The organism is Streptomyces sp. NBC_00377 (assembly GCF_036075115.1).
In the GTDB taxonomy this organism is placed as follows: Bacteria; Actinomycetota; Actinomycetes; order Streptomycetales; family Streptomycetaceae; genus Streptomyces.
On the sequence record NZ_CP107958.1, the window covers coordinates 6699372 to 6755922 of the forward strand.

Annotated in this window: 55 protein-coding genes and 2 riboswitches (1 of these 57 running past the window's edge); of the genes, 37 read left to right on the forward strand and 18 right to left on the reverse strand. The window is 71.3% G+C overall.

Going from position 1 to position 56551, the window contains the following annotated elements; translation table 11 throughout:
• A protein-coding gene (locus OHS71_RS29695; RefSeq protein ID WP_328482392.1) for a carbohydrate kinase family protein crosses the window boundary here: on the forward strand, positions 1-584 show its 3' portion. Its footprint begins 391 nt before the window's first position; 584 of the gene's 975 nt are visible here — the last part of the coding sequence; its start codon lies off the left edge, out of view; the stop codon is at positions 582-584.
• 1 nt (position 585) lies between these two features.
• On the opposite strand, the gene OHS71_RS29700 is transcribed toward OHS71_RS29695, so the two are convergent.
• Entirely contained in the window at positions 586-1962 is a 1377-nt protein-coding gene (locus OHS71_RS29700) for a cysteine desulfurase/sulfurtransferase TusA family protein (protein ID WP_328482393.1), read from the reverse strand.
• Positions 1963-2283: 321 nt separating this feature from the next.
• Between OHS71_RS29700 and ctaC the strand changes: the two genes are divergently transcribed.
• The 4 genes from ctaC (at position 2284) to OHS71_RS29720 (ending at position 6789) form a co-directional block, all read left to right on the forward strand.
• Positions 2284-3276 (forward strand): aa3-type cytochrome oxidase subunit II, encoded by a 993-nt coding sequence (ctaC, locus tag OHS71_RS29705; RefSeq protein ID WP_443047086.1) that lies wholly within the window; start codon positions 2284-2286, stop codon positions 3274-3276.
• The gene (gene ctaD / locus OHS71_RS29710; RefSeq protein WP_328482394.1) at positions 3273-5009 is read left to right on the forward strand and encodes an aa3-type cytochrome oxidase subunit I; all 1737 of its coding nucleotides are present in this window, start codon (positions 3273-3275) and stop codon (positions 5007-5009) included. The genes ctaC and ctaD overlap by 4 nt, the downstream gene beginning before the upstream one ends.
• Complete coding sequence (locus tag OHS71_RS29715) at positions 5006-5404, forward strand: cytochrome c oxidase subunit 4 (protein ID WP_328482395.1); 399 nt, start codon at positions 5006-5008, stop codon at positions 5402-5404. The genes ctaD and OHS71_RS29715 overlap by 4 nt, the downstream gene beginning before the upstream one ends.
• Positions 5405-5535: 131 nt before the next feature.
• A complete protein-coding gene (locus tag OHS71_RS29720; protein ID WP_328482396.1) occupies positions 5536-6789 on the forward strand; it encodes a L,D-transpeptidase in 1254 nt (417 codons plus the stop codon).
• Positions 6790-6844: 55 nt separating this feature from the next.
• On the opposite strand, the gene OHS71_RS29725 is transcribed toward OHS71_RS29720, so the two are convergent.
• Positions 6845-7249 (reverse strand): hypothetical protein, encoded by a 405-nt coding sequence (locus OHS71_RS29725; RefSeq protein WP_328482397.1) that lies wholly within the window; start codon positions 7247-7249, stop codon positions 6845-6847.
• A 178-nt stretch (positions 7250-7427) separates the two neighbouring features.
• On the opposite strand from OHS71_RS29725, the gene ctaE reads away from it, so the two are divergent.
• From ctaE to OHS71_RS29755, 6 genes are all read left to right on the forward strand, one after another.
• Positions 7428-8048 carry an aa3-type cytochrome oxidase subunit III gene (ctaE, locus tag OHS71_RS29730; RefSeq protein ID WP_307162882.1) on the forward strand — a complete coding sequence of 207 codons (621 nt, stop codon included), beginning with the start codon at positions 7428-7430 and terminating at the stop codon, positions 8046-8048.
• Between the two features lie 65 nt (positions 8049-8113).
• On the forward strand, positions 8114-8926 hold the full coding sequence (gene qcrC, locus OHS71_RS29735; RefSeq protein ID WP_328482398.1) for a cytochrome bc1 complex diheme cytochrome c subunit: 813 nt from the start codon (positions 8114-8116) through the stop codon (positions 8924-8926).
• Entirely contained in the window at positions 8923-9996 is a 1074-nt protein-coding gene (qcrA, locus tag OHS71_RS29740) for a cytochrome bc1 complex Rieske iron-sulfur subunit (protein ID WP_328482399.1), read from the forward strand. The genes qcrC and qcrA overlap by 4 nt, the downstream gene beginning before the upstream one ends.
• Complete coding sequence (qcrB, locus tag OHS71_RS29745) at positions 9993-11639, forward strand: cytochrome bc1 complex cytochrome b subunit (RefSeq protein ID WP_328482400.1); 1647 nt, start codon at positions 9993-9995, stop codon at positions 11637-11639. Before qcrA ends, qcrB begins: the two co-directional genes overlap by 4 nt.
• Positions 11640-11792: 153 nt before the next feature.
• Entirely contained in the window at positions 11793-12857 is a 1065-nt protein-coding gene (trpD, locus tag OHS71_RS29750; protein WP_328482401.1) for an anthranilate phosphoribosyltransferase, read from the forward strand.
• Between the two features lie 76 nt (positions 12858-12933).
• Positions 12934-13050: riboswitch (SAM riboswitch) on the forward strand.
• Positions 13051-13230: 180 nt separating this feature from the next.
• Positions 13231-14592 (forward strand): aminotransferase class V-fold PLP-dependent enzyme, encoded by a 1362-nt coding sequence (locus OHS71_RS29755; RefSeq protein WP_328482402.1) that lies wholly within the window; start codon positions 13231-13233, stop codon positions 14590-14592.
• A 32-nt stretch (positions 14593-14624) separates the two neighbouring features.
• Here OHS71_RS29755 and OHS71_RS29760 read toward each other — a convergent pair whose 3' ends face one another.
• A complete protein-coding gene (locus OHS71_RS29760; protein WP_020129992.1) occupies positions 14625-14906 on the reverse strand; it encodes an Lrp/AsnC family transcriptional regulator in 282 nt (93 codons plus the stop codon).
• Positions 14903-15688 carry a rhomboid family intramembrane serine protease gene (locus OHS71_RS29765; protein ID WP_328482403.1) on the reverse strand — a complete coding sequence of 262 codons (786 nt, stop codon included), beginning with the start codon at positions 15686-15688 and terminating at the stop codon, positions 14903-14905. Before OHS71_RS29765 ends, OHS71_RS29760 begins: the two co-directional genes overlap by 4 nt.
• Positions 15689-15861: 173 nt before the next feature.
• On the opposite strand from OHS71_RS29765, the gene OHS71_RS29770 reads away from it, so the two are divergent.
• From OHS71_RS29770 to OHS71_RS29790, 5 genes are all read left to right on the forward strand, one after another.
• On the forward strand, positions 15862-16101 hold the full coding sequence (locus OHS71_RS29770) for a hypothetical protein (RefSeq protein ID WP_328482404.1): 240 nt from the start codon (positions 15862-15864) through the stop codon (positions 16099-16101).
• Between the two features lie 70 nt (positions 16102-16171).
• Positions 16172-17515, forward strand: a complete 1344-nt coding sequence (locus tag OHS71_RS29775) for an NYN domain-containing protein (RefSeq protein WP_328482405.1) — start codon at positions 16172-16174, stop codon at positions 17513-17515.
• Between the two features lie 211 nt (positions 17516-17726).
• The gene (locus tag OHS71_RS29780; protein WP_328482406.1) at positions 17727-18767 is read left to right on the forward strand and encodes a C40 family peptidase; all 1041 of its coding nucleotides are present in this window, start codon (positions 17727-17729) and stop codon (positions 18765-18767) included.
• A 199-nt stretch (positions 18768-18966) separates the two neighbouring features.
• Complete coding sequence (locus OHS71_RS29785; RefSeq protein ID WP_328482407.1) at positions 18967-19989, forward strand: C40 family peptidase; 1023 nt, start codon at positions 18967-18969, stop codon at positions 19987-19989.
• A 39-nt stretch (positions 19990-20028) separates the two neighbouring features.
• Positions 20029-21255 carry a hypothetical protein gene (locus tag OHS71_RS29790; protein WP_328482408.1) on the forward strand — a complete coding sequence of 409 codons (1227 nt, stop codon included), beginning with the start codon at positions 20029-20031 and terminating at the stop codon, positions 21253-21255.
• A gap of 93 nt (positions 21256-21348) precedes the next feature.
• Here OHS71_RS29790 and OHS71_RS29795 read toward each other — a convergent pair whose 3' ends face one another.
• On the reverse strand, positions 21349-22584 hold the full coding sequence (locus OHS71_RS29795; RefSeq protein WP_328482409.1) for a glycosyltransferase 87 family protein: 1236 nt from the start codon (positions 22582-22584) through the stop codon (positions 21349-21351).
• Positions 22585-22662: 78 nt separating this feature from the next.
• Here OHS71_RS29795 and OHS71_RS29800 point away from each other — a divergent pair, with 78 nt between their 5' ends.
• Together OHS71_RS29800 and OHS71_RS29805 are read left to right on the forward strand one after the other, a co-directional pair.
• On the forward strand, positions 22663-23805 hold the full coding sequence (locus OHS71_RS29800; protein WP_328482410.1) for a glycosyltransferase family 4 protein: 1143 nt from the start codon (positions 22663-22665) through the stop codon (positions 23803-23805).
• 118 nt (positions 23806-23923) lie between these two features.
• Positions 23924-25510, forward strand: a complete 1587-nt coding sequence (locus tag OHS71_RS29805; protein WP_328482411.1) for a GMC oxidoreductase — start codon at positions 23924-23926, stop codon at positions 25508-25510.
• A 28-nt stretch (positions 25511-25538) separates the two neighbouring features.
• Here the strand turns inward: OHS71_RS29805 and OHS71_RS29810 are convergent, their stop codons facing one another.
• Positions 25539-27335 carry an AMP-dependent synthetase/ligase gene (locus tag OHS71_RS29810; protein WP_328482412.1) on the reverse strand — a complete coding sequence of 599 codons (1797 nt, stop codon included), beginning with the start codon at positions 27333-27335 and terminating at the stop codon, positions 25539-25541.
• A 383-nt stretch (positions 27336-27718) separates the two neighbouring features.
• Between OHS71_RS29810 and OHS71_RS29815 the strand changes: the two genes are divergently transcribed.
• From OHS71_RS29815 to OHS71_RS29840, 6 genes are all read left to right on the forward strand, one after another.
• Positions 27719-28474, forward strand: coding sequence for a metallophosphoesterase family protein (locus tag OHS71_RS29815; protein WP_328484687.1), 756 nt, complete (start codon positions 27719-27721; stop codon positions 28472-28474).
• Between the two features lie 151 nt (positions 28475-28625).
• Positions 28626-29090, forward strand: a complete 465-nt coding sequence (locus OHS71_RS29820) for an SRPBCC family protein (protein WP_328482413.1) — start codon at positions 28626-28628, stop codon at positions 29088-29090.
• Positions 29091-29150: 60 nt separating this feature from the next.
• Positions 29151-30323, forward strand: a complete 1173-nt coding sequence (locus OHS71_RS29825; RefSeq protein ID WP_328482414.1) for an ArsA family ATPase — start codon at positions 29151-29153, stop codon at positions 30321-30323.
• Between the two features lie 81 nt (positions 30324-30404).
• A complete protein-coding gene (locus OHS71_RS29830; protein ID WP_328482415.1) occupies positions 30405-30917 on the forward strand; it encodes a DUF5304 domain-containing protein in 513 nt (170 codons plus the stop codon).
• 66 nt (positions 30918-30983) lie between these two features.
• Entirely contained in the window at positions 30984-31937 is a 954-nt protein-coding gene (locus OHS71_RS29835; protein ID WP_328482416.1) for an ROK family glucokinase, read from the forward strand.
• Between the two features lie 128 nt (positions 31938-32065).
• Positions 32066-32836, forward strand: a complete 771-nt coding sequence (locus tag OHS71_RS29840; RefSeq protein ID WP_328482417.1) for an endonuclease/exonuclease/phosphatase family protein — start codon at positions 32066-32068, stop codon at positions 32834-32836.
• 49 nt (positions 32837-32885) lie between these two features.
• On the opposite strand, the gene OHS71_RS29845 is transcribed toward OHS71_RS29840, so the two are convergent.
• Both OHS71_RS29845 and OHS71_RS29850 read right to left on the reverse strand, forming a co-directional pair.
• Positions 32886-33524, reverse strand: coding sequence for a hypothetical protein (locus OHS71_RS29845; protein ID WP_328482418.1), 639 nt, complete (start codon positions 33522-33524; stop codon positions 32886-32888).
• Entirely contained in the window at positions 33517-34296 is a 780-nt protein-coding gene (locus OHS71_RS29850; protein WP_328482419.1) for an alpha/beta hydrolase, read from the reverse strand. Before OHS71_RS29850 ends, OHS71_RS29845 begins: the two co-directional genes overlap by 8 nt.
• A 159-nt stretch (positions 34297-34455) precedes the next feature.
• Between OHS71_RS29850 and OHS71_RS29855 the strand changes: the two genes are divergently transcribed.
• From OHS71_RS29855 to OHS71_RS29870, 4 genes are all read left to right on the forward strand, one after another.
• On the forward strand, positions 34456-35214 hold the full coding sequence (locus OHS71_RS29855) for a lysophospholipid acyltransferase family protein (protein WP_328482420.1): 759 nt from the start codon (positions 34456-34458) through the stop codon (positions 35212-35214).
• Between the two features lie 52 nt (positions 35215-35266).
• Entirely contained in the window at positions 35267-36499 is a 1233-nt protein-coding gene (gene macS / locus OHS71_RS29860) for a MacS family sensor histidine kinase (protein ID WP_328482421.1), read from the forward strand.
• On the forward strand, positions 36499-37179 hold the full coding sequence (locus tag OHS71_RS29865; protein WP_328482422.1) for a response regulator transcription factor: 681 nt from the start codon (positions 36499-36501) through the stop codon (positions 37177-37179). Before macS ends, OHS71_RS29865 begins: the two co-directional genes overlap by 1 nt.
• A gap of 117 nt (positions 37180-37296) precedes the next feature.
• A complete protein-coding gene (locus tag OHS71_RS29870; protein ID WP_328482423.1) occupies positions 37297-38325 on the forward strand; it encodes a 6-phosphofructokinase in 1029 nt (342 codons plus the stop codon).
• Positions 38326-38369: 44 nt separating this feature from the next.
• Here OHS71_RS29870 and OHS71_RS29875 read toward each other — a convergent pair whose 3' ends face one another.
• Entirely contained in the window at positions 38370-40262 is a 1893-nt protein-coding gene (locus tag OHS71_RS29875) for an anthranilate synthase family protein (protein ID WP_328482424.1), read from the reverse strand.
• A 143-nt stretch (positions 40263-40405) separates the two neighbouring features.
• Complete coding sequence (locus OHS71_RS41410) at positions 40406-40462, reverse strand: trp operon leader peptide (RefSeq protein WP_115913573.1); 57 nt, start codon at positions 40460-40462, stop codon at positions 40406-40408.
• A gap of 96 nt (positions 40463-40558) precedes the next feature.
• On the opposite strand from OHS71_RS41410, the gene OHS71_RS29880 reads away from it, so the two are divergent.
• Complete coding sequence (locus OHS71_RS29880; protein ID WP_328482425.1) at positions 40559-41911, forward strand: class II 3-deoxy-7-phosphoheptulonate synthase; 1353 nt, start codon at positions 40559-40561, stop codon at positions 41909-41911.
• Between the two features lie 131 nt (positions 41912-42042).
• The gene (locus tag OHS71_RS29885) at positions 42043-42312 is read left to right on the forward strand and encodes a (2Fe-2S)-binding protein (RefSeq protein WP_328482426.1); all 270 of its coding nucleotides are present in this window, start codon (positions 42043-42045) and stop codon (positions 42310-42312) included.
• A gap of 8 nt (positions 42313-42320) precedes the next feature.
• Here OHS71_RS29885 and bfr read toward each other — a convergent pair whose 3' ends face one another.
• Complete coding sequence (gene bfr / locus OHS71_RS29890) at positions 42321-42800, reverse strand: bacterioferritin (RefSeq protein WP_328482427.1); 480 nt, start codon at positions 42798-42800, stop codon at positions 42321-42323.
• A 198-nt stretch (positions 42801-42998) separates the two neighbouring features.
• On the opposite strand from bfr, the gene OHS71_RS29895 reads away from it, so the two are divergent.
• On the forward strand, positions 42999-43631 hold the full coding sequence (locus OHS71_RS29895) for a sulfite oxidase-like oxidoreductase (protein ID WP_328482428.1): 633 nt from the start codon (positions 42999-43001) through the stop codon (positions 43629-43631).
• Positions 43632-43647: 16 nt separating this feature from the next.
• On the opposite strand, the gene OHS71_RS29900 is transcribed toward OHS71_RS29895, so the two are convergent.
• The 5 genes from OHS71_RS29900 to thiO all read right to left on the reverse strand — a co-directional run bounded on the left by OHS71_RS29900 (position 43648) and on the right by thiO (position 48837).
• Positions 43648-44526 (reverse strand): deoxyribonuclease IV, encoded by an 879-nt coding sequence (locus OHS71_RS29900; protein WP_328482429.1) that lies wholly within the window; start codon positions 44524-44526, stop codon positions 43648-43650.
• Between the two features lie 34 nt (positions 44527-44560).
• Complete coding sequence (gene pknB / locus OHS71_RS29905) at positions 44561-46501, reverse strand: Stk1 family PASTA domain-containing Ser/Thr kinase (RefSeq protein WP_328482430.1); 1941 nt, start codon at positions 46499-46501, stop codon at positions 44561-44563.
• Between the two features lie 138 nt (positions 46502-46639).
• Positions 46640-47434: a thiazole synthase gene (locus OHS71_RS29910; RefSeq protein WP_328482431.1), complete on the reverse strand. Its 795-nt coding sequence runs from the start codon at positions 47432-47434 to the stop codon at positions 46640-46642.
• Positions 47435-47437: 3 nt separating this feature from the next.
• On the reverse strand, positions 47438-47638 hold the full coding sequence (thiS, locus tag OHS71_RS29915) for a sulfur carrier protein ThiS (RefSeq protein WP_328484688.1): 201 nt from the start codon (positions 47636-47638) through the stop codon (positions 47438-47440).
• Between the two features lie 32 nt (positions 47639-47670).
• Positions 47671-48837, reverse strand: coding sequence for a glycine oxidase ThiO (thiO, locus tag OHS71_RS29920; protein WP_328482432.1), 1167 nt, complete (start codon positions 48835-48837; stop codon positions 47671-47673).
• Positions 48835-48946: riboswitch (TPP riboswitch) on the reverse strand. It overlaps the preceding gene by 3 nt.
• A 52-nt stretch (positions 48947-48998) precedes the next feature.
• Here thiO and OHS71_RS29925 point away from each other — a divergent pair.
• The 6 genes from OHS71_RS29925 to OHS71_RS29950 all read left to right on the forward strand — a co-directional run bounded on the left by OHS71_RS29925 (position 48999) and on the right by OHS71_RS29950 (position 53940).
• Complete coding sequence (locus OHS71_RS29925) at positions 48999-49349, forward strand: hypothetical protein (protein ID WP_328482433.1); 351 nt, start codon at positions 48999-49001, stop codon at positions 49347-49349.
• Positions 49350-49426: 77 nt separating this feature from the next.
• Positions 49427-50629, forward strand: a complete 1203-nt coding sequence (locus OHS71_RS29930) for an NAD(P)/FAD-dependent oxidoreductase (protein WP_328484689.1) — start codon at positions 49427-49429, stop codon at positions 50627-50629.
• Between the two features lie 59 nt (positions 50630-50688).
• Positions 50689-51054 carry an Rv2175c family DNA-binding protein gene (locus tag OHS71_RS29935; protein WP_057580009.1) on the forward strand — a complete coding sequence of 122 codons (366 nt, stop codon included), beginning with the start codon at positions 50689-50691 and terminating at the stop codon, positions 51052-51054.
• 71 nt (positions 51055-51125) lie between these two features.
• The gene (thiE, locus tag OHS71_RS29940) at positions 51126-51773 is read left to right on the forward strand and encodes a thiamine phosphate synthase (protein WP_328482434.1); all 648 of its coding nucleotides are present in this window, start codon (positions 51126-51128) and stop codon (positions 51771-51773) included.
• Between the two features lie 149 nt (positions 51774-51922).
• Entirely contained in the window at positions 51923-52846 is a 924-nt protein-coding gene (gene metF, locus OHS71_RS29945) for a methylenetetrahydrofolate reductase [NAD(P)H] (RefSeq protein ID WP_328482435.1), read from the forward strand.
• A gap of 56 nt (positions 52847-52902) precedes the next feature.
• Positions 52903-53940, forward strand: a complete 1038-nt coding sequence (locus tag OHS71_RS29950; protein WP_328482436.1) for an SCO2102 family sporulation regulator — start codon at positions 52903-52905, stop codon at positions 53938-53940.
• Between the two features lie 64 nt (positions 53941-54004).
• On the opposite strand, the gene OHS71_RS29955 is transcribed toward OHS71_RS29950, so the two are convergent.
• Positions 54005-55477 (reverse strand): phytoene desaturase family protein, encoded by a 1473-nt coding sequence (locus tag OHS71_RS29955; RefSeq protein ID WP_328482437.1) that lies wholly within the window; start codon positions 55475-55477, stop codon positions 54005-54007.
• Between the two features lie 38 nt (positions 55478-55515).
• A complete protein-coding gene (locus tag OHS71_RS29960) occupies positions 55516-56133 on the reverse strand; it encodes a DUF4126 domain-containing protein (RefSeq protein ID WP_328482438.1) in 618 nt (205 codons plus the stop codon).
• Between the last annotated feature and the right edge of the window lie 418 nt (positions 56134-56551).

Below are 56551 nucleotides of genomic sequence, written 5' to 3' on the forward strand. Positions count from 1 at the left end.
CCGTCGCCGACCGCGTGGGCGGGCTGGACCTGGTCGTGATCGGCGCCGACGACCCGGAGGCGATGCTCCGCCACACCGAGGAGTGCCGCGCCCGCTCGATCCCCTTCGCGGCCGACTTCTCCCAGCAGATCGCCCGTATGAACGGCGACGAGATCCGGATACTGCTGGAGGGCGCGACCTACCTCTTCTCCAACGAGTACGAGAAGGGCCTCATCGAGTCCAAGACGGGCTGGAGCGACGCCGACATCCTCGCCAAGGTCGGCCACCGCGTCACCACCCTCGGCTCGCGCGGCGTCCGCATCGAGCGCGCCGGCGAGGACCCGATCGAGGTCGGATGCCCCGAGGAGGAGGCCAAGGTCGAGCCCACCGGCGTCGGCGACGCCTTCCGGGCCGGCTTCGTCTCCGGCCTGGCCTGGGGCGTCTCGCACGAGCGCGCCGCCCAGATCGGCTGCATGCTCGCCACCCTCGTGATCGAGACGGTCGGCACCCAGGAGTACCAGCTGCGCCGCGCCCACTTCATGGACCGCTTCACCAAGGCGTACGGCGACGACGCGGCCACCGAGGTGCGCAAGCACCTGGCGTGACTCAGGACGTCCGGCGGACCACGTAGGCCGAACCGCGGTCCGCCGGCTCCTCGCCGACGTACTCCTGTCCCCGCATCTCGCACCACGCGGGGATGTCCAGCCGAGCCGCCTCGTCGTCGGAGAGCACCCGCACCGAGCCGCCGACCGGCACGTCCCCGATCACCTTCGCCAGCTCGATCACGGGAATCGGACACCGCTTGCCCAGCGCGTCCACGACGAGCACGTCGCCGCGGACGTCCGCCACGGGCGCGGGCGCCCCGAGCTTCTCCCGCACTCCCGCCACCGCCCCCGGCAACACGTCGAGGAACCTCTCCACGTCCTCCTCGGCTGCTCCCACCGGCAGCGAAACCCGCACGTTTCCCTCACTCAGCACCCCCATCGCCCTCAGCACATGGCTGGGGGTCAGTGTGCTGCTGGTGCAGGACGACCCCGAGGAGACGGAGAACCCCGCCCGGTCCAGCTCGTGCAGCAGCGCCTCTCCGTCGACATACAGACAGGAGAAGGTGACGATGCCGGGCAGCCGCCGCTCCGGATCCCCGACGACCTCCACGTCCGGTACGAGAGCCCCCACCCGGGCCCGGATCCGCGCCGTCAGCTCCCGCACCCGTACCGCCTCCTGCGCCGCCTGCGCCCGGACCGCCCGCAGCGAGGCCGCCGCGGCCACGATCGCCGGAATGTTCTCGAACCCGGCCGCCCGCCCCGACTCCCGCTCGTCCACGGGCCCCCGCGGCGCGAACCGGACGCCCTTGCGCACGACGAGCAGGCCGACACCGGACGGCCCGCCCCACTTGTGCGCGCTCGCGGCCAGCAGTGACCAGGGGCCCTCCACGGCTCCCCATCCGAGCGACTGGGCGGCGTCCACCAGCAACGGAACCCCTGCCTCCCGGCACAGCTCGGCCACCTCCGCCACCGGCTGCTCGGTCCCCACCTCGTGGTTGGCCGACTGAAGACAGGCCAGCGCGGTGTCGGACCGCAGCGCGTCTGCGTACGACCCGACGGAGACCGCCCCGGTCCTGGTCACCGGCGCCCTGGTCACCGTCCCGCCCTCCGCCTCGAACACCTCGGCCGAATGGAGTACCGAGGAGTGTTCGACGGCTGACACGATCAGGTGACGTCCTGCCCTCCGGCGCCCCGCCAGCGCGCCCGCGATCCCGGAGTGCACGGCCCCGGTCCCGGAAGACGTGAACACCAGCTCGTCCGGCCGGCAGCCGACGGCCTCGGCCGCCGCCTCCCGCGCCGCGTCCAGCAGCATCCGGGCCCGCCGCCCCTCCCGGTACAGACGGGCGGGATCCGCCCACCCCTCGTCGAGCGAGGCCGACAGCGCCTGACGGGCGACGGGATGAAGCGGGGCAGCGGAAGCAGCGTCGAAGTAGGCCACACGGCAACGTTAAGACGTGCGGGAGCGGGGAAGGAGCGCGGGCCTGCGCCGATGTGCGACTGCGCGACGGGGGCGCGAAAGGCCCTTACCGGCCCTTGACCTCCGCACAACCCGCATTGACGACCTATCAGGCGTCGCTCCCCGCCCCTTGGGGGTGACCCGCGGCGCGTATGCCACCCTCCCCGCGACCCCCCGGAGGGCGTCGGCTAGGGTTTGGTCCGCATAAACATCCAAACCCCTGCCCGACGCAGGGCGGCGACCGACCAGCGAGAAGGCAGGCCGCAGCCAACCGCGCGGGCGAGACTCTCGGGAAGGCGCTACGTGAGTCCCAACGGCTCCGACCTCCCCCGCTGCCTGAAGGGCGCGGGTGGTACCCCCACGTCGCGGCGCCCGATGCGGCGGAAGCTGCTGCAGGCAATGACCGCGGGCCTGGTCCTGGCGACCGCCACCGGTTGCACATACAAGGACTTCCCCCGCCTTGGTATGCCCACCCCGGTCACAGAAGAGGCTCCGCGGATCCTCTCCCTGTGGCAGGGCTCGTGGGCAGCCGCGCTGGCCACCGGCGTGCTGGTGTGGGGCCTGATCCTGTGGAGTGCTTTCTTCCACCGCCGCAGCCGCACAAAGGTCGAAGTTCCTCCGCAGACCCGGTACAACATGCCGATCGAGGCGCTGTACACGGTCGTGCCGATCATCATCGTCTCGGTCCTGTTCTACTTCACGGCCCGTGACGAATCGAAGCTGCTGAGCCTCGACAAGAAGCCCGACGTCACGGTGAACGTGGTCGGCTTCCAGTGGAGCTGGTGCTTCAACTACATCGAGAACGTCGACGGTTCCGACGGGGACGCGAAGACCGACAAGAACCTGGCCGCGATCCCGGACCGGTTCAAGAAGGACTTCCCCGACAACGCCGGCGGCGTCTACACCTGCGGCACCCCCGGTGAGCGGAACCCGCAGACCGACAACCCGGGCCCGACCCTCTGGCTCCCCGAGGGCAAGACGGTCCGCTTCGTCCTCACTTCGCGTGACGTCATCCACTCCTTCTGGGTGGTGCCGTTCCTGATGAAGCAGGACGTCATTCCGGGTCACACCAACTCCTTCCAGGTGACGCCCAACCGGGAAGGCACCTTCCTGGGCAAGTGCGCCGAGCTCTGCGGCGTCGACCACTCCCGGATGCTGTTCAACGTGAAGGTCGTCTCTCCGGAGCGGTACGAGCAGCACCTGAAGGAAATCGCCAAGAACGGGCAGACCGGTTACGTTCCGGCCGGCATCGAGCAAACGAACCCCGAGAAGAACCGGGAGTCGAACGTCCTGTGAGCATCCTCAACGAACCCCAGGGTGCCTCCGCAGCTGAGGACTCGTACGAGAACGAGCTGCCGGTCAGGCGCAAGCAGCCCGGCAACGTCGTGGTGAAGTGGCTGACGACCACCGACCACAAGACCATCGGTACGTTGTACCTGGTCACGTCGTTCGCGTTCTTCTGCATCGGTGGCGTCATGGCGCTCTTCATGCGCGCCGAGCTGGCCCGACCGGGCCTGCAGTTCATGTCGAACGAACAGTTCAACCAGGCGTTCACGATGCACGGCACGATCATGCTGCTGATGTTCGCGACGCCGCTGTTCGCCGGCTTCACCAACTGGATCATGCCGCTCCAGATCGGTGCTCCGGACGTCGCGTTCCCGCGGCTGAACATGTTCGCCTACTGGCTGTACCTGTTCGGCTCGCTGATCGCGGTGGCCGGCTTCCTCACCCCGCAGGGCGCGGCCGACTTCGGCTGGTTCGCCTACGCCCCGCTGTCGGACGCGATCCGCAGCCCGGGCATCGGCGCCGACATGTGGATCATGGGCCTGGCCTTCTCCGGCTTCGGCACCATCCTCGGCTCGGTCAACTTCATCACCACGATCATCTGCATGCGCGCGCCCGGCATGACGATGTTCCGTATGCCGATCTTCACCTGGAACGTCCTGCTGACCGGTGTCCTGGTCCTGCTGGCCTTCCCGGTCCTGGCGGCCGCGCTGTTCGCCCTGGAGGCGGACCGCAAGTTCGGAGCCCATGTCTTCGACGCGGCCAACGGCGGCGCGTTGCTGTGGCAGCACCTCTTCTGGTTCTTCGGCCATCCAGAGGTGTACATCATCGCCCTGCCGTTCTTCGGGATCATCTCCGAGGTGATCCCGGTGTTCTCCCGCAAGCCGATGTTCGGTTACATGGGCCTGATCGCCGCGACGATCTCGATCGCCGGTCTGTCCGTGACGGTGTGGGCGCACCACATGTACGTCACGGGTGGCGTGCTGCTGCCGTTCTTCTCCTTCATGACGTTCCTCATCGCCGTCCCGACGGGCGTGAAGTTCTTCAACTGGATCGGCACCATGTGGAAGGGCTCACTGTCCTTCGAGACACCGATGCTGTGGGCGACGGGCTTCCTCATCACCTTCACCTTCGGCGGTCTGACCGGCGTCATCCTGGCCTCCCCGCCGATGGACTTCCACGTGTCCGACTCGTACTTCGTGGTGGCGCACTTCCACTACGTCGTCTTCGGCACCGTCGTCTTCGCGATGTTCTCCGGCTTCCACTTCTGGTGGCCCAAGTTCACCGGCAAGATGCTCGACGAACGCCTCGGCAAGATCACCTTCTGGACGCTGTTCGTCGGCTTCCACGGCACCTTCCTGGTCCAGCACTGGCTGGGCGCCGAGGGCATGCCGCGCCGGTACGCCGACTACCTGGCGGCCGACGGCTTCACCGCCCTGAACACGATCTCGACGATCAGCTCGTTCGTCCTCGGTCTGTCGGTCCTGCCGTTCTTCTACAACGTGTGGAAGACCGCCAAGTACGGCAAGCCGGTCGGCGTCGACGACCCGTGGGGCTACGGCCGCTCCCTGGAGTGGGCCACCTCCTGCCCGCCGCCGCGCCACAACTTCCTCACCCTGCCGCGGATCCGCAGCGAATCCCCGGCGTTCGACCTGCACCACCCCGAGATCGCCGCGCTCGAGCAGCTGGAGCACGCCGGCCACGGTGCCAGTGCCATCTCGGGCAGCAAGGAGGCCGGCAAGTGAAGATCCAGGGCAAGATGTTCGTCTGGCTGAGCGTCTTCGTCCTCGTCATGGCGATCGTCTATGGCGTGTGGTCGAAGGAGCCGGCCGGTACCACGGCCCTCTTCCTGGCCTTCGGCCTGTGCATCATGATCGGCTTCTACCTGGGCTTCACCGCCCGGCGGGTCGACGCGGGCGCGCAGGACAACAAGGAGGCGGACGTCGCGGACGACGCCGGCGAGCTGGGCTTCTTCAGCCCGCACAGCTGGCAGCCGCTGGCGCTCGGCACCGGCGGCGCGCTGGCCTTCCTGGGGGTCGCTGTGGGCTGGTGGCTGCTGTACTTCTCCCTCCCCCTGGTCCTCATCGGCCTCTGGGGCTGGGTCTTCGAGTACTACCGCGGTGAGAACCGCACCCAGTAACACGCGCCGCACGCGCACCGGGCCCGGACACTCCGTCAGGAGCGTCCGGGCTCACTCTTTTGCCGTAACGGCGGTCCGCCGTCCGTGTCACCCAGCGCGCCGCTGCCGACCCGGCTCCCTAGCGTGAAGCCATGAGCCACGAACCCCGCCCTCGCACCGTCGCGGGCTGCACCCTGCTGGTGATCGCCCTGGGCGCGGTCGCCAGCGCCTGCGGCTCGGACGGCAATCCGCTCTCCGCGCGCCCCTATGACGCGACGGACCAGATCTCCTTCAGCAACCTCGCAGGCGACGGGAAGAAGACCGACCCGGACAAGCCCCTCGAGGTCACCGCGCAGGACGACGACCGCATCACGGACGTCACCGCCGTGGACGGCGCAGGCCGCTATGTGGCGGGCGAACTCGCGGCCGACGGCAGTCGCTGGCACAGCACCGAGCCGCTGGCCGCGAACGCCCACTACACGGTCCGCGTGAGCACCGAGGACGACGACGGAGCCCCCGGCCGCCGGGTCCTGTCCTTCGACACCGGCAAGCCCACCTCGAAGAAGCGCCTGGCGGTCGAGTTCGGCCCCGAGGCGGGCGAGTACGGCGTCGGCCAGCCCGTCACCGCGAAGCTGGACCAGCCCATCAAGGACCCCGCCGAGCGGGCCGTCGTCGAACGGGCCCTCAAGGTCGACTCCACGCCGGTCGTGCAGGGCGGCTGGCACTGGGTGGACGACAAGGAACTGCACTACCGCCCCAAGGACTACTGGCCCGCTCACGCCACCCTCCGCGTGCACAGCAACCTGGACGGCATCAAGATCAGCGACCGGCTGTGGGGCGGCCCCGCCAAGGAGCTCAAGCTCACGATCGGGGACCGGGTGATCGCCGTCACGGACGCGTCCTCGCACTCCATGACGGTCTTCAAGAACAACGAGCAGATCAACCAGATCCCGGTCACCACCGGAAAGCCCGGCTTCGAGACCCGCAACGGCGTCAAGGTCGTCCTGGGCAAGGAGTACTTCGTACGGATGCGCGGCACCACCGTGGGCATCGCGGAAGGCTCCGCGGACTCCTACGACCTGCCCGTCTACTACGCCACCCGCGTCACCTGGAGCGGCGAGTACGTCCACGCGGCCCCCTGGTCGGTGGGCTCCCAGGGGTACGCGAACGTCAGCCACGGCTGCACCGGCATGAGCACGTCCAACGCCGAGTGGTTCTTCGACAACGTCCGCCAGGGCGACGTCGTCCAGGTCGTCAACAGCAACGGCAACACGATGGAGACCTTCGGCAACGGCTTCGGCGACTGGAACCTGGACTGGAAGAAGTGGACCAAGGGCAGCGCACTGACCGGCGGCACACAGCGAACCGGCCAGGAGACGGCGCGACTCAGCCCGGCGGCCGTGTAGGCGCCGTCAGGGGCGCGGAGCCGCGGTCCGTGCGGCACCCGCCCCCGGTCCGGCGCTACGCGCTCTGCTGGAGGCTTTTCGTCCGCAGCAGGGCGGCCAGTGCCGCCGCGAACTCCGCGGGCTCCACGGGCAGCGTCACAGCCGCGTCGGCGCGGCTCCAGGTGGCGAGCCAGGCGTCCTGGGGGCGCCCGATGAGAAGAAGCACCGGCGGACACCGGAACACCTCGTCCTTGAGCTGGCGGCACAGCCCCATGCCGCCCATGGGCGCGGCCTCGCCGTCCAGGACGACGACGTCGATGCCGCCCCTGTCCAGCTCCCGCACCACCGCCGGCGCCGTCGCACACTCCACGAACTCCACCACCGGGACGTCCGGCGCGGGCCTGCGCCCGGTCGCGAGACGTACCTGCTCGCGGGTGTTGGAGTCGTCGCTGTAGACCAGCACCGTGGCGGTCGCCTGCATGCTTCCTCCGTGACATCAGCGTCGTACGGACAGAACCGATGCCGCGGATGCTACTCCCTCGGACCCCCCGCCCACACCGCATGGAACACCACTTCGATGGGCCATCCGGGCACTACACGGGGTGCGATCACTCCGAACGGCACCCCCCGGAGTGAGGGCGGGATAAGGGACCGACATAATGTCGGTCGTGGCGACAGCAACGACAGTAGATACCGGGCACGCGCACCCGTCGGTCAATCGGCCGAACCTCACCAGCGTCGGAACCATCATCTGGCTGAGCTCCGAGCTGATGTTCTTCGCGGCCCTCTTCGCGATGTACTTCACCCTGCGATCGGTGACGGGTCCTGATCACTGGAAGGAAATGGCCGAGGCCCTGAACTTCCCGTTCTCGGCCACCAACACCACGATCCTGGTGCTCTCCTCGCTCACCTGCCAGCTCGGCGTCTTCGCCGCCGAGCGCGGTGACGTGAAGAAGCTCAGAATGTGGTTCATCGTCACCTTCATCATGGGTGCGATCTTCATCGGCGGTCAGATCTTCGAGTACACGGAGCTGGTGAAGAAGGACGGGCTCTCGCTCTCCTCCGACCCGTACGGCTCGGTGTTCTACCTGACCACCGGCTTCCACGGCATGCACGTGACGGGCGGCCTCATCGCCTTCCTGTTCGTCCTCGGGCGCACCTACGCGGCCAAGAGGTTCACCCACGAGCAGGCGACCGCGGCCATCGTCGTGTCCTACTACTGGCACTTCGTCGATGTCGTCTGGATCGGCCTCTTCGCCACGATCTACATGATCAAGTAGCCGGGCACGCTCGCTCCCGCACATCCCACGCATCGACGCAGAAGATCCTGACACCGGGGTAATCCGTGAAAAAGCTCTCCGCACGACGACGCCATCCGCTGGCGGCGCTCGTCGTCCTACTCCTCGCGCTGGCGGCCACTGGGGGGCTGTACGCCGCGTTCGCGCCCGCGAGCAACGCGCAGGCAGACGACACCGCCCAGTCCCTCACCATCGACGAGGGCAAGAAGCTCTACGCCGTTGGTTGCGCAAGCTGCCACGGCGCCGGCGGTCAGGGGACCTCCGACGGTCCGAGCCTGGTCGGCGTGGGCGCCGCGGCGGTCGACTTCCAGGTCGGCACCGGGCGCATGCCCGCGGCTACCTCCCAGGGCCCCCAGGTGCCCAAGAAGAAGGTCATCTACACGCAGGCCGAGATCGACCAGCTCGCCGCGTTCATCTCCTCCCTGGGCGCCGGCCCGTCCGTCCCCACCGACGCCGAGTACGGCCCGGAGGGCGCGGACATCGCCAAGGGCGGTGAGCTGTTCCGCACCAACTGCGCGCAGTGCCACAACTTCACCGGCAAGGGCGGCGCCCTCACCAAGGGCAAGTACGCTCCGACCCTCGAGGACGTGGACCCGAAGCACATCTACGAGGCCATGCAGACCGGCCCGCAGAACATGCCTTCCTTCCCCGACACCACCCTGTCGGAGCAGAACAAGAAGGACATCATCGCGTACCTGCACGCGGTCAACAGCGACGACACCGACAACCCGGGCGGTCTGGAGCTGGGCGGCCTCGGGCCGGTCAGCGAGGGCCTGTTCGCCTGGATCTTCGGTCTCGGTGCCCTGATCGCGGTCGCCGTCTGGGTCGCCGCTCGGACCGCAAAGGCCAAGAAGTCATGAGTAGCCACAACATTCCAGAAGAGAACCTGCCTGCCGAGCAGTCCGCAGGACACAACGAGCACGGTCACGGTGCGGTGGGCGTCGCGGACGAGCACAACCCGTTCGCGGACCCCGGTCTCCCGCCGCACGAGCACCGCGTCCAGGACATCGACGAGCGGGCCGCCAAGCGGTCCGAGCGTGCGGTCGCCTTCCTGTTCACGCTGTCGATGCTCGCCACGGTCGGCTTCATCGCCTCGTACGTGGCGATCCCCGCCGACAGGTCGATCTTCGTGTTCCCGATCGGCCACCTCAGCGCGCTGAACTTCGCGCTGGGTCTGACGCTGGGCACGGCGCTGTTCACCATCGGCGCCGGCGCGGTCCACTGGGCCCGCACCCTGATGTCCGACGTGGAGGTCGCCGACGAGCGGCACCCGATCGCCGCGCCCCCCGAGGTCCGGGCGAAGGTCCACGCGGACTTCGCGCAGGGCGCCAAGGAGTCCGGGCTCGGCCGTCGCAAGCTGATCCGCAACACGATGTTCGGCGCGATGGCCCTGGTGCCGCTGTCCGGTGTCGTGCTGCTGCGCGACCTCGGCCCGCTGCCCGAGGACAAGCTGCGTCACACGCTGTGGGCCAAGGGCAAGCTGCTCGTCAACATGAACACGAACGAGCCGCTGCGTCCGTCGGACGTCGCCGTCGGTTCGCTCACCTTCGCCAAGCCCGAGGGCCTGGAGGAGCACGACGAGGAGTTCCAGAACGAGATCGCCAAGGCTGCCCTGATGATCGTCCGGCTCCAGCCGGACAACATCAAGGACAAGCAGGAACTCGACTGGTCCTACCAGGGCATCGTGGCGTACTCGAAGATCTGCACCCACGTCGGTTGTCCGATCTCGCTGTACGAGCAGCAGACGCACCACGTGCTGTGCCCCTGCCACCAGTCCACCTTCGACCTCTCCGACGGTGCCCGAGTGATCTTCGGTCCCGCCGGTCACGCCCTGCCGCAGCTGCGCATCGGCGTGAACGACGAGGGCTACCTCGAAGCGCTCGGCGACTTCGAGGAGCCCGTCGGTCCTGCATTCTGGGAGCGCGGATGAGCACCACTGAGAACCACGCGAGCAACGAGTCCCGCGACCGCGGGAAGGCGCCGGCCGGCGAGCGGATCGCCGACTGGGCCGACGGCCGGCTGGGGATCTACTCCCTGGCCAAGGCCAACATGCGCAAGATCTTCCCCGACCACTGGTCGTTCATGCTGGGTGAGGTCTGCCTCTACAGCTTCATCATCATCATCCTCACGGGTGTGTACCTGACGCTGTTCTTCCACCCGTCGATGACCGAGGTGGAGTACCACGGCAGCTACGTCCCGCTCCAGGGACAGCTGATGTCGGAGGCGTTCAGCTCGACGCTGCACATCTCCTTCGACGTGCGTGGCGGTCTGCTCATCCGGCAGATCCACCACTGGGCGGCGCTGATCTTCCTCGCCGGCATGTTCGTGCACATGATGCGCGTGTTCTTCACGGGCGCGTTCCGCAAGCCGCGTGAGATCAACTGGCTGTTCGGCTTCCTGCTGTTCGTCCTGGGCATGTTCACCGGTTTCACCGGCTACTCGCTCCCGGACGACCTGCTCTCCGGCACCGGTGTCCGCTTCACGCAGGGCGCGATCCTGTCGATGCCGATCGTCGGCACGTACATCTCGATGTTCCTGTTCGGCGGAGAGTTCCCGGGCCACGACTTCGTGGCGCGGTTCTACTCGATCCACATCCTGCTGCTGCCGGGCATCATGCTCGGCCTGGTGGTCGGCCACCTGATCCTGGTCTTCTACCACAAGCACACGCAGTTCGCGGGTCCCGGCAAGAGCAACAAGAACGTCGTCGGCATGCCACTGCTGCCGGTGTACATGGCCAAGGCCGGAGGCTTCTTCTTCCTGGTCTTCGGTGTGATCGCGGCCATCGCGGCCATCGCGCAGATCAACCCGATCTGGGCCATGGGCCCCTACCGTCCGGACCAGGTGTCCACCGGCGCCCAGCCCGACTGGTACATGGGCTTCGCCGAGGGCCTGATCCGCTTCATGCCGGGCTGGGAGATCAACCTCTGGGGTCACACGCTCGTCCTGGGCGTGTTCATCCCGCTGGTGCTGTTCGGCGTCGTCCTCGCTGCGCTGGCCCTGTACCCGTTCATCGAGTCCTGGGTCACCGGCGACAAGCGCGAGCACCACATCCTGGACCGTCCGCGCAACGCGCCCACCCGTACGGCCCTGGGCGTCGCCTGGGTCACGATGTACATGATCACGCTGGTGGGCGGCGGCAACGACCTGTGGGCCACGCACTTCCACCTGTCGATCAACTCGATCACCTGGTTCGTCCGGATCTTCTTCTTCGTCGGACCGGTCATCGCGTACATCCTCACCAAGCGGATCTGCCTCGGCCTCCAGCGCCGGGACCGGGACAAGGTGCTGCACGGTCGCGAGACCGGCACCATCAAGCGCCTGCCGCACGGTGAGTTCATCGAGATCCACGAGCCGCTCAGCCAGGAGCAGCTGCACACCCTCACGGCGCACGAGCAGTACCAGCCGGCCGCGATCGGCGCTTCCGTCGACGCGAACGGTGTCGAGCGCAAGGTGAAGGGCAAGGAGAAGCTTCGCGCCAAGATCAGCGAGGCCTACTTCGGTGAGGACCAGCAGATTCCGAAGCCCTCCGTGGAGGAGTACAAGGAGATCACGAGCGGCCACGGCCACCACTGATCGCTGAGGCGTCGCCACGCCGCAGGAGAAGGGCCCCGTCCGGTCTTCGGACGGGGCCCTTTGCCGTGCCCACGGGCTGGATAGGGTGGGGTTCACCCTGTTCCGCGTCACACAGCGGACGAACGACACATGACGACACACGCAGGAGCGGCTATGAGCGCTGTGACCCCCGCTGGAGGCGACACCGCGGCGGACCGTTCCTGGCCCGAGGTGCTGAACGGCCTGCTGTACGGCCGTGACCAGGACGCGGACGCCACGTTCTGGGCGCTGGACAGGATCATGCGGGGCGAGGCGACCGACGCGCAGATCGCCGGGTTCGTGGTGGCGCTGCGGGCCAAGGGCGAGACCGTCGCGGAGATCAACGGTCTCGTCCGGGCCATGTACGAGCACGCCAACCTCATCGAGGTGCCGGGACCGACCGTCGACATCGTCGGCACGGGCGGCGACGGCGCGAAGACGGTCAACATCTCCACCATGTCGGCGATCGTCGTGGCCGGCACCGGTGCCACGGTCGTCAAGCACGGCAACCGGGCAGCGTCCTCGGCGTCCGGCGCCTCGGACGTCCTGGAGAAGCTCGGCGTCAATCTGGAGCTGACCCCGAAGCGGGTGGCCGAGGTGGCCCAGGAGGCCGGGATCACCTTCTGCTTCGCGGTCAAGTTCCATCCGGCGCTGCGTCACGTGGGCGCGGCGCGCGGCCAGTTGGGCATCCGCACGGTGTTCAACGTGCTCGGCCCGCTGACCAACCCGGCCCGGGTACGGGCCCAGGCGGTGGGGGTCGCCGACCCGCGCATGGCGCCGGTCGTCGCGGGCGTCTTCGCCGAGCGCGGCAACTCCTCCCTCGTCTTCCGGGGCGACGACGGCCTCGACGAGCTGACCACCACGGCCACCTCCCACGTGTGGGTCGTGCGCGACGGCAAGGTCGCCGAGGAGACCTTCGACCCGCGTGACGTCGGCCTCGACCTGGTGCCGGTCGAGGCGCTGCGGGGCGGGGACCCCTCGTACAACGCGGAGGTCGCCCGCCGCCTCCTGGAGGGCGACACGGGACCCGTGCGGGACGCCGTGCTGCTGAACTCGGCGGCGGCGCTGGTGGCGCTCGAGCCGGGCACCGGGACCCTTGCGGAGCAGTTGCGGGCCGGTATGGCGAGGGCGACGGAGTCGATCGACTCGGGCGCGGCCAAGCGGGCCCTGGAGCGCTGGGTGGCCGCCAGCAACGCGTAGCGGTCCACAGTTCGCCGTCCCGCGATCCGGACACGGGTTGCGGGACGGCGATCACCTCACGTACGTTCCTGTACCAGGTCATGAGTGACAGTCATGAGGCCCCGGCCGACTGTCCGGCAACCCTCCGTCCGTGGCGGGGTGCCCCGGGTGAGGACCAGGCCGTAGGCAGCGAGGTCTACGGCAAGCGCGGACCCCTCGCACTCTTTCGAGTGAGCACCGCCAGGGGTCCTGGTCGTTCGAGGGAGCCTTCCGTGAGCAAGCGAATGCGATAGGGCGTAGAGCCCCGCCTCCGCACACCCCTTTCACCTTCCCCCGTGCTCGAGCCATGCCCGCTCGCACGGTGGTTCCCCCTTGCCTCTCACGGGAGTTCGCCATGTCTGTCCCCACCGCTGCCGCCACCCGTACGATCTGTGCCCAGCTGCCCGTTCTCGGCCGGGATGTCACCGTGCCGCTGGTGACGGGCGGCACGGTCGCCTACGCGGCGCTCGACTACGCGGCCAGCGCCCCCGCCCTCCAGCGCGTCTGGGACGACGTGGCGGCCTACGCCCCGTACTACGGCAGCGTCCACCGCGGCGCCGGCTACCTCTCCCAGCTCTCCACGGACCTCTTCGAGAACGCCCGCCGCACGGTCACCGAGTTCCTCGACTGCCGTCCGGACGACCAGCTGGTCTTCACCCGCTCGACGACCGACTCCCTCAACCTGCTGGCGCGGGCCCTCCCGGCCGACTGCCAGGTCTTCGTCTTCGAGACCGAGCACCACGCCTCGCTGCTGCCCTGGAAGGACGCCCGGGTCACCTACCTCGACGCCCCGCGCACCCCGCGCCAGGCCGTCGAGACCCTGGAGCGCGCCCTGGCCGCCCGCGACCCGCACGGCCCGGCGCTGGTCTGCGTCACCGGCGCCTCGAACGTCACCGGCGAGTTGTGGCCGGTGCGCGAGCTGGCGGCGGCGGCGCACGCCCACGGCGCCCGGATCGTCCTGGACGCCGCCCAGCTGGCCCCGCACCACCCGGTCTCCGTCCGTGACCTGGACGTCGACTGGGTCGCCTTCTCCGGACACAAGCTGTACGCGCCCTTCGGCGCCGGCGTCCTGGCCGGCCGCGCCGACTGGCTGGTCGCGGCCGACCCGTACCTCGCGGGCGGCGGCGCCAGCCGTAAGGTCACGCGGCGCGAGGACGGCGGGGTGGACGTGGAGTGGCACGAGAGCGCCGCCCGTCACGAGGCCGGCTCCCCGAACGTGATCGGCGCCTACTCGATCGCCTCGGCCTGCAAGGCGCTCACCGAGGCCGGCTTCGAGAACCTGGTCGCGCGGGAGGAGCGCCTGATCGCGAGGGTGCGGGCCGGGCTGGCCGAGGTCCCGCAGGTGAAGGTGCTGTCCCTGTTCGGCGACGACGCCCCGCGGGTCGGCGTGATCTCCTTCGTCGTCGAGGGCTGGAACAGCTCCCACTTCGCCGCGGCCCTCTCGGCCGAGTACGGCATCGGTGTCCGTGACGGCCTCTTCTGCGCCCACCCCCTGGTCCGCACGCTGCTGGGCGGCGACCCGCAGACCCAGGGCGAGTGCGGCGCCCCCGAGGCGGCGCCCGGCGAGAGGTCCCTCAACGCGATCCGGGTGAGCTTCGGCGCGGGAACCCCGGACGAGCACGTCGAGCGCTTCGTGACGGCGGTCCGTGAACTGGTGAGCGACGGGGCGAAGTGGCGGTACCGCACGGAGGACGGCCGCTGCGTCCCCGCGGTCTGAGCGACGGTCCGCGGGAGGCGGTGGTCAGCGGGTCAGGAGTCCAGCCCGATCGCGAACGCCGCCTCCAGGTCGTGCTGCGAGTACGTGCGGAACGCCACGTGGGTGTCGGTCCCCTCGACTCCCGGGATCTTGCTGATGCTGCCCGGGATGACCTCCGCCAGGTCCTCGTGCTCCTTCACCCGCACCATGGCGATGAGGTCGTACGTCCCGGTGACCGAGAAGACCTCGCTCACGGAGTCCAGCGAAGCGATCCGCTCCGCGATCTCGGGGATCCGGTCCACGCTGGTCTTGATGAGGACGATCGCGGTGATCACGGCTGGTTCTCTCCCTCGGGGGCCGGAGCTGGGGCGGCCCTCACTCTAGTCGCCCGCCCCCTTCTCGCCGCCGCCTTCCCCGGGCGGCCCTGCGGGCCCTCGTCGTCGCGGAAACGGGCCCACGCGTAGCCGAGTCCCAGCGCGAAGCCCACCAGGTGCGCCAGGTAGGCCACCCCGGGCCCCTGGGCGGCCCGCCCCGCCGCCGCCCATTGCAGGGCCGCCCAGCAGGGCAGCACGACCCACGCGGGGAACCGCAGCGGCAGGAAGAACAGGAACGGCAGGAGACTGGTGACCCGCGCCCGGGGGAACAGGTACAGAAAGGCGCCGAGCACCGCGGAGATCGCCCCGGAGGCTCCCACCAGGGACTGCGCGGACCCGGCGTTGGCGGCGGCGTAGCCCAGCAGGGCCAGGTAGCCGCAGCCGGTGTAGAAGAGCGTGAACTCGACGCGTCCCATCCGGTCCTCGGTCATCGTGCCGAAGACGTAGAGGAAGAGCATGTTGCCCAGCAGGTGCACCCAGCTGCCGTGCACGAAGAGGGCGGTGGCCGGGGTCAGGACGGCCCGTGGCGTGCCCTCGAACAGCTCGCCGGGGACCACGCCCCAGCGCCGGAAGTAGGCGCGCTGCGCGGCCGCCAGTTCGTCGCCGGTGCCGTAGGCCGCGTTGAAGCCCGAGGCCGGGCCGATCAGGAAGACCAGGCAGCACAGGGCGATGAGTCCGTAGGTCACCGGCGCGGAGGTGTTCCGGACCGCCCTGCCGACCGTCCCGTTCCAGTTGCTGATCATGGGTACAGAGCATGACGTAACGGGACGCACTCCCGTGGGCCGCCTCGCCGCCGTGGACGGGTGGGCGGCGAGTACCCGCCAGGCCGTAGGGTTACGAGCCATACACGCGGGGGAGCCTCCGGCCCGACCGCGGTGACAGCGAGCACGACACGAGAAGGAAGCGGAAAGCCACGATGACGGTTCCCCTGCCGACCGCCACGACGCGGTGGCGCTGCACGCTCTGCGGCAACCTCACGCGCTTCGACGTGACGCGCTCCTCGAAGGTCGTCGAGTACGTGCACCTCGACCTCGCCGGTGAGCCGAAGATCGAGGAGCGCGAGGTGGTCGATGAGACCATCGAATCGGTGCGGTGCCGCTGGTGCAACGCCGTGGACCAGGTGGAACTCGTGGATCGGCCGGGCGCCGGTTCCTGACGACGGGCGTCCTCCCGCTCGAGCGAAGACGAGAGCGTGGGAGGCCCCGCACAGTATTGGGGTGTGACGGATGGTGGAGAGCGCAGGCGGGGGGCCGGGCGACGGCGCCGCCGAGATGCTCGACCGTCCGCTGCCGGACGGCGTGCGGCGCAGGGTCGTACAGATCGTCTCCGACGGCTTCGGCGGGCTGACCGTCACCGAGCTGCCCGCCCAGTTGCGCCAGTACGCCCGGTTCGCGCCGAACCGGCGGGCGAAGTTCGCGGGCAACGCGATGGCGGCCGCGCTGGAGACCGATCCGCTCTTCAGACAGCGCATCGCCGAGAAGTTCAGAGAGGCCCAGCCGGAACTGGCCGGCGCTCTGGATGCCGGCTCGCCGACCCCGGCCGCGGACCCGCACGAGGTGGCGGCCGCGGCCTACGTGCTGCGGCCCACCGGCTGGGTGAAGCTGGTCACCGCGGCCGGCGAGGAGGCCCAGCGGGCCGACGCCGAGCGCGCCGGCGAGGAGAGCCGGGCCGAACTGGAGCGGCTGCGCGAGGATCTCGACCGCGCCCGTGAGCAGACCCGGACGGACACCGCGTCGCTGCGGACCGAACTGGAAGCGGCGAAGAAGGAAGCCGAGTCGGCCCACCGCAAGCTGCGTTCGGCCCTCAGTGACGTCAAGCGGGGCGAGGCCGCGCTGCGCAAGGTGCGGGCCGAGCTGGAGGCCGTGCGCGCCGAGGGGCAGGTCCAGGTGTCCGCCGCGGAGAGCGAGTCCCGGCGGCTGAAGGGGCGGCTCGCGGAGGTGGAGGCGGCGCTGGAGGCCACCCGGAGGGCGGCGCGCGAGGGCCGCAGCGTCGAGGACATGCGGGTGCGGCTGCTGCTGGACACCGTGCTCGACGCGGCCCAGGGGCTGCGGCGGGAACTGGCGTTGCCGCCGGTGTCGGTGCGTCCGGCGGAGACCGTCGACGCGGTCGAACCGGGGCGGATGACCCCGAAGGACATCGCCACGCGCGCCCTTTCGGAGAACGATCCGGCCATTCTCGACCAGCTTCTCGCGCTGCCGCAGGCCCATCTCGTCGTCGACGGCTACAACGTCACCAAGACCGGCTATCCGCAGATGCCCCTGGAGAAGCAGCGGCTCAGGCTGCTCGGGCAGCTCTCGCAGCTCGCCGCACAGACCGGCGCCGAGGTCACCTGCGTCTTCGACGGGGCCGAGCTGGCCGCTCCGGTGCTGCTCGCGCCGCCGCGCGGGGTGCGGGTGCTGTTCTCCAAGCCCGGTGTCACGGCCGACGAGCTGATCCGTCAGCTGGTGCGGGCCGAGCCGCCCGGGCGGCCGGTCATCGTCGCCTCGACCGACCGCGAGGTGGCCGACGGCATCGCGAAGGCGGGTGCCCGACCGGTGGCTTCCGCGGTACTTCTGAAGCGACTGTCCTGAACGGCGAAGTTCCGTGTTTAATGACCGAATTGGCGGGATCGTCACGCAACGTAGGGTCAATCGAGCATGACTGCACGTGAGTTACATGAAAAAACTGCGTTGCGTGATGTGTTTTTTTCTTCTGAGGATTTGAACTGATCACGGCGAGGTCACTAAGGTCGGGGCTCGAATCTCCAAACGGGTGATCACTCAAAAGAAGGAGCCCGTCTCCGTGGCGTCCCACCGTCGACCGAAGCAGCCGAGTCGCGCGCGCGTGACCGTGCTGACCACCGCAGCCGCCGCTGCCGTCGTACTGAGCTCGCAGGCCGCCAACGCGGCGCCCAGCGAGAAGCTCACCAAGGACGAGGTCAAGAGCAAGGTCGACAAGCTCTACGAAGAGGCGGAGCAGGCCACCGAGAAGTACAACGGGGCCCAGCAGAAGCAGGAGAAGCTCCAGAAGGAGATCTCCACCATCCAGGACAACGTGGCCCGGGGGCAGGCGGACCTCAACGAGCTGCGCGACTCCATGGGCCTGGCGGCCGCCGCCCAGTACCGCACCGGGTCCATAGACTCGTCCCTCCAGCTCCTCCTCTCCTCGAACCCGGACGACTTCCTGGACAAGGCGTCCGCCGCCGACCAGTTGAGCGCCCAGCAGGTCGAGGCGCTCAAGAAGATCCAGGAGAAGCAGCGCGAGCTGGCGCAGGAGCGCACCGAGGCCTCCGGCAAGCTCAAGGACCTCGCCACCACCCGTACCGAACTGGGCAAGAAGAAGAAGGAAGTCCAGGCCAAGCTCGCCGAGGCGCGCAAGCTCCTCAACACGCTGACGGCCAAGGAGCGGGCCGCCCTCTCCGCCGCCGACGCCCGCGCCAGCCGGGACTCCGGCGACCGTGTCGACCTCGGCGACGCCCCCACCGGCTCCGGCCGCGCCATGGCCGCTTTCCAGGCCGCGCAGAGCCAGCTCGGCAAGCCCTACCAGTACGGCGCCACCGGCACCGCCACGTACGACTGCTCGGGCCTGACCTCCTGGGCCTACGCGCAGGCCGGCGTCGGCATCTCGCGGACCTCGGAGGCGCAGGCCAACGACGGGACGCGCATCTACTCCCAGAGCGCCCTCAAGGTCGGCGATCTGGTGTTCTTCTTCAACGACCTGCACCACGTCGGCCTCTACGCGGGCAACGGCCAGATCATCCACGCCCCGCGCACCGGCACGGTCGTCCGCTACGAGTCGATGAGCACGATCGGCGGCCCCTTCATGTTCGGCGTCCGCGTCTGATCCGCCCCCGGATCGGGACACGACGCCCGCCCGAACGGGCGAATCGTGACAACGAGAAGTGACCCCACGCCCCGCCGGTGACCTGCGTCAGCGGCGGGGCGTCACTGTGTGTTGCCGCCGAGGTCTTTGGCCCACCCCCCACACCGGGGCTACTGTCTGCCGCGTTTCCTGTCCGCCAGTGGAAGGAGCGCGGCTTCCCGTGGGGTCCCATCGCCGCCTTGCACAGTCCGGGTTCGACCGGGGCGCCTCCAGCGCCCTGAGCGTGCTGTCCGTCGCGGCCGCCGCACTCGGCGCCGTGTCCGCCGTACCGGCCACAGCCGCTCCGCACGACGACACCCGTGCCGAGGTGGACCGTCTCTACGAAGAGGCCGAGAAGGCCACCGAGGCCTACAACACGGCCGACGAGCGCGCAGACACCCTGCGGGGGCAGGTCGGTGCGGCCCAGGACCACATCGCCCGGCAGCAGGAGCGCGTCAACGACCTGCGCGACCAGCTCGGTTCGCTGGCCGGAGCCCAGTACCGCTCGGGCGGCCTCGACCCCTCCCTGGCGCTGGTGTTCTCCGACGACCCGGAGGACTACCTCGCCAAGGCCTCCGTCCTCGACCGGATCACCGCGCACCAGGCGGGCGAGCTGAGGGAACTCCAGGGCGCCCTGCGCGAACTCGCCCAGGAGCGCGCCGAGGCCACCGCCAAGCTCGCCGAGCTGGAGCGCAGCCGCAAGGCCGTGGTGAGCCACAAACGGACCGTGGAGCAGAAGCTCGCCAAGGCGCGGCAGCTGCTCAACGCCCTGCCGTCCGCCGAACGCGCCGCCTACGACCGGGCCTCCCGCTCCGGCCGCGACGACATGCAGGGCCTCTCGGGCGCCGTCCCCGTCTCCGGCCGCGCGGGAGCCGCCGTCGCGGCGGTGCGCTCCGCGCTCGGCAAGCCGTATGTCTGGGGCGCCAACGGGCCCACCGGCTTCGACTGTTCGGGCCTGGTGCAGTGGTCGTACGCGCAGGCCGGGGTCTCGCTGCCGCGCACCTCGCAGGCCCAGGCGCACGCGGGCCGGCGGGTTCCGCTCTCCGAGGCTCGGCCCGGCGACATCGTCACCTACCGCTCCGACGCCAGCCATGTCGGCATGTACGTCGGCAACGGGCAGGTCGTCCACGCCCCCTACCCGGGTGCGCCGGTGCGCTACGACCCGGTCGGGATGATGCCGGTGTCGTCCGTCACCAGGCCCTGAGCGGAGCCCGCGCGGCCCCGCCGCCGTACGATCGAGGCGATGGCTGGTCGAGGGCGGGCGCGTGGACCCGGGGTCCGGGGGCCGTTTCTGCTGCGCGTCCCGCTGCTGGTCCCTCCGCTCGTCTGCCTGCTCGTCGCGCTGGTCGGGTGCGGCGGGCGCGCCGCACCCGACCACGCGCGGGCCGATGTGCAGCGGGTCCTCGACCGGCGGGCCGCCGCGGTCCTCGGCCATGACCCGGGCGCCTTCGCGGCCACCGGCGCCGCCTCCGGGTACGCCGCCGTGCGAGCCGTTCCGTGGGCCGCCTGGTCGTACCGGGTGAAGGCCGTGCGCCGCAGCGGGGACACCGCCACCGCCGACGCCGAACTCAGCTACCGCGTCGAGGGCTACGACAAGGCCCCGGTGACCACGGCCCGCACTCTGCGCCTGGCCCGGGACGGGACCGGCCGGTGGTCGGTGACCTCGGACAGACCCGCGGCGAAGACCGGCGAGCAGCTCTGGGACCAGGGCACGGTGAGCGTCGTGCGGGGCGCGCACAGTCTGGTGCTGGGGGTCGGGCAGTCCGGCGAACGGCTGCGGTCCTTCGCCGAGCTGGCCGACGACGCCGTCCCCGCGGTCTCGGCGGCCTGGGGCACGGACTGGGCGGGGCACGTCGTCGTCCTCGTGCCGAGGTCGCTGGACGGCATGGCGGGCCTGCTCGGCTCGCCCTCCTCGTCCTACCGGGGGATCGCGGCCGTCACGACGGGGGAGACGGGCGGCGGGGCCGGGGCGCCCGCGGACCGGATCATCGTCAACCCGGACGCGTACGGCATGCTCGGCCGGGTCGGCCGGCAGGTGGTGCTCACCCACGAGACCACCCATGTCGCCACCCGCGCCCACACCGGCGCGGCCACCCCGCTGTGGCTGTCCGAGGGGTACGCCGACTGGGTGGGCTACCGCGGCACCGGCCGCACTCCCGCGGAGGCTGCCCCGGAACTCCAGCACGACGTCACCGGCGGGACCGTCCCGGCGGCGCTGCCGGGCGACGGCGATTTCGGCTTCTCCGGCGACGCGGACCGGCTGTCCAAGGCGTACGAGGGCGGTTGGCTGGCCTGCCGGATGATCGCCGAGCGGTGGGGCGAGGTGAGGCTCGACGCGTTCTACCGGGCCGTGGGGGCGCACGGGAAGCGGGACGGGGCGGTGGAGGACGCGCTGAGGAGCGTGCTGGGCACCTCCCTGGCGCGGTTCACCGGGGACTGGCAGGACTACCTGCGCACGCAGCTCGCCTGAGCCGCCGACCGGCCGGGCAGCCGGGGCCGGCCGGTCGACGGACGTCCGGTGCCCGGCGGCCGGGGTGGTGGCTGCGGCGGGCCCGGCCCCGGCTCAGGGGGAGACCGCGGGCTCGTCGGCGCGGGCGGCCCGACCGGACGGGGGAGCCGGGTCGGGCCGCGGCGCCGTCGAGCGCCACAGCCGGACGGCCGCGGTGAGCGCGGCGCCCGCCAGCAGGCCGTTGCGCACGAACAGCAGCGTGACGCCGAGCATGCGGCTCGCGACGACGTCCGCGAAGAAGACGGGGAACTCCAGCACCGTCACGAAGGACGCGGCCAGCACCAGTCCGGCGGGCAGCGTCATGGTCCCGGCGCGGAAGCACAGGCAGACCCCCGCGAGACCGATCAGCCACACGAGGTACTGCGGGCTGATCACACGGCTGGTGACGGTGAACAGCAGGACCGCCGTGAACGCCGCCTCCGGGAGCGTCCGCGGCGTGAAACGTCTCGCCCTCAGCCGCCACAGCAGCAGCCAGCCGAACGCCAGCGCGGTCAGACCGACGGCCACGTCGCTCACCACGCCGACGTACGGGCCGAGGAACTCCGGGGAGCCGTAGTTGAGCAGTACCTCGCCCGGCCAGCCGAAGCACCGGGCCACATGCAGGGTGAGGGCGCCCAGCGACTCCACCTCGGTGCCCCGGTCGCGCTGGAAGGTGACGAAGGCGAAGGCACCGGGCGCGGCGAGGGCGGACACCGCGGCCAGGGAACCGGCGGTCACCGCCGCCGCGGCCCAGGCCCGCCCGCGCACGGCCCCCGTGAGCAGCAGCGCGGGCCACACCTTCAGCAGCACGGCGAAGCCGGTCAGCGCACCCATCAGCCGGGGATGCCGGGCGCCGGCGACCAGCGCGGCGACCGCGACCGCCGTCACCATCACGTCGTAGCGCGAGTAGACGGTGGGGCCGAGCAGGGGCAGGCCCGCCGCCCACGTCCAGGCGCCGCGCAGCGACCGGCCGGGGCGCAGGCCCGTGTTCAGCAGCAGCATCAGGACGGCCAGGTCGGCGAGGAACGCCAGGACGAAGAAGGCCGACGCGTAGTCGAGGAAGGGCAGCAGGGCGGGGGACAGGATCGCGAGGGCGGCGGCGGGCGGGTACTGCCAGGTGACGTCGGCGGCCGGGAACGTGCCGGTGCTCAGCACCTCGTACCAGCCCCGGTAGGTGACGGACACGTCGCTGGTGACGTCCGGGCCGGGGAAGAGGAGCACCTTGAAGACGAGGAGCAGCAGCGCGAGCCTGGTCACGCCCCAGGTCGTCAGCAGACAGGTCGGGGGCTGCCGCGCGGCCGTCGTCTCCATGGCGCACATGATCTCCCGCCGGGCTGTGAGGCGCGCTCGGGCGCGGCTGTGAACAGCGTTTGGATAGGGTCGGCTGCGATGCACAAGACCCTGATCGTGACGAACGACTTCCCGCCCCGCCCGGGCGGCATCCAGGCGTTCCTGCACAACATGGCGCTCCGGCTCGACCCCGACCGACTCGTCGTCTACGCGTCCACCTGGAAGCGGTCCCGCGAGGGCGTCGAGGCGACGGCCCGCTTCGACGCCGAGCAGCCCTTCACCGTCGTACGGGACTCCACGACGATGCTGCTTCCGACGCCCGGGGCGACCCGCCGGGCCGTCGGGCTGCTGCGGGAGCACGGCTGTACGTCGGTGTGGTTCGGGGCGGCCGCGCCGCTCGGTCTGATGGCGCCCGCGCTGCGCAGGGCGGGCGCCGAGCAGCTGGTGGCCACCACGCACGGGCACGAGGCGGGCTGGGCGCAGCTGCCCGCCGCCCGGCGGCTGCTGGCCCGGATCGGGGAGAGCACGGACACGATCACCTACCTCGGCGAGTACACCCGCTCGCGGATCGCGAGCGCGCTGAGCGCGCAGGCGGCCGGGCGGATGGTGCAGCTGCCGCCGGGTGTCGACGAGAAGGTCTTCCATCCGGGATCCGGGGGGGAGGAGGTCCGGGCGCGGCTCGGGCTGACCGACCGGCCGGTGGTGGTGTGCGTCTCGCGGCTCGTGCCGCGCAAGGGCCAGGACACCCTGATCCGCGCGATGCCGGGGATCCTGGCCGCCGAGCCGGAGGCGGTGCTGCTGATCGTCGGGGGCGGGCCCTACGAGAAGGACCTGCGCAGGCTCGCCCGGGAGCACGGGGTGGCGGACGCGGTGCGCTTCACCGGGTCGGTGCCCTGGTCGGAGCTGCCCGCCCACTACGGCGCGGGGGACGTCTTCGCGATGCCCTGCCGGACGCGGCGCGGCGGCCTCGATGTCGAGGGGCTCGGGATCGTCTACCTGGAGGCGTCGGCGACCGGGCTGCCGGTCGTCGCCGGGGACTCGGGCGGGGCGCCCGACGCCGTGCTCGACGGGGAGACGGGATGGGTCGTGCGCGGCGGTTCCCCGGCGGACGCGGCCGAGCGCATCGTCGCCCTGCTGGGGGACGCCGAACTGCGGCGCCGGATGGGGGAGCGGGGGCGCGCCTGGGTGGAGGAGAAGTGGCGGTGGGACCTGCTGGCGGAGAAGTTGAAGACGTTGCTCTAGCTTTTCCCTCCGCGCCCTAGGCGGAAGGGGAAAATCCGCCGATGCTGCGCACATGACAGCAAAACTGATACAGCGTCAGATGACTGGTAGTCAGCTGACAAGACGTCAAATCCTGGGCATGGCCGCCCTCCAGACGGCCGCCACGCTCGGCTTCAGCCGCGTCGGCCTCCAGTCGGCCCGCGCGGCGGAGCCCGCGGCGGTCGAATCCGCCCCCGCCGTCGTCGTCGGCTCCGGCTACGGCGCCGCCGTCGCCGCCCTGCGCCTCGGCCAGGCCGGCATCCGCACCCTCGTCCTCGAGATGGGCCGGCTGTGGAACACGGCCGGCGCCGACGGCAAGATCTTCTGCAACACCGCCGGCCCCGACCAGCGGTCCATGTGGTTCCGCACCCGCACCGAGGCGCCGCTGGCCACCTTCCTGTGGCTGGACCTCGTCAACAGGGACATCAGCCTCTACCCGGGCGTCCTGGACCGCGTGCACTTCGACAACATGTCCGTCTTCGTGGGCCGCGGCGTCGGCGGCGGTTCCCTGGTCAACGGCTCCATGGCGGTCACCCCGCTCCAGTCCTACTTCGCCGAGCAGTTCCCCACCGTCGACGCGAACGAAATGTACGCGACGTACTACCCGCGGGCCCGCGCCATGCTCGGCGTCAACAGCATCGACCCCGCCTGGTTCGAATCGACCGAGTGGTACAAGTTCACGCGCGTCTCCCGCAAGCACGCGGCGAACACCGGCCTGCGGACCACCTTCGTGCCGAGCGTCTACGACTTCGACCACATGCAGCGCGAGGCCGCGGGCACCGCTCCCAGATCCGCCCTCGGACAGGAGGTCATCTACGGGAACAACTACGGCAAGAGGAGCCTCGACAAGACGTATCTCGCCGCGGCGCTGGGCACCGGGAACGTCACCATCCACACCATGGAGAAGGTGCGCGGCATCAGCCGGGCGAGCGACGGGACCTACCTCCTGACCGCCGACCGCATCGACGTCACCGGCAAGGTCGTCGAGACCAAGCAGTACGGCTGTACGTACCTCTTCCTCGGCGGCGGCAGCCTCGGCACCAGCGAACTCCTCGTCCGGGCCCGGGAGACCGGCACGCTGCCCGCCCTGGACGCGTCCGTCGGGGCGGGCTGGGGCAACAACGGGAACGTGATGCTGGGGCGGGCCAACCACCTGTGGGACACCGTCGGCGCCAACCAATCGACCATGCCGGTCATGGGCATCGACGACTGGGCGAACACCGCCAACCCCGTCTTCGCGGAGATCGCCCCGCTGCCCACGGGACTCGAGCACTGGGTCAGCCTCTACCTGGCCATCACCAAGAACCCGCAACGGGCCGCGTTCACCTACGACGCCGCCTCGGGCGGGGTGAAGCTCGGCTGGAGCGCCGCGCAGAGCGCCGTCTCCTCGGGCATGGCCAAGAAACTGTTCGACCGGATCAACGCGGCGAACTCCACCATCTACCGCTACGACCTCTTCGGCTCGTCCAGCAAGGTCTTCGCCGACGACTTCACCTACCACCCGCTCGGTGGCTGTGTGCTGGGGAAGGCGACCGACGACTACGGCCGGGTGAAGGGATACCCGAGGATGTACGTCACCGACGGCTCACTGGTGCCGGGCAACATCGGGGTGAACCCGTTCGTCACCATCACCGCGCTCGCCGAACGCACGATGGCGCGGGTCCTCGTGGAGGACACCGCGCCATGACGCCCGGTCGGCAGAGCTCCGGCGTGCGCTACTTGGCGTAGATCGCCTCGATCTCGCTCGCGTAGTCCTTCGCCACGACATTGCGCTTGAGCTTCAGGGACGGCGTGAGGTGGCCCGAGTCCTCCGTGAACTGGGAGGAGAGAATGCGGAACTTCCGCACCGATTCCGCCTTCGAGACCGCGGCGTTGCCGTCGTCGATCGCCGACTGGATGGCAGCCTGAAGGTCGGCGTCCTCGCGCAGCGACGCCGCGGTCGAGCCCGCCGGCTTGCCGTGGTCGGAAGCCCAACGGCCCAGGAACTCCTCGTCGATGGTGACCAGCGCGCCCACGAACGGCCGCCCGTCGCCCACCACCATGCACTCCGCGACCAGCGCGTGCGCCCGGATCCGGTCCTCGATCACGGCCGGCGCGACGTTCTTGCCGCCCGCGGTGACGATGATCTCCTTCTTGCGCCCGGTGATCCGGAGGTAGCCGTCCTCGTCGAGGGTGCCGATGTCACCGGTGTGGAACCAGCCGTCGGCCAGCGCCTCGGCGGTCGCGCCCGGGTTGTTCCAGTACTCCTTGAACAGGTGCTCGCCGTGCAGCAGCACCTCCCCGTCGTCCGCGATCCGCACGACCGAGCCGGGCAGCGGCTGACCGACCGTGCCGATCTTCTGCCGGTCCCAGGGGTTGAAGGCGGTGGCGGCACAGGACTCCGTCAGGCCGTAGCCCTCCAGGACGGTGAAGCCGATGCCGCGGAAGAAGTGGCCGAGGCGCTCGCCCAGCGGGGCGCCGCCGGAGATCGCGTACTCGCCCCTGCCGCCGAGGACCGCGCGCAGCTTGCTGTAGACCAGCCGGTCGAAGACCTTGTGCTTGATCTTCAGGCCGAGGGGCGGGCCCGCCGGGAGCTCCAGCGCCTTGCTGTAGGCGATCGCGGTGTCCGCCGCCTTGTCGAAGATCGCGCCCTTGCCGTCCGCCTGCGCCTTGGCGCGCGCCGAGTTGTAGACCTTCTCGAAGACCCGCGGCACGCCCAGGATCAGCGTCGGACGGAAGGACGCCAGCTCGTCGGTGAGGTTCTTGATGTCCGGGACGGTGCCCAGCTTGATCGGCGCCATCATCGGGGCGATCTGCACCAGCCGGCCGAAGACGTGCGCGAGCGGGAGGAAGAGCAGCACACTGCACTCGCCGGTGCGGAACAGCGGGCGCAGCCGCTCCACCACGTTCCCGCACTCGGCGAAGAAGCTGCGGTGGGTGAGCACACAGCCCTTGGGCCGGCCGGTCGTGCCGGAGGTGTACACGATGGTCGCCGGGTCGTCGGCCCGTGCCTGCGAGCTGCGCTCCTCGACGACCTGGTCGGAGACGTCCCTGCCGAGCAGCCCGAGCTCCTCGACGCCCGCGGCCTCGATCTGCCAGACGTGCTTCAGCGCCGGCAGGGAGTCGCGCACCGACTCCACGGCCGCCGCGTGAGAGTCCAGCTCGACGACGACGGCGGTCGCGCCCGAGTCGGAGAGGATCCACTGCACCTGCTCCGGGGAACTGGTCTCGTACACCGGGACGGTGACCGCGCCCGCGCACCAGATCGCGAAGTCGAGCAGCGTCCACTCGTAGCGGGTGCGCGACATCAGGCCGACCCGGTCGCCGGGCTGGACGCCGGAGGCGATGAGGCCCTTGGCGGCCGCGTGCACCTCGGCCAGGAAGGCCGTGGCCGTCACGTCCTGCCAGGCGCCGTCCACCTTGCGGGCGATGACGGCGACGTCGGGATGCTGCGCGGCGTTTCTGCGGACGATGTCGGTCAGATTGCCGTCCGCAGGGACCTCGTACAAAGCCGGAAGGCTGAACTCGCGCAAAACTGCTGCTCCTCATAGGGCGCCGGCGCCACGACGTTGTGCGATGCGACGGTGCGGTCCAAGGCTCGGACTGCACTCAGGATCCCGGTGGGTCTCGTGGGTACCGGAGATTCGGCGGATACCGGTGATCTCGGTGGTTGAAATCCTGAGTACGACTGGACTGCCCGGACGTTACCCGCCGGTATGGCTTCTTCGACAGGGGGGTCCGACGAGATGTTCGCTGCGTCACACAGACTGGTGGTTCCCGGTCGACAGTAGTCCACCGCTTTACTGACTGGCCAGTAACCGGTATCCCGGTCGCCACTGTTCACGTATGCCGCACACGCCTACCCTTGATCGACATGGCATCCACACCGCCCGGAAACCGCAGGACACGCATCCACGTGGTCAGCGACGTGCACGGCAACGCGCGCGATCTGGCCCGGGCCGGAGAGGGCGCGGACGCGCTGATCTGTCTGGGCGACCTGGTCCTGTTCCTGGACTACGCCGACCACTCCCGCGGCATCTTCCCCGACCTCTTCGGCGAGCGGAACGCCGACCTCATCGTCGAACTGCGCACCGCCCGCCGCTTCGAGGAGGCCCGCGAGCTCGGCGCCCGCCTGTGGGGCGGCATCGGCGGCGACCGGGCCGCGCTGATCGAGCAGGCGGTCCGCAAGCAGTACGCCGAGCTGTTCCCGGCGTTCCCCACCCCGACGTACGCGACCTACGGCAACGTCGACATGCCGCAGCTGTGGCCCGAGTTCGCCGGGCCCGGCACGACCGTGCTGGACGGGGAGCGGGTGGAGATCGGCGGCCGGGTCTTCGGCTTCGTCGGCGGCGGCCTGCGGACCCCCATGCGCACGCCCTACGAGATCAGCGACGAGGAGTACGCGGCGAAGATCGAGGCCGTGGGCGAGGTGGACGTGCTGTGCACCCACATCCCGCCGGAGGTGCCGGAGCTCGTCTACGACACCGTGGCCCGCCGCTTCGAGCGGGGCAGCCGGGCACTGCTGGACGCCATCCGCCGCACCCGGCCCCGCTACTCGCTCTTCGGGCACGTACACCAGCCGCTCGCCCCCCGGATGCGGGTCGGCGCGACGGAGTGCGTGAACGTGGGCCACTTCGCGGGCAGCGGGAAGCCATGGGCGCTGGAGTGGTGACCCGGCGCCGTCCGGCCGCCGTTGCGACTCCGGGTGAAGGGGGCAGGCCGACCGCGCGGTAGCCTTCACGCTGCACACACGTGCGCGGCGGCTGGCGCACGGTGTCCTCTTCTCTCCCCTTGACCGGCCCGCATCCGGAGGAGCCACGGCGATGGCGGAACACACCAGCTCGAGCATCACGATCGAGGCGGCACCGGACGTGGTCATGGCGGTGATCGCCGACTTCGCCCGCTACCCGGACTGGACCGGAGAGGTGAAGCAGGCGGAGGTCCTCGGGACGGACGGACAGGGCCGCGCCGAGCAGGTCCGCCTGGTCATGGACGCCGGCGCCATCAAGGACGACCAGGTCCTCGGCTACACCTGGACCGGAGAGCACGAGGTGTCCTGGACGCTGGTGAAGTCCCAGATGCTGCGTCAGCTCGACGGCTCCTACCTCCTCAAGCCGGCCGGCGCGGGTGCGACCGAGGTCACCTACCGGCTGACCGTGGACGTCAAGATCCCCATGCTGGGAATGATCAAGCGCAAGGCGGAGAAGGTCATCATCGACCGCGCGCTGGCAGGACTGAAGAAGCGCGTGGAGTCGGGCGAGAGCGGCCCCGCGGCGACCGAGAAGTAGACCGGGCACCCGGAAGACGGAGGTCGGGGACCTGCCCGCCCTCCGTTACGGTTCACCCTCATGCGCACCATCCTGATCACCGGCCCCGGCGGCAGCGGACGCACGACCGTGGCGGCCGCCACCGCACAGCGCGCGGCAGCGGACGGCACCCGCACCCTGGTCCTCAGCGCCGACCGCACCGACACCCTCGGCGCGGCGCTCGGAGCGCGGACCGGGGCGAGGCCCGTCACCGTCGCCCCGAACCTCACCGCCTGGCGCCCCGACGCCACCGCAGGCTTCCGGGACGACCTCGCCGGATTCCAGGACCGTGCCTCCACCGTCCTCGACCTGCTCGGCGCCTCCCGGCTCGACCCGGAGGAGGTCACCCCCCTCCCCGGCGCCGAGGAGCTGACCCTGCTGCGCGCCCTGCGCGACGCCGCCCTCGCCGACGGCGGTGAGCTGCACGAACTGCTCGTCGTCGATCTGCCGCCCGTCCCGCAGGCCCTCGCCCTGCTGGCGCTGCCGGAGGAGCTGCGCCGCTACCTGCGCCGGCTGCTCCCGCCGGAACGCCAGGCCGCCCGCGCCCTGCGCCCCATGCTCGGCCGGCTCGCCGGGGTGCCGATGCCCGCCGAGTGGCTCTACGAGACGACCGCCCGCTGGGACCTGGAACTGGCCGCCGTCGAAGCCGTCCTCGCCGACCCCGGCACCGCCGTGCGTCTGGTCGCCGAGCCGGGACCGGCCGGTGCCGAGGCCGTCCGCGACGCCCGCCTCGGCCTCGCCCTGCGCGCCCTGCCCGTCGAGTCGCTCGTCGCCAACCGGGTGCTGCCGGAGACGGCCGACGACGGTCCGCTCGGCCGGCTCGTCACCCAGCAGCGCAAGGCCCTGGGCGAATGGGGCGAAGCGGCCCGTCCCGTCGCCCACCTCGGGCACGACCCCCGCGGCGCCGACGACCTCGCCGCGCTCGCCGTGCCCGCCGTCAACCCGGCGGCCTCCCCGGTCGAGTGGCCCGTCACCGACCGGCTCGCGCAGGACGGCGTGCTCGTCTGGCACCTTCCGCTGCCCGGCGCCGTACGGGACGAGCTCGACCTCGTCCGGCGCGGCGACGAACTCGTCGTCACCGCCGGTCCGTTCCGCCGCATCGTCGCGCTGCCCTCCGTCCTGCGCCGCTGCGCCGTCGACGGCGCGGCCCTGCGCGACGGCGAGCTGCGCGTGCGGTTCGCGCCGGATCCCGGACTCTGGCCGCAGACGCACTGAACGACGTTCCGCCGTTCGGGTAACGTCGTAGGGACGAGCCGTCATCAGGCCTCGTCGACCAGGAGTCATCAGGAGTCCGCCATGAGCGAAGAGCGCCCCACGCCCGACGCCGCCGGGGAGCCCGCCGGGACAGCAGGCTTCGACGAGCAGCCCCGCGCGACCGACGCCGACGCCTGGGCCACCGCCGCCGCGGAGGACCTGGCGGCGGAGAAGGCCCGCCGCCGCGTCCGGGACGACCGGCCCCCGGGCTCGGCCGCCGAGGAACTGCGCAAGCTCGTCGACGCCGTCGGCGACAAGCTGTCCTCGATCCAGTCCCCGCTGCTGGGGGCGGTCGCCGGACCCGCCGCCCAGCAGGTGGTCCGGCAGGTCGTCCAGCAGGCCAAGGCCGCCGTGGAGCCCGTCATCGAGCGCAACCCGGACGTCTTCGACCACCTCGCGGCAGCCGGCACCGAACTGCTCGCCGCCTACCGCTCCGCCGTCCAGACCCAGGAACGACGCTGGACGGCCGGGGCGAACGACCCGGGCGCCACCCCCCGCGACCCGGGCCGCGACGGCGACGACACCGGTCCCGGCCAGCGCATCGACTTGGACTGAAGCTCTCGGGGGGCAGGGCCTCGGGTACGGTTGCCGTAGCGGGGCTCGACCGAAACTGAGGGATTCATGGGACTCACCATCGGCGTCGACATCGGCGGCACGAAGATCGCGGCCGGCGTGGTCGATGAGGAAGGCAACATCCTGTCGACCCACCAGGTGCCGACCCCGGGCACGCCCGAGGCCATCGTGGACGCCATCGCCGCCGCCGTCGACGGCGCGCGTGTGGGGCACGACATCGTCGGTGTGGGCATCGGCGCCGCCGGCTACGTCAACCGGCAGCGCTCCACGGTGTACTTCGCGCCCAACATCGACTGGCGCCAGGAGCCGCTGAAGGACGAGGTCGAGGCCCGCGTGGGTCTCCCGGTCGTGGTGGAGAACGACGCCAACGCCGCCGCGTGGGGCGAGTACAAGTTCGGCGCCGGCAAGGGCCACCGCAACGTCATCTGCATCACACTCGGCACCGGCCTCGGCGGCGGCATCATCATCGGCAACAAGCTGCGCCGCGGTCACTTCGGGGTGGCCGCCGAGTTCGGCCACATCCGCATGGTGCCGGACGGTCTGCTGTGCGGCTGCGGCTCGCAGGGCTGCTGGGAGCAGTACGCCTCGGGACGCGCCCTGGTGCGCTACGCCAAGCAGCGCGCCAACGCCACCCCGGAGAACGCCGAGATCCTGCTCGGCCTGGGCGACGGCAGCCCCGACGGCATCGAGGGCAAGCACATCTCCATGGCCGCCCGGCAGGGCGACCCGGTCGCGGTCGACTCCTACCGCGAGCTGGCCCGCTGGGCCGGCGCGGGTCTCGCCGACCTCGCCTCCCTCTTCGACCCCTCCGCCTTCATCGTCGGCGGCGGTCTCTCCGACGAGGGCGAGCTGGTCCTCGACCCGATCCGCAAGTCCTACAAGCGCTGGCTGGTCGGCGGCAACTGGCGCCCGGTGGCCGACGTCATCGCGGCCCAGCTGGGCAACAAGGCGGGCCTGGTGGGGGCGGCGGACCTGGCGAGAGAGCCCGACCCGATCATGTAGTCGCGCGGCATGCCGTAGCGCATGCCGTCCGGCCTGTCGTACCGCACATCTGCGTCAACGCGGGGGCTGCTCGCGGCCCCCGTTCGCTTTTCCGGACGTACGGGACGGGACGGCGTATCTTGATCGCTATGCCGACGACCTCGCTGCCGACGACCTCGCCGCTTCCCGACTCCCGCACCGAGCCCGACGGTTCGGCCGTCCTCCGGGTCCTCAGCTACAACATCCGCTCCATGCGGGACGACACCGACGCCCTCGCCCGGGTCATCACGGCCTGCGCGCCCGACCTGGTCCTCGTCCAGGAAGCCCCGATCTTCTTCCGCTGGCGCAAGAAGCTCGCCCGGCTCGCGGCCGCCTCGGGTCAGGTGATCCTCACCGGTGGGGGCACGGCGGCGGGACCCGCCGTCCTGTGCTCGCTGCGGGCGACCGTCGAACGCACCGAGGACGTCCTGCTGCCGCTCACCCCCGGCCAGTTCCGCAGGGGACTCGCGACCGCCGTGGTCCGCTTCGCGGGCGCCCGGCTGGGTGTGGCCGCCTGCCACCTCGGCCTGACCGCCACCGAGCGCTACGAACAGGCGGGGATGCTGCTCGACCGGCTCGCCGGGATGGGCGTCACGCACGCGATCGCGGGCGGCGACATCAACGAGCCCCCCGGCGGACGCACCTTCAGCCGTCTGACCTCGGTACTCCAGGACTGCCGCACCACCGCGCCCTGGGGCGCCGAGCACACCTTCCCCGCCGGCGCTCCGGACCGCCGCATCGACGGCATCTTCGTGACGAAGGGCGTGGAGGTGCTGGGCTGCGGCGTGCCGGTCGGGCTTCCCGGAGTGACCGACGCCGATCTGCGCGCGGCCACCGATCACCTGCCCGTACTGGCCGCGGTGCGCGTGCCCGCAGCCTGAACCCCGCCCGTCGGACGGGGCCGGGCGCGACGGCCCGGAGGCCCGTGCGTCAGACGACCGCTCCCCGCCCCGGGTCCCCGTCCTCCTCGTCGTCGGTGCGCATCCGCATCACCAGCGTGGCGAAACCGCCGAGGAAGCCGCCGATGCCGACGGTCGACAGCCACCACGTCATCTCCCAGCCCAGCAGGACCGCGAGCAGGAGCAGCAACGGGCCGCCGATCACCCCGAGCCAGGCGAACTTGGCCGTGGTGTCGGCGTCGGGCAGCGGGGGCGGCTCCGGCGGGACGAAGTGACCCTCGTCGTCCGCGTCGAAGTCGTCCTCCGCCGGCTCGGGCGCCGTGTGGTCGCGGGGGCCGACACCGGGCGCGAAGGCGATCGAGCTGCCCAGCGGCTTGGCCGGTTTCTTCTCCTCGCCGGGATCCCGCGCGGGCTCCTCGGCGGACGGTGTCCCCGACTCGTCGTCGTTCGGCTCGACCTCGAGCAGCGCCAGGTCCTCGACCGACTTGAACGGCTTGGAGCCCGGCGGGTCGGCCGGCTCCTCGCCGTACCCCGCGACGATCGCCGCCCACGCGGCGTCCTCGTCGAAGGGCACGCTCTGCTCCTCCGGCTCGCGGCCCTCCAGACCCCCCGCGCCGTCCCGCTCGTCCCGGTTCTCCCGGTCCTCACGGTCGGAGTCGTGCTCAGCCACCTACGGCCGTCCCTTCCTTGCCGACACTGGGCGCGATCCGGGCGATGAACGCGTAGCTCTCCTCGAAGATCCGGTCCGCATCGTGGTCCAACGTTGCCACGTGGTAGCTCTGTTCCAGCAGGATCTCGGTCACGTCCGTCGAGGACACCCGGCCGAGGATCCGGGCCGGGTCGGCCGGCGGCACGACATGGTCCTGGACGCTGTGCAGAAGCAGCAGCGGCTGGGTGACCTGCGGCAGCTCGCCGTCGACAAGCCGGAGGAAGGTCCGCAGGGAGTGCGCCGAGTGCAGCGGTACCCGGTCGTACCCGCTCTCCAGCACACCCGCCCTCGCGATGTCGCTGGTGATGCCCTTCGTGGTCCTGACGAGGTGGCGGGCCACCGGAAGGGCGTACGCGGACAGGCCGTGCACCTTGTTCGCCGGGTTGACGACGATGACGCCCTCCACTCCCTCACCGTGCTTCGCGGCGAGCCGCAGGGCCAGCGCGCCGCCCATGGAAAGACCGGCCACGAACACCCGCGCGCAGCGGTCGCGCAGCGTGCGCAGCTCGCGGTCCACCTCCGCGTACCAGTCCTGCCAGCCGGTCGGCGCCATGTCCGTCCAGTGGGTGCCGTGGCCCGGCAGCAGCGGAAGGGAGACGGTCAGACCCTGCCCGGCCAGGTACCGGGCCCACGGGCGCAGCGACTGCGGGGAACCGGTGAAGCCGTGACAGAGGAGCACCCCGACCTCTCCGCCCTCGTGGCGGTACGGCTCGGCTCCAGGAAGGACCGGCACCTTCGGTCTCCTGTCTTCGTCTGTTCTTCGTGGGAGGGACGTGTGCTTCACCGTACGCGACCGCACTGACACCGACCAGGGTCGTCGGATCCTTTGCGGCCACTCCGGGTTAAGGTCTGAGCGACACAAACAGGAGGCACTCGCTTGTTGTACGGCGCGATGAAGGTCGCTATCGGGGGACCGCTGAAGGTCACCTTCAGGCCCTGGGTGGAAGGCCTCGAGAACATTCCCGCCGAGGGCCCCGCGATCCTGGCGAGCAACCACCTGTCCTTCTCGGACTCGTTCTTCCTGCCCGCGGTCCTCGACCGCAAGGTCACCTTCATCGCGAAGGCCGAGTACTTCACGACGCCCGGGGTGAAGGGCCGGCTGACGGCCGCCTTCTTCAAGGGCGTCGGCCAGCTCCCGGTGGACCGCTCCGGCGGCCGCGGGGCCGGCGAGGCCGCGGTCCGCAGCGGCATCGAGGTACTGGAGCGGGGCGAGCTGTTCGGCATCTACCCGGAGGGCACGCGCTCGCCCGACGGCCGGCTCTACCGCGGGAAACCGGGCGGCCTCGCGCGCGTGGCGCTCGCCACCGGCGCTCCGGTGATCCCGGTCGCGATGATCGACACCGAGAAGATCCAGCCGCCGGGGAAGGTCCTGCCGAAGGTCATGCGGCCCGGCATCCGCATCGGCGAACCGCTGGACTTCGCCCGGTACCAGGGCATGGAACACGACCGCTTCGTGCTGCGCGCCCTGACCGACGAGGTCATGTACGAGATCATGAAGCTCTCCGGCCAGGAGTACGTCGACATGTACGCGACCGCCGCCAAGCGGCAGATCGCGGAGGCGGCGAAGGCCGAGAAGGAAGCGGAGAGGTCCGCGAAGGCGGCGCTCGCGCAGGCCGAGAAGGACCGGACGAAGAAGGACCCGGACCAGTAGTCGCGGGTCGGTGGTCGGGGGCCAGTGGTCGGGGCCGGGGGGCGGGGAACGGATGGCCGGACGCGAGAGAGTCATCAGGATGTCGGTCGAGCTGCCGCTGTGGCGTGCGCTCGCCGGTTACCGGGTGCTCACGATGCTCTACGCGGTGGGGTTCTTCGCCACCGCCTACGACGGGTTCGCCCGGCCCTGGGTCGCGGTCGCCTACTACTGCGTCCTGTTCGTGTGGACGGTGGCCACGCTGCCCAAGGTCGCGAACGCGGCGAGCTGCACCAAGCGCTTCCTCGCCGCCGACCTCACCGTGGCGCTCACCGGGATCATGCTCACGACCGTCGCGGACGCACCCGAACGCATCCAGTCGGGCGGCCCGACGCTGCCGTCGATATGGACCGCCGGTTCGGTCCTGGCGTTCGCCATCAAGGGCGGCTGGCGCTGGGCGGCCTTCGCGTCCACGGCTGTCGCGGTCGTCAACCTGGTCGAGCGCGGAACCCCGGCCCGCGACACCGTCCACAACGTGATCCTCGTCTGGGTCGCCTCCATCGCCATCGGCTACGTCGTCGAGGTCGCCCGCGCCTCCGAGCGCACCCTCGCCCGCGCGCTGGAGATCGAGGCCGCCACCCGGGAGCGGGAGCGGCTCGCCCGGGACATCCACGACGGGGTGCTCCAGGTGCTGGCGATGGTGCAGCGGCGCGGCGCGGTCATCGGAGGCGAGGCGGCCGAACTGGGCCGCATGGCGGGGGAGCAGGAGGTCGCGCTGCGCACCCTGGTGGCCGGCGGTCTCGTGCCCGTCTCCCGGGTGTCGCAGGACGTGGCCGAGGGCGCCGTCGTGCGGGTGGTGGAGGAGCCCGCGCAGGAGACGGGTCCGGTCGACCTGCGCTCGCTGCTGGCCCCCTTCGCCGCCGCCCGGGTCAACCTCGCCGAGCCGGGCGCCCCGGTCCTGCTGCCCGGGCCCGCCGCGAAGGAGCTGGCCGCGGCGGTCGGGGCGGCCCTGGACAATGTGCACCGGCACGCCGGGGCGGACGCCCGGGCCTGGATCCTGGTCGAGGACGAGCCCGACGAGGTGGTCGTCACCGTGCGGGACGACGGGCCCGGCATCGCCGAGGGGCGGCTCGCGCAGGCGGAGGGCGAAGGACGGCTCGGGGTCGCGCAGTCGATCCGGGGCCGGCTGCGCGACCTCGGCGGCAGCGCCGAGCTGATCTCCACCCCGGGGCAGGGCACCGAGGTGGAGCTGACGGTGCCGAAGCAGAAGGCGGAGAAGAACGTGCGGCGGGGGAAGGCGGGACAGTGATGAGCAGGCGACAGGATCCGATCAGGGTCATGGTGGTCGACGACCACCCCATGTGGCGCGACGCGGTCGCCCGGGACCTGGCCGAGGCCGGTCTCGAGGTGGTCGCCACGGCGGGCGACGGCGAACAGGCCGTACGCCGGGCCAGGGCCACCACGCCCGACGTGCTGGTGCTGGACCTGAACCTGCCGGCCAAGCCCGGCGTCCAGGTCTGCAAGGAGGTCGTCGCCGCGAACCCGGCCCTGCGGGTCCTGGTGCTGTCCGCGAGCGGTGAGCACGCCGACGTGCTGGAGGCGGTGAAGTCCGGCGCGACCGGCTACCTGCTGAAGTCGGCGTCCACGGAGGAACTGCTGGACGCGGTGCGCTCCACGGCCGTCGGCGACCCGGTGTTCACCCCCGGCCTGGCCGGACTGGTCCTCGGCGAGTACCGCCGGCTGGCCTCCGATCCCGGCCCCGCCGCCGGCGGCGGCGACGAGCCGAACGCGCCGCGGCTGACCGACCGGGAGACCGAGGTGCTGCGTCTGGTCGCCAAGGGCCTGAGCTACAAGCAGATCGCCGAACGCCTGGTCATCTCCCACCGCACGGTCCAGAACCACGTCCAGAACACCCTCGGCAAGCTCCAGCTGCACAACAGGGTGGAACTGGTCCGGTACGCGATAGAGCGCGGCCTCGACGACGAGTGACGCGGCGGCCAACCACCGGCTTATCCACCGGAATTGAACCCGTCGGGCCATATCTGTGTGACCTGGATCACCATTACCGTGACCTTCGTCGGCCAACCGCGGCGAAGGGACACTTCCATGCGCGTCGGAGTACTGACCGGAGGCGGGGACTGCCCCGGCCTGAACGCCGTCATCCGGGCGGTCGTCCGCAAGGGCGTCCAGGAGTACGGCCATGACTTCGTCGGGTTCCGGGACGGCTGGCGGGGTCCCCTGGAAGGGAGGTCCATCCGCCTCGACATCCCCGCCGTACGCGGCATCCTGCCCCGCGGCGGCACGATCCTCGGCTCCTCGCGGACCAACCCCCTCAAGGAAGAGGACGGCATCCGCCGCATCAAGGACACCCTCGCCCGGCAGCGGGTCGAGGCCCTGATCACCATCGGCGGCGAGGACACCCTCGGGGTCGCCGCCCGCCTCAGCGACGAGTACCGGGTGCCCTGTGTCGGCGTGCCGAAGACCATAGACAACGACCTGTCCGCCACCGACTACACCTTCGGCTTCGACACCGCCGTGGGCATCGCGACCGAGGCCATCGACCGGCTGCACACCACCGCCGAGTCGCACATGCGGGTCCTGGTCGTCGAGGTGATGGGCCGTCACGCGGGCTGGATCGCCCTGCACTCGGGCCTGGCCGGCGGCGCCAACGTCATCCTCATCCCCGAGCAGCGCTTCGACATCGAGCAGGTCTGTGCCTGGGTGACCTCCCGTTTCCGGGCCTCGTACGCGCCGATCGTGGTGGTCGCCGAGGGCGCCATGCCCAGGGACGGCGACGTGGTGCTGAAGGACGGCTCGCTGGACTCCTTCGGACACGTCCGGCTGTCCGGCGTCGGCGAGTGGCTCGCCAAGGAGATCGAGCGGCGGACGGGGAAGGAGGCCCGTACGACGGTCCTCGGCCATGTGCAGCGAGGCGGCACCCCGAGCGCCTTCGACCGCTGGCTCGCCACCCGCTTCGGCCTGCACGCCATCGACGCCGTCCACGAGGGCGACTACGGCACGATGGTCGCCCTGCGCGGCACGGACATCGTCCGGGTACCGATCGCCGAGGCCACCGCCAGACTGAAGACGGTGGACCCGGCGCTGTACTCGGAGGTCGGGGTGTTCTTCGGCTGACGGACGCCGACGGGCCGGCGCCCCGCCGGCGGCTCGGCGGACCGCTAACGGGCCGGCCGGGGCTCGGCGCACACCCGGGCCACCAACTCCCGCACCACGGACGGCCCGTTCAGCGTCAGCACCGACTCGGGATGGAACTGGACCCCGGCGACGGCGTTCATCGGCGCGCCCTCCGCACGACGCGGCCCGCGCAGCGCGTGCACCTCGCCGTTCGCGGCCCGGCTCACCTCCACCCCGTGCGCGGCCAGCTCCCGCAGCGCCTCGTCGTCGCACCGCGCCACGAAGCTGTTGTAGAACCCGACGGTCTCCTGGCGCCCGAACAGGTCAACGGTCGTCTGCGCCCCCTGGTACGGCACCTCCTTGCGGACGATGTCCAGCCCCAGCTCCGCCGCGATCAGCTCGTGCCCGAGGCAGACCCCGAGGACACCGTGCCGGTGCTCCCGGACCACCCGCGCGGTCAGCTCCCGCAGCAGCCGCATCTTGGGATCGGACAGGTCGCACGGGTCACCGGGGCCGGGGCCCAGCACCACGGGCCCCTCGTGCGCGAGCACCGACTCCGTCAGCCCGGGCTCGTCGTAGCGCCGCACGCCCACCTCGAGGCCGATCGACCGCAGTACGTGCGCGAGCATCGCGGTGAAGGTGTCCTCGCCGTCGACGACGAGCGCGTGACCGGTCAGCTCCCCGGTCCGCTCCTGCATCCGCAGCCAGAACGGCGCCAGCGAGGCCCGGCGCCCGTCCAGCGCCTCCCGCACCCGGGGGTCGTCGGCCAGCCGGGGCCGCGCGCCCTCCGTGCGGGGCCTGCCCGGCCGTACACCGAGCGCGGCCAGCACGCCCGCCGCCTTCGCGTGCGTCTCCGCGACCTCCCCCGCCGGATCCGAACCCCGTACGAGGGTGGCGCCGACCGGCACCCGCAGCCGCCCGGCCGCGTCGATGTCGGCGGTGCGGATCAGGATCGGGGAGTCGAGGGTCTGCGCACCGCCCGAGTCCCTGCCCAGCAGAGCCAGCGCACCGGCGTAGTAGCCCCGCCCGCCGACCTCGTGGCGCTCGATGACCCGGCAGGCGTTCTGTACCGGAGAGCCGGTGACGGTCGCCGCGAACATGGTCTCCTTCAGGACCTCCCGCACGTCCAGCGAGGATCTGCCGCGCAGCTCGTACTCGGTGTGCGCGAGATGAGCCATCTCCTTCAGCCGGGGGCCGATCACCACCCCGCCCATGTCGCCGACGGTGCACATCATCTTGAGCTCCTCGTCGACGACCATCGACAGCTCCTCGACCTCCTTGTCGTCGGCGAGGAAGTCCAGCAGAAGCTCGGGTGTCGGCCCCTCGGCCGGATACCGGTACGTCCCGCTGATGGGGTTCATCACGACCGTGCCGCCGGACATCCGCACATGGACCTCCGGGCTGGCGCCCACCAGGGTCCGGTCCCCGGTGTGCACGACGAACGTCCAGTAGGCGCCCCGCTCGCCCTCGAGCAGCCGCCGGAAGAGGGCCAGCGCGTCGGCCCGGCCGAAGCCGGGGATCCGCCCCTCGTACGTCCGGCGGATCACGAAGTTGGCGCCCTCGCCCCGCCCGATCTCGTCCCGCAGCACCCGTCCGACGATCTCCGCGTAACGCTCGTCGGGCACGTCGAAGCCACCGTCCTCGACGCGCACGTCGTGGGCCGGGAGCCGGTCGACGGCGTCCGCCAGCGGCAGGACGTGCGTCTCCTGCGGGATCAGCACCGTCAGGGGCGTGCCGTCGTCGCGGACGTCGAAGCCGCGCTCGCGGATCTGCCGGAAGGGGACGAGGGCCAGGCCCTCCCCGGGGAGCTCGGCGAGCCGGTCGTACGTGGCGACCGGACCGAGCAGGACCTCCACCGTGTCCGCGTCATGGCCGGGGGTGCGGCGGCGGAGCAGGGCGAAGGGGCGGTCGTCGTGGAGCAGCCGTGCCAGGTCCATGGGATTCCTCTTCCGTCGATGCGACCGATGCCGACCGACGCCTGTCGGTGTCGGAGCGGGTATCGGTCTCGGTGAGGAACGGCCCCGGAAACGCCGAAGGCCGCCCCTCGGGCGGCCTTCGCGAAGTCTTGCGTACGCGCAGTTCAGTGGGCCGCCGGATGAGCGGTCCACCACCAGTTCTGGATCGAAAGCGCGAACATGCGACGCACCCTACCCCACGCGCACCTGAGCGGGAGGGCGTCTCACCTGTCGAGCCGGGAGAAAACGACTCGACACGACCCCGTAATGTTGAGGGCGTGACCGTGAACGCGAAGACCAGCGCGAGCGCTGGCAACACCTGGCGAGACCTGCCCGCGGCGCAGCAGCCCGAGTACCCCGACACCGAGGCTCTGCGCGCAGTGATCGCGGACCTCGAGTCGTATCCGCCGCTCGTCTTCGCGGGCGAGTGCGACCAGCTGCGCGCCCGGATGGCGGCCGTCGCCAAGGGAGAGGCGTTCCTGCTCCAGGGCGGCGACTGTGCCGAGGCCTTCGACGGCGTGTCCGCAGATCACATCCGCAACAAGCTGAAGACCCTGCTCCAGATGGGCGCCGTGCTGACGTACGCGGCCTCGGTGCCGGTCGTCAAGGTCGGCCGGATCGCCGGCCAGTACTCCAAGCCGCGCTCCAAGGGCACCGAGACCCGTGACGGCGTGACCCTGCCGACGTACCGCGGCGACTCGGTCAACGGCTTCGACTTCGATGAGAAGTCCCGCATCCCGGACCCCGAGCGGCTGAAGCGGATGTACAACGCCTCCGCCTCCACGCTCAACCTGGTGCGCGCCTTCACCACCGGCGGCTACGCCGACCTGCGTCAGGTGCACGCCTGGAACCAGGACTTCGTGAAGTCGTCCCCGTCCGGCCAGCGCTACGAGCAGCTCGCCCGTGAGATCGACCAGGCGCTGAACTTCATGCACGCCTGCGGGGCCGACCCGGAGGAGTTCAGGACCGTCGAGTTCTTCTCCTCGCACGAGGCGCTGCTGCTCGACTACGAGTCCGCCCTGACCAGGGTCGACTCCCGTACCGGGCGGCTGTACGACGTCTCGGCGCACATGGTGTGGATCGGTGAGCGCACCCGGCAGCTGGATCACGCGCACATCGAGTTCGCCTCGAAGATCCGCAACCCGATCGGCATCAAGCTCGGCCCGACGACCACGGCCGAGGAGGCGCTCCAGTACATCGAGCGCCTGGACCCCGACCGTGAGCCGGGCCGGCTGACCTTCATCGTCCGTATGGGCGCCGACAAGGTCCGCGACAAGCTGCCCGAGCTGGTCGAGAAGGTCAGCGCCTCGGGCGCGACCGTGGCCTGGATCACCGACCCGATGCACGGCAACACCTACGAGGCGGCCTCGGGTCACAAGACCCGCCGGTTCGACGACGTGCTCGACGAGGTCAAGGGCTTCTTCGAGGTCCACAAGGGTCTCGGCACCCACCCGGGCGGCATCCATGTCGAGCTGACCGGTGACGATGTCACCGAGTGCGTGGGCGGCGGCGACGAGATCTTCGTCGACGACCTCCACCAGCGCTACGAGACGGCCTGCGACCCCCGGCTGAACCGCAGCCAGTCCCTGGACCTGGCCTTCCTCGTCGCCGAGATGTACCGCGACCAGTAACCGTCGGGCAGGGCAGCGGCATGGCAGTGGGGCGCGGATCACATACGATCCGCGCCCCACTCCACTTTTGTCGACACTGAGTGCCGGGTAAGGTTAGGTTAGCCTTATTGATCTCGGCGGGAGGTGAGTGCGTGTTCGTGTGCAGCTGCTTCGGCGTGACCGAGGCGCAGGTCCAGCAGCATGCGGACGACGGCGCCTGCACACCCCGCCAGATAGCCTCCGCCTGCAAGGCGGGCACGGACTGCGGGTCGTGCGTCCGCCGGATCCAGGCGATTCTCGGCCGGGGCGCGCTGCCGCGCCGGGGCACCGCCGACCGGGGTCGGCCGGTCCTCGCCGGACTCACCGGCACGGACGGATTCGAGGAACTCGAAGGACCCGAGGAACTCGGGGAAGCGGCCTAGGCGGAGCTTCAGCTCTCCGGCTGCTCGATCAGCTGCGCGAGGTACAGCGCCTCGCCGAGCTTCTCCAGCAGTTCCAGCTGGGTGTCCAGGTAGTCGATGTGGTGCTCCTCGTCCGCGAGGATCGACTCGAAGATGTTCGCGGACGTGATGTCGCCCTTTTCGCGCATCACCTTGATGCCGCGCCTCAGACGGTCGATCGCCTCCACCTCGACCTGCCGGTCGGCCTCGAACATCTCCCTGACCGTCTGCCCGACGCGCACGTGGAACAGCCGCTGGTAGTTCGGCAGCCCCTCCAGGAACAGGATCCGGTCGGTGAGCACCTCGGCGTGCTTCATCTCGTCGAACGACTCGTGCCGCGTGTACTTGGCGAGCTTCGTCCAGCCGAAGTTCTCCTGCATCTTGGCGTGCAGGAAGTACTGGTTGATCGCGGTGAGCTCGCCGGTGAGCTGCTCGTTGAGGAACTCGATGACCTCGGGGTCGCCCTGCATCGCAGAGGCTCCTTCCACGTGGGGAATCGGGGTGAGGAATCGGGGAGGCTGCCGCCGAATGATTGCACCGGTGTCGAAGATCGTCCAGTAAGTGCGTACTTAGTAAGTTAGTGCATGCTTAGTAGCAGTTGCCCGATTCGGGATATGCCCGGTCATGGCTGGTCATGTGCACCGTCCGGGGTCTGTCAGGATGGAGTCATGGGGCATCCGGTGGAGCGTGAATCTGGGGAAGAAGCAGTGTCCGAGCTTCCGCCGGGACAGCGACTCCAGCGGGGCTGGCCCGTCACGCACTACGGTCCGGTGCCCAGGTTCCGGCCCGAACGCTGGGAGTTCCGGGTCTTCGGCGCCACCGCCGACGGCGAGAAGCGCTGCTGGAACCACGACGAGTTCACGGCCCTTCCCTACACGTCCGTCGTGGCCGATCTGCACTGCGTGACGAAGTTCAGCATGCTCGGCGCCGAGTGGGGCGGCATCCCGGCCCGCACGATCCTCGAGAGCGCCCCCCCGGCCCCGAACGTCACCCATGTGATGGTGTGGGCCGAGTACGGGTTCAGTTCGAACCTGCGGCTCGCCGACTTCGCCGCGGAGCGCACGATCTTCGCCACCCACAAGGACGGCGAGCTGCTCACCGCGGAACACGGCTTCCCGCTGCGGCTGGTCGTTCCCCACCTCTACGCCTGGAAGGGCCCCAAGTGGGTCCGCGGCGTCGAGTACATGACCGCCGACCGGCGCGGCTTCTGGGAGGAGCGCGGCTACCACAACGTCGGCGATCCCTGGAAGGAACAGCGCTACTCCTACCAGGAGGGCCCGGGGGACGGGCCGGAACTCTGACGCCTGCGGCAGGGCGTCAGCCGTCCCGCAGCTTCTTCAGCCGCTCCACGTCCGCCGCGTGCCCCTCCCTGCCGCCGGGTGTCTCGATGATCAGCGGTACGCCCGCGGTGGCCGGATGGGTCATCAACGCCCGGAACGGGTCCTCGCCGATGTGACCGGCGCCGATGTTCTCGTGCCGGTCCTTGTGGGCGCCGACCACGTCCTTGGAGTCGTTGGCGTGGATCAGCTTCAGCCGGCCCTCGCCGACCGTGTCCACCAGCAGGTCGAGGGTCCGGTGCATACCGGCCGGGCCGGTCAGATCGTGCCCCGCCGCGAAGATGTGGCAGGTGTCGAGACAGACGCCCAGCTTGGGATGGGCGTCCAGCGCCTCGAAGTACGGCCCGAAGTCCCAGGTGCGGGAGCAGAGCGAGGCGCCCTGGCCGGCGGTGGACTCGAGCAGCAGGAACGGGTCGTCGTCGTGCGTCAGCTCGTCCAGCAGCGGCAGCAGGTACTCGCGCACCTGCTTCAGCGCCACCGACCGGTCCCGCCCGCCCGTCGCGCTCCCCGTGTGCACGACCACTCCCAGCGCGCCGATCTCGCGCCCCCGACGCAGCGAGTGCCGCATCGACTCCACGGACCTCTCGGCCGTCGCCTCGGTGTGCGAGCCGAAGTTGATCAGGTACGGCGCGTGCACGTACGCCGGGACCGACCGCTGCGCGCACGCCTCCCGGAACGCCTCGTCCTGCCGGGGGTTGCCGACGGGAGTGGCCCAGCCGCGCGGGTTGGCGACGAACACCTGGACCGTCTCGGCGCCCAGGTCGTGCGCGTACGACATGCCCACGGAGTGCAGACCGCCGGCCACCGGGACGTGGCCGCCGACCGGGTTGCGGGAGGGGAAGGGGGCTGAGGAACTCACCCGTTCAGGGTGTCATGCCCCGGGCACCGCCCGGTCACCGGATGGTGATCGTGATCGTCGACCCCTTGGGGGCCGTCGAGCCCGCCTCCACGGACTGCTTCTTCACGGTGTCGCCGAACAGCCCGAGCAGTCCCCGGTCCTCCTTGACCTCGAACCCGGACTGCTTCAGGAGCGACTTGGCGTCGTCGACGCTCGCACCGACCACGTCCGGGACCTCGACCATCTCCGGTCCCTTGGACAGCGTCAGCGTCACCGTGTCGCCGTCGGCGGCCTCGCTGTCCGCCTTCGGGGTCTGCGCCGCCACCTGGCCCTTGTCGAACTCGGAGGTCACCTGTCCGGGGGCGACCTTCACCTTCAGGCCGGCCTCCTCCAGCTCGGCCCTGGCGTCGGCCAGGTCCTCGCCGGTGACGTCCGGGACGTCGACCGGGCTGCCCTTGCTGACCACGAGCGAGACCGCGGTGCCCGCCCGCCGCTGCGCGCCGGCCTCCGGGGCGGTGCTGATCACGAAGCCCTTGAGCACGTCCTCGCTGAACGCCTCGGTGACCAGCCCCGGCTCCAGACCGTCGGACTTCAGCAGTTCCTCGGCCTTGTCCAGGCGGGAACCCTGCACGTCCGGCACCTTCACGATCTCCGGGCCGTCGGAGACGGTGAGCGTCACGGAGTCGTGTCTGCGGATCCGCGCGCCCGGCCCGGGGTCGGTGTCCATGACGGTGCCGCGCTTCGCGGTGTCGCTGTGCCTGTGCTCGACCTTGCCGACCTGGAGCCCGGAGGCCTCCAGCCGCGACCTGGCCTCCGCCTCCTTCTGCGTCAGCACCGCGGGGACCCTGGTGAACTGGCCGGAGTTGATGTACCAGACACCGGCGCCCACACCGAACACCAGCAGAACGGCGGCGACGAGCGCGAGCACCCCGCGCCGGGGCCGCACGGAACGGCGCCGGGGCGGCAGGGGCGGCGGGCTCTGGAACCGCGAGGTGCGGTTGAGCGGGTCCTCGCCGCCGAAGGGGGCGTCCTCGTTGACGGGCAGCGGGCGCGGCACGGTGAGCGAGCGCGGGATGACGCTCGTGCGGTCCTCGGCGTTGTCGTGCGCGGCGGACACGGCCTGCGGCGGCAGCGCGTCCAGCTGGTCCTCGGTGAGCGCGGCCCGCGCTTCCAGCGTCTGCCCGAGCAGCGCCACGGCGTCGTAGGCCCGGGCGCCGGGATCGCGGGCGGTGGCCGACGCCACGAGCTCGTCCAGTTCGAAGGGCAGCCCGGGGACCAGGGACGACGGAGGGGGGACGTCCTCGTGCAGGTGCTTGTAGAGCACGACCGCGGGGGAGTCCCCGTCGTGGGGTTTCTCGCCCGTGAGCATCTCGTGGAGCACCACCCCGCACGCGTACACGTCGACGCGGGGATCGGCGGTACCGGACTGCTCGATCTGCTCGGGAGCGAGATAGGCGACGGTGCCGAGCACGGCTCCGGTGGTGCTGGTCACGGTGTCGACGGAGCGCACCAGCCCGAAGTCCGCGACCTTGACCCGCCCGTCATCCCCTATCAGCACGTTCTCGGGCTTCATGTCCCGGTGCACGAAGCCGGCCCGGTGCGCCGCGCCGAGCGCGGCCAGCACGGGCTCCAGGATGTCGAGCGCGGCGCGCGGCTGAAGCGCCCCGCGCTCCCGCAGCACATCACGCAGAGTGCACCCGGCGATGTACTCCATGGCCAGATAGACGTACGACCCGTCGGCACCCTGGTCGAACACCTGGACGACGTTGGGGTGGGCGAGCCGGGCGACGGACTTGGCCTCCCGGATGAACCGCTCGACGAACGCCGCGTCGGCGGCGAGCGCCGGGTGCATCACCTTGAGCGCGAGCACACGGTCCAGGCGGGTGTCCACGGCCCGGTAGACCGTGGCCATCCCGCCGACCGCGATGCGCGCCTCGACGCGATACCGGCCGTCGAGCAACTGCCCGACCAGAGGGTCCTGAAGGGTCGTGTCCACGCAGGTGAGTGTACGAGCCGCCGCTGACACCTCCGCCGGTTCCACCGCGATCGCAGCGGGACTGGAGCCGACCTGTGACGCAATCCACGGCCCGGGCGACGGCCCACTCCGGAGACCGGACGGTAACGGGGCGGCCGCTCAGAAAGCGGGGCGTTCGGGGTCCAGCACCGCCCGGCCCTCCACGGGGGAGGAAGCCTCGGCGAAGTAACGGGGCGGGATCCGGCCGGCCAGCCGGGCCAGCCGTCCCGCCTCGACGCCCGCCCGCATGGCCGACGCCATCCGCTCGGGATCGCGCGCCCGCGTCACCGCCGACGCCAGCATCACCCCCGCACACCCCAGCTCCATGGCCAGCGCCACGTCCGACGCGGTGCCGGCGCCCGCGTCGAGAATCACCGGCACGCGCGCGTGCTCGACGATCAGCTGGAAGTTGTGCGGGTTGCGGATGCCCAGTCCGGAGCCGATCGGAGAGCCCAGCGGCATCACCGCCGCGCACCCCACGTCCTCCAGCTTCCTGGCCAGCACCGGATCGTCGTTGGTGTACGGCAGCACCGTGAACCCGTCGTCCACGAGCGTCTCCGCCGCCTCCAGCAGCTCGATCGGGTCCGGCAGCAGCGTGCGCTCGTCGGCGATGACCTCCAGTTTGACCAGATCGGTGCCCAGCGCCTCCCGCGCCAGCCGGGCCGTCAGCACGGCCTCCCCGGCGGTGAAACACCCCGCCGTGTTCGGCAGCACCCGGATCCCGAGCCGGTCGAGCACCGACAGCACTGAGCCGTGCACCGACGGGTCCACCCGCCGCATGGCGACCGTCGTCAGCTCGGTCCCGGACGCCACCAGCGCCCGCTCCAGCACCTCCAGGCTGGGCGCGCCTCCCGTACCCATGATCAGACGGGACGAGAACGGCGTGCCGCCGAGGACGAAAGGATCGTCGGCCATGACTCAGCCTCCCTGGACGGCGGTGAGGACTTCCACCCGGTCACCGTCGCTCAGCGCCGTGGACGGCCACTGCGCGCGAGGGACGACGGTCTCGTTGAGCGCGGCGGCCACCCCGGAGGGCGCCGGCGTCAGCGACCGTACGACGGTGTCGAGAGCCGTGCCGGGAGCGAACTCCCGCCGCTCCCCGTTGACCGAGACGTTCACGCGGGCGCTCCCGTGGGCGTCACCTCGGGCGTTCATGCGGGCTGCTCCGTGAGTGCGGCGGCGCCGAAGCGCCGGGGCGTGAAGGGGCGGGCCTCGTCCGGGAGCTCCCCGGTGGCCAGGACGTGCGCCATCGCGTCGCCCGTCACCGGTGTCAGCAGTACGCCGTTGCGGTAGTGGCCGGTGGCCAGCGACAACCCCGGCAGCTCCGTGGGCCCGAGCAGCGGCGCGTTGTCCGGGGTCCCGGGCCGCAGCCCCGCGCGCGTCTCCGTGAGCGGCAGCTCGGTGATGCCCGGAACCAGCTCATGGGCGTCGCGCAGCAACTCGTACACGCCCCCCGCCGTCACCGTCGTGTCCCAGCCCAGCTCCTCGCTGGTCGCGCCCACCACCAGCTCGCCGTTCTCCCTGGGGACCAGGTAGACCTGGCTGCCGCGCACCACGGCCCGCACGGTCCGGCTCAGGAACGGCGCGTACCGCGGCGGCACGGTCAGCCGCAGCACCTGGCCCTTCACCGGCCGCACGGGGGGCAGCACGTCCTGCGGCACCCCCGCGAGCCGCCCGCTCAGACTCCCGCCGGCGAGCACCACCTGACCCGCCTCCAGCGCCGTACCGTCCGGCGTGACGACCCCCGCGGCCCGCCCGCCCACCACGGACAGCCGCTGGGCCCGCACCCGGTGGAAGACCACGCCGGCCCGCTCGCACGCGGCCAGCAACGCGCCCGTCAGCCGCCGCGGGTCGATCTGGTGGTCGCCGTCCACCCGCAGGCCGCCCCGCACCCCCGGGGCGAGCAGCGGCTCCAGCCGCCGGCACTCCCGTCCGGAGAGCCATTCCGACTCCAGCCCCGACTGCTGCTGGAGGGCGTGCAGTTCGCGCAGATGGGCGCGGTCGTCGGAGTCCAGCGCGACCGCGAGCGTGCCGCAGCGCCGGTAGCCGAGGTCGTGCCCGGTGAGCTCCGTCAGCTCGGCCGCGAAGTCCGGATAGCGGCGGGCGGAGGCCAGGTTGAGGCCGAGCAGGGTCTGCTCGCCGTGGTGCAGTTCCGTGACGGCGGCCAGCATCCCGGCCGCCACCTGGGCGGCCCCGCCGCCCGGCGCCGGGTCGGCCACCGCCGTGGCGAAGCCGCGCTGCGCGGCCCGCCAGGCCGTGACGAGGCCGATGATCCCGCCCCCGATGACGAGGACGTCTGACGTACGTGGAGACGACATGGGCGTCCAGCCCCTCCCTTCGCCGGCATGACCCGGATCAGGTACGTACGGTCGGAGGCCGCCAGCCTCCCTCTCAGCCCGGTGCGTCCGGACTCCCGCGAGTGCTCTAGGTTGGCCACCCTAGCCGGACGCCGCGCGCCTCAGTAAGGGAGCCTCCGCTCATGCCCGTCTCGCTCGACGGCCTCGTCCTCGCCCCGGTCGCCGACCAGGCGCCGGGCCAGGTCGGCACCCGTACCCGCTTCGCCTACCACGAACGCGGCGGCCAGATCTGGGCGGAGTACGCGGGCGGTGACGTCGTACGCGGACATCTGGTGGGTACCCGCGAGGGGGACCGGCTCGACTTCCGGTACGTACAGCTCAAGCACGACGGGACGACGTCCTCGGGGCACTGCGTGTCGACGGTCGTACGACTCCCGGACGGCAGGGTGCGGCTGGAGGAGACCTGGGCATGGGAGTCGCAGGAGGGCAGCGGCACCAGTGTTGTGGAGCAGGTCACGGCGCACGACGGCTGACTGACAATTCGTCAGCCACCTAAGGTGATCAGGTGAGCGAGCAGAGGCAGGAAGAAGGCGGCCCGTCCGGGCGGCGCGTGGTGGTCGTCGGCGCGGGCATGGCCGGGGTGCAGACCGCCGTCGCCCTGCGCGAACAGGGCTTCGACGGCACGGTGACGCTGATCGGCGCGGAGCCCCACCAGCCCTACGACCGCCCTCCGCTGTCCAAGGCCGTTCTGCTCGGCAACGCCGAGGGTTCCGCCTTCGACGTCGACTTCGAGGGCCTCGGCATCGCGCTCGTGCTCGGTCGCGAGGTCCTCGGCCTGCGCCCCGCCGACCACGAACTGGACACCGGGACCGGTCCCGTCCCCTACGACGTCCTCGTCCTCGCCACGGGCGCCGAGCCGGTCCGGCTGCCCGGCGCGGAGGGTGTGCCCGGCGTGCACCTGCTGCGCACCCTGGACGACGCGCAACGGCTGCGGCCGGTTCTCGCCCGGCAGCACGACGTCGTGGTCGTCGGCGCCGGCTGGATCGGCGCCGAGTTCGCCACGGCCGCGCGGGAGGCCGGCTGCGCGGTCACCGTCGTCGAGGCCGCCGACCGGCCGCTGGCCGGGGCCCTGCCCGCCGAGGTCGCCGCCCCGATGACCGCCTGGTACGCCGACCACGGCATCGTTCTGCGCGCCCACACGCGCGTGGAGCGCGTCGAGCCCGGCGCGGTCGTCCTCGACGACGGCTCGAGGCTGCCCGCGGGCGCCGTCGTGGTGGGCATCGGCGCCCGCCCCGCCACCGCCTGGCTGACCGGCTCCGGCGTCACGCTCGGCGATCACCGCGAGGTCGTGGCCGACGCCCAGCTGCGGACCTCCGTGCCGGACGTGTACGCGGTCGGCGACTGCGCCTCCTTCCCCTCGGGCCGGTACGGCGAGCGGCTCCTCGTCCACCACTGGGACAACGCCCTCCAGGGTCCGCGCACGGTCGCGGCGAACATCATCGGCGAGGCCACCGGCGAACCCCCGGCCGTCTACGACCCCGTCCCGTACTTCTGGTCCGAGCAGTTCGGCCGCTTCGTCCAGTACGCCGGACACCACGCCGACGCCGACCGCGTCCTGTGGCGCGGCGACGCGTCGGGTCCGGCCTGGACGGTGTGCTGGCTGCGCGAGGACCGCCTGGTCGCCCTGCTGGCCGTGGGCCGGCCGCGCGACCTCGCCCAGGGCAGGCGGCTGATCGAGTCGGGCACACTCATGGACCCGCGGCTCCTCGCGGACCCGGCGAGGCCGATGAAGGCGGCGACGGCCGGGGCCTGAACCCCTGCTCGGACCGTCCCGGCTTCCGACTGTCAGCGGCAGATGGCAGGCTTGTTCCCGTGACCGAGATTGACGCAAAGACCGATGCTCTCGTCCCCGCCTGGCTCACCGTGCCCGACATCGCGGAGATGCTCGATGTCGACGTGATCCGCGTCCGGCAGCTGATCAAGGACGGCCAGCTCATCGCCGTGCGCCGTGGAGAGAACCGCGCGCTGCACGTCCCCGCCGCCTTCATCGACGGGGACAAGGTGGTGAAGGGCCTGGTCGGGACCCTGACCCTGCTGCGGGACGACGGCTTCAAGGACGAAGAGATGCTCGAGTGGCTCTTCACCCCCGACCCGAGCCTGCCCGGCACGCCCGCGCAGGCCCTGAGTGAGAATCGCGGCACGGAGGTGAAGCGCCGCGCCCAGGCGCTCGCCGTCTGACCCGCTCGTTCGATCCGACACCCGGCGTACGGGGGCGCTCTCTCCCGTACGCCGCCCTGGGGGAATTCCGTATGCCCGACACCGCCCGCACCCGCCTGGCCGGCGCCCTGCTGTACCTCTGCACGGACGCCCGCACCCGCCAGGGCGACCTTCCGGAGTTCCTGGACGCGGTCCTCGCGGGCGGTGTCGACATCGTCCAACTGCGTGACAAGGGCATGGAGGCAGCCGAGGAGCTGGAACACCTCGAGGTGTTCGCCGACGCCTGTGCCCGGCACGGCAAGCTGCTCGCGGTGAACGACCGCGCGGACGTCGCGCACGCGGCGGCCGCCGGTGTCCTCCACCTCGGGCAGGGCGATCTGCCGGTCCCCGCGGCGCGCGCGATCCTGGGCGAGGACGTCCTCATCGGCCGCTCCACGCACGCGGAGGCGGAGGCCGAGGCCGCCGCCGCCCAGGAGGGCGTCGACTACTTCTGCACGGGCCCGTGCTGGCCCACACCGACCAAGCCCGGCCGGACCGCCCCCGGCCTGGACCTGGTCCGGTACACCGCCTCCCTCGGCACCGACCGCCCGTGGTTCGCCATCGGCGGTATCGACCTCGGCAACCTGGACGAGGTGCTGGCGGCGGGCGCCCGCCGGGTCGTCGTCGTCCGGGCGATCACCGAGGCGGACGATCCGGGCGCCGCGTCGGCGGAGTTCAGGAAGCGGCTGAGCGAGGTGTGACCGGCCGCCGGCCGGCCCGGGCCCGTTCTCCCCGTCCGCGGGCGGGGAGTGACCAAAGCCCTGTCCAAGGGATGGACAACAAGTCGACAAACCGGGCAAATGTCCCGCATCCGGTTGGGGGACCGCCCACCCCTGACTAACCTGCGGGTATGGCCCTAGGAACCGCATCCACCAGGACGGACCGCGCGCGCACCGTGCGGGACATGCTGGCGACCGGCAAGACGACGTACTCGTTCGAGTTCTACGCGCCGAAGACGCCCAAGGGTGAGCGGAGCCTGTGGAACGCGCTGCGCAGGGTCGAGGCGGTCGCCCCCGACTTCGTCTCGGTGACCTACGGCGCCGGCGGCTCCACCCGGGCGACCACGGTCAAGGAGACCCAGCAGATCGTCGTCGACACCACCCTCACGCCGGTCGCGCACCTCACCGCCGTGAACCACTCCATCGCCGAGCTGCGCAACATCATCGGCCAGTACGCCGACGCAGGGATCCGCAACATGCTCGCCGTGCGCGGTGACCCGCCGGGCGACCCGATGGGCGCGTGGGTGGCGCACCCCAGCGGCCTCACCTACGCGGCCGAACTGGTCAGGCTCATCAAGGAGTCGGGCGACTTCTGCGTGGGTGTCGCGGCCTTCCCCGAGATGCATCCGCGCTCCGGCGACTGGGACACGGACGTCGCGCACTTCGTCGACAAGTGCAGGGCCGGTGCCGACTACGCCATCACGCAGATGTTCTTCGAGCCCGAGTCGTACCTGCGCCTGCGCGACCGGGTCGAGGCCGCCGGCTGTGTGACTCCGGTCATCCCCGAGGTCCTGCCGGTGACGAGTGTGAAGATGCTGGAAAGCCTGCCCAAGCTCAGCAACGCCCACTTCCCGGCCGCCCTGAAAGAGCGGATCCTCACAGCCAAAGACGATCCGGTCGCTGTACGCTCCATTGGCATCGACTTCGCCACGGAGTTCTGCGCTCGGCTGCTGGCCGAGGGAGTGCCCGGACTGCACTTCATCACACTCAACAACTCCACGGCGACGCTGGAAATCTACGAGAACCTGGGCCTGCACCACCCGCCGCAGGCCTAGACCGGTCGCACCGATTTACGACACACTGCGTAGCGGCCACTGGGAGAGGGGCGTACATGGGCTGGACGGTCCTCTACATCGCGTTTGGCTTCGTCGCGCTGTGGCTGCTCGGCGAGGTTCTGTTGCAGTACAAGGCGCGGCTGCGCTGGAGGCTGCTCGCCTTCGTCGGCTTCCTGGGCGTCGTCCTCGGTGTCCTGATCCCGTCGGTGGTCGTCATCGCGCTGGGTGCGGCCGCCTTCGCGGTCGGCCAGACCTACGTCACGCTGTCGTTCCGGCGCGGCTTCGCGGAGGGCTGGGCCTTCCGGCGTGGCGACGCGGACACGGACGGTGACGACGGTCCGGTCGCCAAGCGCCGCCGCGGCAAGGCCGAGCGCAAGGACCCCACGCTCGAGGTGTCCGGTCTGGAAGCGGGCGAGGCCGGGGCCGACCCGCAGTACGGCGCCGACCACCGCGCGTTCGGCCAGGACGAGAACGCCTTCGGCGACCGAAGCACCTTCGGGGACGACGACTACGACCGCGACGACGTCTTCACTCCCGCCCGCGCCGCCGACCCCTCGGCCGCCGGGACCACCTCCGTCTACGAGCCGCAGCCCATGCCCGACGACACCGGCTCCTACGGCGTCTACAGCGACACCGCGTACGCCAACGCGACCGGCCAGGGCCAGGGCCAGTCGCAGGGCCGGCCCCAGGACCAGTACGCGACGGCCGCCCAGGGCGCCGACCAGAACTACGGGTACGACACGTACTCCGAGTACCACCAGCAGCAGTACGGCTACGACGCCACCGGCGAGCAGCAGTACGCCGCCTACTCCGACCCGTACATCGGCACCCAGACCTACGGCGGCGGCTCCTACGACGCCAACTACGGCCAGCAGCAGTACGGGCAACAGGGCTACGCCCAGGAGCAGTACGGCACGGGCGGCTACGGGGAGACCCCGTCCGGCGGCGTCTGGGTCCCGCAGCAGCGCAACACCGACGACCCGCTCGGCGGTGAGTACCAGCCCGAACAGCAGCAGTACCCGTACCAGGGTGACGGGCAGCAGCAGGGCCACGGCCAGGGCAACACCGGCTACGACGAGCAGTACCGGTTCTGACCGCCGCGTTGCGCTCGGCACGCCCCCTGCCGGGTGAGCCGTGTGCTCCGGGTCCGGTGGGAACTCACTGCGAGCCGCGGAACTGCGGGCCCTCCACGATCAGTCCGGACACCAGCGCGCCCGACATGCCCGCGTGCGGCAGTCCGCCACCCGGGTGGGACCAGCCGCCCACCGTGAACAGGCCCTGCAACGCGGTGGAGTTGGCCGGGTGCAGCAGCCGCCCCCCGGCCGCCGCCAGCGCCGGCGCCGGGACCGACCCGCCGGCCGCACCGGTCTCCCGCGCGATGTCGGCGGGGGAACGCACCTCATGCCACAGGACGCGGTCGCGCAGACCGGGGACGGCCCGCTCGGCGGCGGCCATCAGCGCGTCCACGTGCTCGTCGCGCGTCTCCGCCCCGGCGGGCACCACGGCACTGAGCGTGACCGCCTCGTGGTCGCCGTCCGGGACGAGCGCCGGGTCGCCGGGCCGCAGCACCGTGGTCGTCGGCCGCGCGGGCACCGACGGCATCCTGCCGAAGAGGCTCTCCAACTCCGCGTCGCGGTCCCGCGTGTGCACCACAGTCCGGTGCGCGGTCCCCTCCGGCCGGGCGCCGCGCAGCGCGAGCAGCACGGTCAGCCGGCTCGGCAGGCCCCGCTGCGGGGCGACCTCGCCTTCCGCGCGGGCGGGCAGACCGCCGGCGCTGCCGGGAGCGACCACGAAGTCCGCCTCCCGCACCTCGCCTCCGGCGAGTTCCACGCCCACCGCCCGGCCGTCCTTCTCCAGGATCCGGGTGACCTCGGCGCCGAAGACGAACTCCACCCGGCGGGCGACACAGCGCTCGTGGACCGCGCGGGCCAGCTCCCGCAAGCCCCCGCGCACGTACCACATGCCGAAGGCGTGCTCCATGTACGGCAGGACGGCGGCGCTCGCCGGGGTGACCCGCGGGTCCAGGCCGTACGCGAGCGCATGGCCCTCGACCAGCGCCGCGAGCCTGGGGTCACGCAGCTCCCAGGCGCCGACTTCGGCGAGGGTGCCGGCCACGCGGGTGCGCAGCAGCCGCTTGTGCGGGACCGCCGGGTAGGGCTCGCGGGCGGCCAGCACCGACCAGTCGGGCCACAGCGGCTCCTCCAGGAGCGGACGGCGGGTGCGGTCCCACGCCTCACGGGCCCGGACCAGGAAGTCCCCCCAGCGCTGCCCGGCAGGCGCCCCGAGCGCCTCGTCCAGCGCCGTGACGACACCCGCGCGCGAGGCGTTCGGCAGTGACACCTCGGTGCCGTCCGCGAAGACGTGCCGCGCGGACGGGTCGACCTGGACCAGCTCGACGCAGTCCTCCAGCGGCTCCTTGCCGGTCTTGACGAAGAGGTCGCGGTAGACGGCGGGCAGGGGCAGCAGAGCGGGCCCCGTGTCGAAGGCGAACCCGTCCCGCTCGAAGCGGCGCACCGCTCCGCCGTACGTCTGCGTACGCTCGTACACCGTCACCCGGTGGCCCGCCACGGCCAGCCGGGCGGCCGCCGCCAGCGCGCCCATCCCGGCGCCGATCACCGCAATCCCTGCCATGCCCGTGACCTTATCGGCCGCCACCGACCGTCACCGGGTCAGGCCGGTGGCGGCGGCCACGGGTGCCGCTCCAGCCGGCGTTCCTCACGCCGTTGCGCCCTGCGCCTCAGGAACCGGCGGATCCGGGACACGAGGAAGAACAGGACCAGCAGCCCCGCCAGCAGCAGGGCGCCCGCGACGACCGAGGCGGCCACCGGATGGAAGATGGCGAACGTCACGATGCCGGCGACCCCGAGATCCTCGGCCAGGCTCACCACCACGTTGCTGAACGGCTCCGGCGAGGTGTTGACGGCCATCCGGGTGCCGGCCTTGACGGCATGACTGGCCAGCGCCGTCGAGCCGCCGAGCAGGCCCGCCGCCGCATCGGAGAGGGAACCGCTCTGCCCGGCGAGCAGCGCGCCGACCCAGGCTCCCGCCGCCGGCCGGACGACGGTGTGCACCGTGTCCCACGCCGAGTCGAAGTACGGGATCTTGTCGGCGACCGCCTCGCAGAGGAACAGGAAGCCCGCGACGATGAGCACCTCGGGGCGCTGCAACGCCTCCGGGACGTCGTCGCTCAGGCCGGTCGCGCCGAACACGCCGAGGAGCAGCACCACCGCGTAGGCGTTGATGCCGCTGGCCCAGCCGCTGGTGAACACGAGGGGGAGTACGGACACGGACGCGATCGTAGCCAGTCGGCGGCACGGCGTCCTGGGGTTGAGCGCGCAGAGCTGAGTACACGTACCTAGGGGAGGAGATGAGTACGCGCACGGATGGGGCGGACCTGCGCGAACGGGAGAGTGGTGGCACGGAAGGGGGCGCGGCTCCGGCACCGGCGACACGGGGCGCCGGAACGGAGCGGCCCTCGATCCGCTCCTTCCGCCGGCGGTTTCGGCGGGAGCGAGACGCGGGGGGCACCCCGGGGGAACGACCGCACGGGGGAACAACGGGGGAAACGGGGGACGACGGGGGAACGGGGGGAGCACGAGAGAGCGCCGGTTCGAGGCGGCCCACGGGGGACGTGGCCACCGCGGACCGGCGCTTTCGTGCGCCCGCACGCGCGGGTGCGGGCCGGTGCCGCGCTCGCGCGTGCAG

Excerpts from the sequence above, each read along its gene's own strand:
- OHS71_RS29830 (WP_328482415.1), top strand. The coding sequence starts at position 30,405 with ATGAGCGAAGAGCGCCCCACGCCCGACGCCGCCGGGGAGCCCGCCGGG.
- OHS71_RS29870 (WP_328482423.1), top strand. The coding sequence starts at position 37,297 with ATGCGCGTCGGAGTACTGACCGGAGGCGGGGACTGCCCCGGCCTGAAC.
- thiO (WP_328482432.1), bottom strand. The coding sequence starts at position 48,837 with ATGTCGTCTCCACGTACGTCAGACGTCCTCGTCATCGGGGGCGGGATC.
- qcrA (WP_328482399.1), top strand. The coding sequence starts at position 8,923 with ATGAGTAGCCACAACATTCCAGAAGAGAACCTGCCTGCCGAGCAGTCC.
- OHS71_RS29775 (WP_328482405.1), top strand. The coding sequence starts at position 16,172 with ATGGTGGAGAGCGCAGGCGGGGGGCCGGGCGACGGCGCCGCCGAGATG.
- OHS71_RS29855 (WP_328482420.1), top strand. The coding sequence starts at position 34,456 with ATGAAGGTCGCTATCGGGGGACCGCTGAAGGTCACCTTCAGGCCCTGG.
- macS (WP_328482421.1), top strand. The coding sequence starts at position 35,267 with ATGGCCGGACGCGAGAGAGTCATCAGGATGTCGGTCGAGCTGCCGCTG.
- OHS71_RS29925 (WP_328482433.1), top strand. The coding sequence starts at position 48,999 with ATGCCCGTCTCGCTCGACGGCCTCGTCCTCGCCCCGGTCGCCGACCAG.
- OHS71_RS29895 (WP_328482428.1), top strand. The coding sequence starts at position 42,999 with ATGGGGCATCCGGTGGAGCGTGAATCTGGGGAAGAAGCAGTGTCCGAG.
- thiE (WP_328482434.1), top strand. The coding sequence starts at position 51,126 with ATGCCCGACACCGCCCGCACCCGCCTGGCCGGCGCCCTGCTGTACCTC.
- OHS71_RS29805 (WP_328482411.1), top strand. The coding sequence starts at position 23,924 with ATGGCCGCCCTCCAGACGGCCGCCACGCTCGGCTTCAGCCGCGTCGGC.
- ctaE (WP_307162882.1), top strand. The coding sequence starts at position 7,428 with ATGTCGGTCGTGGCGACAGCAACGACAGTAGATACCGGGCACGCGCAC.
- OHS71_RS29950 (WP_328482436.1), top strand. The coding sequence starts at position 52,903 with ATGGGCTGGACGGTCCTCTACATCGCGTTTGGCTTCGTCGCGCTGTGG.
- OHS71_RS29795 (WP_328482409.1), bottom strand. The coding sequence starts at position 22,584 with ATGGAGACGACGGCCGCGCGGCAGCCCCCGACCTGTCTGCTGACGACC.
- OHS71_RS29800 (WP_328482410.1), top strand. The coding sequence starts at position 22,663 with ATGCACAAGACCCTGATCGTGACGAACGACTTCCCGCCCCGCCCGGGC.
- trpD (WP_328482401.1), top strand. The coding sequence starts at position 11,793 with ATGAGCGCTGTGACCCCCGCTGGAGGCGACACCGCGGCGGACCGTTCC.
- OHS71_RS29820 (WP_328482413.1), top strand. The coding sequence starts at position 28,626 with ATGGCGGAACACACCAGCTCGAGCATCACGATCGAGGCGGCACCGGAC.
- metF (WP_328482435.1), top strand. The coding sequence starts at position 51,923 with ATGGCCCTAGGAACCGCATCCACCAGGACGGACCGCGCGCGCACCGTG.
- bfr (WP_328482427.1), bottom strand. The coding sequence starts at position 42,800 with ATGCAGGGCGACCCCGAGGTCATCGAGTTCCTCAACGAGCAGCTCACC.
- OHS71_RS29955 (WP_328482437.1), bottom strand. The coding sequence starts at position 55,477 with ATGGCAGGGATTGCGGTGATCGGCGCCGGGATGGGCGCGCTGGCGGCG.
- qcrB (WP_328482400.1), top strand. The coding sequence starts at position 9,993 with ATGAGCACCACTGAGAACCACGCGAGCAACGAGTCCCGCGACCGCGGG.
- OHS71_RS29910 (WP_328482431.1), bottom strand. The coding sequence starts at position 47,434 with ATGGCCGACGATCCTTTCGTCCTCGGCGGCACGCCGTTCTCGTCCCGT.
- OHS71_RS29875 (WP_328482424.1), bottom strand. The coding sequence starts at position 40,262 with ATGGACCTGGCACGGCTGCTCCACGACGACCGCCCCTTCGCCCTGCTC.
- OHS71_RS29825 (WP_328482414.1), top strand. The coding sequence starts at position 29,151 with ATGCGCACCATCCTGATCACCGGCCCCGGCGGCAGCGGACGCACGACC.
- OHS71_RS29765 (WP_328482403.1), bottom strand. The coding sequence starts at position 15,688 with ATGATCAGCAACTGGAACGGGACGGTCGGCAGGGCGGTCCGGAACACC.
- OHS71_RS29840 (WP_328482417.1), top strand. The coding sequence starts at position 32,066 with ATGCCGACGACCTCGCTGCCGACGACCTCGCCGCTTCCCGACTCCCGC.
- OHS71_RS29790 (WP_328482408.1), top strand. The coding sequence starts at position 20,029 with ATGGCTGGTCGAGGGCGGGCGCGTGGACCCGGGGTCCGGGGGCCGTTT.
- OHS71_RS29720 (WP_328482396.1), top strand. The coding sequence starts at position 5,536 with ATGAGCCACGAACCCCGCCCTCGCACCGTCGCGGGCTGCACCCTGCTG.
- OHS71_RS29770 (WP_328482404.1), top strand. The coding sequence starts at position 15,862 with ATGACGGTTCCCCTGCCGACCGCCACGACGCGGTGGCGCTGCACGCTC.
- OHS71_RS29865 (WP_328482422.1), top strand. The coding sequence starts at position 36,499 with ATGAGCAGGCGACAGGATCCGATCAGGGTCATGGTGGTCGACGACCAC.
- OHS71_RS29755 (WP_328482402.1), top strand. The coding sequence starts at position 13,231 with ATGTCTGTCCCCACCGCTGCCGCCACCCGTACGATCTGTGCCCAGCTG.
- OHS71_RS29835 (WP_328482416.1), top strand. The coding sequence starts at position 30,984 with ATGGGACTCACCATCGGCGTCGACATCGGCGGCACGAAGATCGCGGCC.
- OHS71_RS29725 (WP_328482397.1), bottom strand. The coding sequence starts at position 7,249 with ATGCAGGCGACCGCCACGGTGCTGGTCTACAGCGACGACTCCAACACC.